The organism is Bifidobacterium sp. WK012_4_13 (assembly GCF_041080835.1).
In the GTDB taxonomy this organism is placed as follows: Bacteria; Actinomycetota; Actinomycetes; order Actinomycetales; family Bifidobacteriaceae; genus Bombiscardovia; species Bombiscardovia fermentum.
The window spans coordinates 1,557,127-1,614,797 of record NZ_CP129683.1; the positions used below are offsets into that span (position 1 = coordinate 1,557,127).

At 54.6% G+C, this 57,671-nt stretch carries 40 protein-coding genes and 3 pseudogenes (2 of these 43 only partly in view); 19 read left to right on the top strand and 24 right to left on the bottom strand.

The features are described 5' to 3' along the window. The 3 genes from QN062_RS06305 to QN062_RS06315 all read left to right on the top strand — a co-directional run. Positions 1–361: the end of a glycoside hydrolase family 3 C-terminal domain-containing protein gene (locus QN062_RS06305; RefSeq protein WP_369340991.1), read on the top strand. Its footprint begins 1,883 nt before the window's first position; only the last 361 of its 2,244 coding nucleotides appear in the window; the start codon falls outside the window, past its left edge; it ends in the stop codon at positions 359–361. A 150-nt stretch (positions 362–511) separates the two neighbouring features. Continuing rightward, positions 512–1,639, top strand: a complete 1,128-nt coding sequence (locus QN062_RS06310) for an SGNH/GDSL hydrolase family protein (RefSeq protein WP_369340992.1) — start codon at positions 512–514, stop codon at positions 1,637–1,639. Between the two features lie 50 nt (positions 1,640–1,689). Continuing rightward, a complete protein-coding gene (locus QN062_RS06315) occupies positions 1,690–3,261 on the top strand; it encodes a family 20 glycosylhydrolase (RefSeq protein WP_369340993.1) in 1,572 nt (523 codons plus the stop codon). Here QN062_RS06315 and QN062_RS06320 read toward each other — a convergent pair. The 4 genes and pseudogenes from QN062_RS06320 to QN062_RS10085 form a co-directional block, all read right to left on the bottom strand. Further along, positions 3,225–3,998 (bottom strand): TetR/AcrR family transcriptional regulator, encoded by a 774-nt coding sequence (locus QN062_RS06320; protein WP_369340994.1) that lies wholly within the window; start codon positions 3,996–3,998, stop codon positions 3,225–3,227. The genes QN062_RS06315 and QN062_RS06320 overlap by 37 nt on opposite strands. A gap of 149 nt (positions 3,999–4,147) precedes the next feature. Then, positions 4,148–4,948, bottom strand: a complete 801-nt coding sequence (locus QN062_RS06325; RefSeq protein ID WP_369340995.1) for a transglutaminase domain-containing protein — start codon at positions 4,946–4,948, stop codon at positions 4,148–4,150. A gap of 153 nt (positions 4,949–5,101) precedes the next feature. Next, positions 5,102–5,863: pseudogene (locus tag QN062_RS10080) on the bottom strand (alpha-E domain-containing protein); the annotation flags it as partial. A gap of 74 nt (positions 5,864–5,937) precedes the next feature. Further along, positions 5,938–7,285, bottom strand: a pseudogene (locus tag QN062_RS10085) (circularly permuted type 2 ATP-grasp protein); the annotation flags it as partial. 437 nt (positions 7,286–7,722) lie between these two features. Between QN062_RS10085 and QN062_RS06335 the strand changes: the two are divergent. Next, a complete protein-coding gene (locus QN062_RS06335; RefSeq protein WP_369340997.1) occupies positions 7,723–9,798 on the top strand; it encodes an MDR family MFS transporter in 2,076 nt (691 codons plus the stop codon). Between the two features lie 165 nt (positions 9,799–9,963). After that, positions 9,964–10,557, top strand: coding sequence for a TetR family transcriptional regulator (locus tag QN062_RS06340; RefSeq protein ID WP_369340998.1), 594 nt, complete (start codon positions 9,964–9,966; stop codon positions 10,555–10,557). Between the two features lie 234 nt (positions 10,558–10,791). On the opposite strand, the gene QN062_RS06345 is transcribed toward QN062_RS06340, so the two are convergent. After that, positions 10,792–11,841 carry an alpha/beta fold hydrolase gene (locus QN062_RS06345; RefSeq protein WP_369340999.1) on the bottom strand — a complete coding sequence of 350 codons (1,050 nt, stop codon included), beginning with the start codon at positions 11,839–11,841 and terminating at the stop codon, positions 10,792–10,794. Between the two features lie 129 nt (positions 11,842–11,970). Here QN062_RS06345 and QN062_RS06350 point away from each other — a divergent pair, with 129 nt between their 5' ends. Next, positions 11,971–12,540: a TMEM175 family protein gene (locus QN062_RS06350; protein WP_369341000.1), complete on the top strand. Its 570-nt coding sequence runs from the start codon at positions 11,971–11,973 to the stop codon at positions 12,538–12,540. Between the two features lie 491 nt (positions 12,541–13,031). Here QN062_RS06350 and QN062_RS06355 read toward each other — a convergent pair whose 3' ends face one another. After that, positions 13,032–13,880 (bottom strand): NAD(P)H-binding protein, encoded by an 849-nt coding sequence (locus QN062_RS06355; RefSeq protein WP_369341001.1) that lies wholly within the window; start codon positions 13,878–13,880, stop codon positions 13,032–13,034. Positions 13,881–14,141: 261 nt separating this feature from the next. Here QN062_RS06355 and QN062_RS06360 point away from each other — a divergent pair, with 261 nt between their 5' ends. Beyond that, the gene (locus QN062_RS06360; protein WP_369341002.1) at positions 14,142–15,095 is read left to right on the top strand and encodes a DMT family transporter; all 954 of its coding nucleotides are present in this window, start codon (positions 14,142–14,144) and stop codon (positions 15,093–15,095) included. Here the strand turns inward: QN062_RS06360 and QN062_RS06365 are convergent. From QN062_RS06365 to dnaA, 7 genes are all read right to left on the bottom strand, one after another. Further along, the gene (locus tag QN062_RS06365; protein ID WP_369341003.1) at positions 15,049–15,741 is read right to left on the bottom strand and encodes a DUF3566 domain-containing protein; all 693 of its coding nucleotides are present in this window, start codon (positions 15,739–15,741) and stop codon (positions 15,049–15,051) included. The genes QN062_RS06360 and QN062_RS06365 overlap by 47 nt on opposite strands. A 67-nt stretch (positions 15,742–15,808) precedes the next feature. After that, a complete protein-coding gene (gene gyrA, locus QN062_RS06370) occupies positions 15,809–18,541 on the bottom strand; it encodes a DNA gyrase subunit A (protein WP_404984310.1) in 2,733 nt (910 codons plus the stop codon). A gap of 93 nt (positions 18,542–18,634) precedes the next feature. Continuing rightward, positions 18,635–20,632, bottom strand: coding sequence for a DNA topoisomerase (ATP-hydrolyzing) subunit B (gene gyrB, locus QN062_RS06375; protein WP_394854711.1), 1,998 nt, complete (start codon positions 20,630–20,632; stop codon positions 18,635–18,637). 384 nt (positions 20,633–21,016) lie between these two features. Next, a complete protein-coding gene (locus QN062_RS06380; protein WP_369341004.1) occupies positions 21,017–21,523 on the bottom strand; it encodes a DUF721 domain-containing protein in 507 nt (168 codons plus the stop codon). Then, a complete protein-coding gene (locus QN062_RS06385) occupies positions 21,520–22,923 on the bottom strand; it encodes a DNA replication/repair protein RecF (protein ID WP_369341005.1) in 1,404 nt (467 codons plus the stop codon). Before QN062_RS06385 ends, QN062_RS06380 begins: the two co-directional genes overlap by 4 nt. 126 nt (positions 22,924–23,049) lie before the next feature. Next, the gene (gene dnaN, locus QN062_RS06390; protein ID WP_369341006.1) at positions 23,050–24,174 is read right to left on the bottom strand and encodes a DNA polymerase III subunit beta; all 1,125 of its coding nucleotides are present in this window, start codon (positions 24,172–24,174) and stop codon (positions 23,050–23,052) included. Between the two features lie 470 nt (positions 24,175–24,644). Further along, positions 24,645–26,267, bottom strand: coding sequence for a chromosomal replication initiator protein DnaA (gene dnaA, locus QN062_RS06395; RefSeq protein WP_394854712.1), 1,623 nt, complete (start codon positions 26,265–26,267; stop codon positions 24,645–24,647). Positions 26,268–26,636: 369 nt separating this feature from the next. Between dnaA and rpmH the strand changes: the two genes are divergently transcribed. The 8 genes and pseudogenes from rpmH to QN062_RS06435 all read left to right on the top strand — a co-directional run bounded on the left by rpmH (position 26,637) and on the right by QN062_RS06435 (position 35,616). Continuing rightward, positions 26,637–26,771: a 50S ribosomal protein L34 gene (gene rpmH, locus QN062_RS06400; protein WP_055427958.1), complete on the top strand. Its 135-nt coding sequence runs from the start codon at positions 26,637–26,639 to the stop codon at positions 26,769–26,771. 45 nt (positions 26,772–26,816) lie between these two features. Next, a complete protein-coding gene (gene rnpA, locus QN062_RS06405) occupies positions 26,817–27,344 on the top strand; it encodes a ribonuclease P protein component (protein WP_369342778.1) in 528 nt (175 codons plus the stop codon). Positions 27,345–27,472: 128 nt separating this feature from the next. Continuing rightward, positions 27,473–27,760 carry a membrane protein insertion efficiency factor YidD gene (yidD, locus tag QN062_RS06410; protein WP_369342562.1) on the top strand — a complete coding sequence of 96 codons (288 nt, stop codon included), beginning with the start codon at positions 27,473–27,475 and terminating at the stop codon, positions 27,758–27,760. Positions 27,761–27,764: 4 nt separating this feature from the next. Further along, the gene (gene yidC / locus QN062_RS06415; RefSeq protein ID WP_369341008.1) at positions 27,765–28,784 is read left to right on the top strand and encodes a membrane protein insertase YidC; all 1,020 of its coding nucleotides are present in this window, start codon (positions 27,765–27,767) and stop codon (positions 28,782–28,784) included. Between the two features lie 183 nt (positions 28,785–28,967). Further along, positions 28,968–29,492 (top strand): annotated as a pseudogene (locus QN062_RS06420) (protein jag); the annotation flags it as partial. Between the two features lie 191 nt (positions 29,493–29,683). Then, positions 29,684–30,535 (top strand): 16S rRNA (guanine(527)-N(7))-methyltransferase RsmG, encoded by an 852-nt coding sequence (locus QN062_RS06425; protein ID WP_369342563.1) that lies wholly within the window; start codon positions 29,684–29,686, stop codon positions 30,533–30,535. A 2,399-nt stretch (positions 30,536–32,934) separates the two neighbouring features. Further along, positions 32,935–33,936 (top strand): ParA family protein, encoded by a 1,002-nt coding sequence (locus QN062_RS06430; RefSeq protein WP_369341010.1) that lies wholly within the window; start codon positions 32,935–32,937, stop codon positions 33,934–33,936. Between the two features lie 495 nt (positions 33,937–34,431). Further along, complete coding sequence (locus QN062_RS06435) at positions 34,432–35,616, top strand: ParB/RepB/Spo0J family partition protein (protein WP_404984820.1); 1,185 nt, start codon at positions 34,432–34,434, stop codon at positions 35,614–35,616. 886 nt (positions 35,617–36,502) lie between these two features. Here QN062_RS06435 and QN062_RS06440 read toward each other — a convergent pair. The 7 genes from QN062_RS06440 to QN062_RS06470 all read right to left on the bottom strand — a co-directional run bounded on the left by QN062_RS06440 (position 36,503) and on the right by QN062_RS06470 (position 48,011). Further along, positions 36,503–36,739, bottom strand: coding sequence for a hypothetical protein (locus QN062_RS06440; RefSeq protein ID WP_369341011.1), 237 nt, complete (start codon positions 36,737–36,739; stop codon positions 36,503–36,505). 367 nt (positions 36,740–37,106) lie between these two features. Beyond that, positions 37,107–38,087, bottom strand: coding sequence for a thioredoxin-disulfide reductase (trxB, locus tag QN062_RS06445; protein WP_369341012.1), 981 nt, complete (start codon positions 38,085–38,087; stop codon positions 37,107–37,109). Positions 38,088–38,227: 140 nt separating this feature from the next. Next, positions 38,228–39,406, bottom strand: coding sequence for a D-alanine--D-alanine ligase (locus QN062_RS06450; protein WP_369341013.1), 1,179 nt, complete (start codon positions 39,404–39,406; stop codon positions 38,228–38,230). A 79-nt stretch (positions 39,407–39,485) separates the two neighbouring features. Next, on the bottom strand, positions 39,486–40,805 hold the full coding sequence (locus tag QN062_RS06455) for a PLP-dependent aminotransferase family protein (RefSeq protein WP_369341014.1): 1,320 nt from the start codon (positions 40,803–40,805) through the stop codon (positions 39,486–39,488). 179 nt (positions 40,806–40,984) lie between these two features. Beyond that, positions 40,985–44,920 carry a lipid II flippase MurJ gene (locus QN062_RS06460; RefSeq protein WP_369341015.1) on the bottom strand — a complete coding sequence of 1,312 codons (3,936 nt, stop codon included), beginning with the start codon at positions 44,918–44,920 and terminating at the stop codon, positions 40,985–40,987. Beyond that, entirely contained in the window at positions 44,917–47,226 is a 2,310-nt protein-coding gene (locus QN062_RS06465) for a DUF6049 family protein (RefSeq protein ID WP_369341016.1), read from the bottom strand. Before QN062_RS06465 ends, QN062_RS06460 begins: the two co-directional genes overlap by 4 nt. 95 nt (positions 47,227–47,321) lie before the next feature. After that, the gene (locus QN062_RS06470) at positions 47,322–48,011 is read right to left on the bottom strand and encodes an NUDIX hydrolase (RefSeq protein ID WP_369341017.1); all 690 of its coding nucleotides are present in this window, start codon (positions 48,009–48,011) and stop codon (positions 47,322–47,324) included. 83 nt (positions 48,012–48,094) lie between these two features. Between QN062_RS06470 and QN062_RS06475 the strand changes: the two genes are divergently transcribed. Then, positions 48,095–49,510 carry a CCA tRNA nucleotidyltransferase gene (locus QN062_RS06475; RefSeq protein WP_369341018.1) on the top strand — a complete coding sequence of 472 codons (1,416 nt, stop codon included), beginning with the start codon at positions 48,095–48,097 and terminating at the stop codon, positions 49,508–49,510. A gap of 22 nt (positions 49,511–49,532) precedes the next feature. Here QN062_RS06475 and QN062_RS06480 read toward each other — a convergent pair whose 3' ends face one another. From QN062_RS06480 to QN062_RS06490, 3 genes are read right to left on the bottom strand one after another with little or no spacing between them, the layout of a single operon-like run. Continuing rightward, positions 49,533–50,156 carry a LytR C-terminal domain-containing protein gene (locus QN062_RS06480; RefSeq protein ID WP_369341019.1) on the bottom strand — a complete coding sequence of 208 codons (624 nt, stop codon included), beginning with the start codon at positions 50,154–50,156 and terminating at the stop codon, positions 49,533–49,535. Between the two features lie 25 nt (positions 50,157–50,181). After that, positions 50,182–51,126, bottom strand: coding sequence for a 16S rRNA (adenine(1518)-N(6)/adenine(1519)-N(6))-dimethyltransferase RsmA (gene rsmA / locus QN062_RS06485; protein WP_369341020.1), 945 nt, complete (start codon positions 51,124–51,126; stop codon positions 50,182–50,184). A 55-nt stretch (positions 51,127–51,181) separates the two neighbouring features. Further along, positions 51,182–52,645, bottom strand: a complete 1,464-nt coding sequence (locus tag QN062_RS06490; RefSeq protein ID WP_369341021.1) for a ubiquitin-like domain-containing protein — start codon at positions 52,643–52,645, stop codon at positions 51,182–51,184. A 247-nt stretch (positions 52,646–52,892) separates the two neighbouring features. Between QN062_RS06490 and QN062_RS06495 the strand changes: the two genes are divergently transcribed. Both QN062_RS06495 and QN062_RS06500 read left to right on the top strand, forming a co-directional pair. Then, entirely contained in the window at positions 52,893–53,822 is a 930-nt protein-coding gene (locus QN062_RS06495; protein WP_369341022.1) for a dolichyl-phosphate beta-glucosyltransferase, read from the top strand. Further along, complete coding sequence (locus tag QN062_RS06500) at positions 53,819–56,170, top strand: glycosyltransferase family 39 protein (protein ID WP_369341023.1); 2,352 nt, start codon at positions 53,819–53,821, stop codon at positions 56,168–56,170. The genes QN062_RS06495 and QN062_RS06500 overlap by 4 nt, the downstream gene beginning before the upstream one ends. A 537-nt stretch (positions 56,171–56,707) precedes the next feature. On the opposite strand, the gene crgA is transcribed toward QN062_RS06500, so the two are convergent. After that, positions 56,708–57,208 (bottom strand): cell division protein CrgA, encoded by a 501-nt coding sequence (gene crgA, locus QN062_RS06505; protein WP_369341024.1) that lies wholly within the window; start codon positions 57,206–57,208, stop codon positions 56,708–56,710. 84 nt (positions 57,209–57,292) lie between these two features. Here crgA and QN062_RS06510 point away from each other — a divergent pair, with 84 nt between their 5' ends. Next, a protein-coding gene (locus QN062_RS06510) for a DUF881 domain-containing protein (RefSeq protein ID WP_369341025.1) crosses the window boundary here: on the top strand, positions 57,293–57,671 show its 5' portion. 377 nt of this gene lie beyond the right edge of the window; 379 of the gene's 756 nt are visible here — the first part of the coding sequence; the start codon lies at positions 57,293–57,295; the stop codon falls past the right edge of the window.

Sequence of the window (57,671 nt, forward strand, 5' to 3'; positions counted from 1 at the left end):
TGCCTCACAACAGCGTTGGAGAACGTATGCAGGTGACTACACCATCGAGATAGGCACTTCAAGCCGTGATATCGTGCATTCCAAGACAATCACACTTCGCGGCGATGGGTATGTCCCGCCGCTGACGGTCATGTCAACCATCGGCGAGTGGATGGCCAGTCCCTATGGCGTCAGGGTGCTCAAGCCCTTGGTGGACAGGATCCGTGCATCAGCTCCCGATTCTTCTCCCGAGATGGCTGCCATGTTCGCACAGATGCCCCTGATAAAGCTGGTTTCATGGGGCATTGGTCTCGACGAGACCAAGATCGAAGCAATGACATCCGCAGCGAACCGTCTCAAGGAGGAAGACGCAAAGGGCTGACCGACCCCGCCCCTTCTCACGAAGCGATTGCCATTCGCGAAGTCTTCGACTGTCGCGCAGACTGCAGGAGGGAGCCCGCGACAGTCATCATGCGACTGCATAATTCAAGAATCTTCACTCATATCGAGTTCAAACGGAGGCAAATCACATATGAAAAGCATCTACGAGGGTCACGGGATCGAAGCATTTCTCAACCATGCCGCTCAGACCGTTCCCGGGCCGTTCAAGGGAATCATGCCTCATCGAATGAATGCACGGCTACGTTCGCAGATCGAAGATCCATTGTTTTCATGGAATGAATTCTGTCCATCGGGAATCAGCCTTGAACTTGCAATAAAAAAGACCACGACAATCACTCTTACCGGCTATGCCCTTGACGATTCACCGCAATGGATCTCTCTGGTCTCAAGAAATGCAGAACAATCGAAACGCATGGATGTGCAGATGCACGGGCTTGGCCGACTCGTTCCCAATCTGAAGGAGGGATCCTTCTCTCTGAAGACCGGAAATCCAATGACCATAACGCTTGAGCCACTCGATGCGATGGATACGCAGTTCACCGTCATGCTCTCCCATACCTGCCTTGCAGAAATCATAGGAATCGAATCCGACGACGCTGTCACGCCGAACGGCATTGAGACGCCCCGCCGTCGATGGACACACTACGGAAGCTCCATCAGTCACGGAGCGCAGTCTCAGCGACCTGCCGATAGATGGCTCATGCAGGTTGCACAGAAGCTAGACCTCGATCTCACCGATCTGTCGCTCTCAGGCAATGCCCAACTCGATCAGGCGGTCGCCCGAACCATTGCGAATCAGCCCGCCGACTTCATCACCTGTGCAATAGGAATAAACCTGGTCAATGCAGATTCTATGAGGGAACGGACATTCATGCCTGCCGTGCATGGCTTCCTCGACACCGTTCGCGACAGGCATCCACAAACACCACTTATCGTGATAACCGCATGCACCTGCCCGATGCAGGAAAACACGCCGGGACCAGTCATGCAGGAATCCGATGGAACGTTCAGAACCGCACGACGAAGCCTCGAAAACGACGAGGGTGCGCTCACGCTTTCAAAGACTCGCGAAATGGTCGAACGAGCCGTTGAACAGCGTCATGATCCATTCATGACCGTGATGAATGGGCTGGAGCTTCTTGGGCCGAGCGATGCCCATTTTCTGAGAGACAATCTGCATCCCGACCAGGCGGGAATCGATGTCATCGCCTCACGCTTCGCGACGCTGCTGCCACAGGCACTCAGAAGAGTCCAATAGTCATCCAAGGCGCTCATGAGCATATGGGAAACTCAATGAAAGGGATTCCAATGAACACGCAATGGTTGAACGTCATCTATGACGCTGAATTTGGTCAGCAGGGAGTGCGCGACTTCACGGAGCTGTGCACCGGGAGAGGTGCTTCGACCGAAGACGTGCTGCCAGTCAAGTCCCTTCGCATTCGGCACGGCGACGATGCCGATGTCATGAACCATGGAATCGATCATCCCGGCGGACGCGTTCTGGCACCCGGCAGAGAGCTCATTGACGAAAGCCATGCCACCACCATCGATCCGATCAGACATCAGGCAGACATTCAGGCGCAGACCGAGACCGGCGTCTTCCGCGCGCTGTGTGCACTGGCCAGGGGAGCAATCACTAGAGAAGCACAGACCAAGGAAGCACAGACCAAGGAATCGCAGACTAAGGAAGCACTGACACATCCACGCAGCTCGCCCCGCTATGCATGGCGTTCGCTATCACTGGACGTATCCCGGTACAAGGCATCCATAGAAGAGATTGAACGAGTGATCGATCTCCTCGCCCTTCATGGGATGTCCGTTCTGCACCTGCATCTTACGGACCACCAATCCTGGAGGATTCCCGTCGATGGCTTCGATCTGCTCTCACAGTCACCGGACTGCTTCACATGGAAGCAGCTCGACGGCTTGAAGCATTATGCGAGGCAACGCCATATCACACTGGTTCCGGAGATTGACCTGCCCGGACACTGCGCCGCGCTCCTGGAGCGCTATCCGGAGCTTGCAGGCAGGCCATCGTTCGCTCACCCGTTCCTCTCGTATGTCAATGTGCGCACGGAGGAATCCCGCAGATTCCTATCGGCATGCTCCCGATCCCTGTCACGTCTTGCCACCGGTGCATATGTCCACATCGGAGGAGATGAGGTCCTGGGCATTCCCGAAACAGATTTCAACGAGGCGATGAGATTGTTGCAGGACGGAGTCCATGAAAGGGGGCTCAAGACCATTGCCTGGCAGGAGGGCTGCCGGGGCAAGGAAACCGCCGACGCATACCAGTTCTGGATGGACGAGCAAGACATTCCAAGTGAGGAGAGTCTGGTGGGTGCATGGCCACAGCAATTTTCCTCGGTTGCGCGGCAGGCCGCTGCGATGTATGCACTGTGTCGCGACGATCCGCGACGATTGCGGGCGAAGGGTTCCATGGTCATCGACTCGCAGCAGTCCTTTGTCTATCTCGACCGAAAATATGCTGAGCAAAGCCAGGTCCCCGAACAGAACGAACGGATGAGGACTCTCGGATTCCCTGGGTATGCGCCGAAGAATTCCACGGAGCCTCTGGGATGGAGTCCAATTTCAGATGGGCATGGCGGCACTGCACCGGGGATTGATCAGTCACAGGCAACGCTGACGGCGGGTGTCGAGGCGGCGCTTTGGACGGAGACCGTTCGGTCGACGGCAGACATGGACATGCTGCTGCTCCCCCGGCTGGCCCTCATCGCCGACTTTGCCTGGACCGGAAATCCACGTCTCACCCAAGACGGTGCACTCTTGCAGCGAATGCGGGACTATGCAAAAGTCTGGACCCTCCTGGGATACGACGATTTCTATCGCTCATCGTCGCTGTTCCCACGTTTGGGATAGCGCTCGATGATTTCCTGGACGTCGATGCCTATTCTTTCCAAGAAATCCCTGGCGTCAGCGAGCATATCCGTGTTCTTCGGATCAAGAAGCCACTGGATCTGTATGCCATCCATGTAGGCGATGAACTCCTGGGCCAGACAGAGGGCCTTGTCTGCTTCGGAGTCTGTGAGCTCGGCGATGCCGTGGGCGAGACGCCTGGTGAACGTGCCATAGCGCTTCTGAAAATAATCATGAGCCGGGTGATTGGCATCCGTCGCCTCGGCTGAAAGCTTGACGAAAGTCGCAACGATTCCCGGGTTCTCGATGTTGTTCCTTATCGAGTCCAGCAACCACGGAATGACCGTCTCCGAAGAGGATTCACCAGTGTGGGCAAAAAATGATCTGGCGGAATCGGTTGTCATGTCGCGACGTCTGATTGCCTGAATGATCAGATCATTCTTATTCGTAAAATAGCGCAGAAGCCCGGCATGCGAAATGCCTGCCTCGCTCGCTATCGCACGAATGGAAACGGCATTCGACCCGCTTTTTGAGAACAATCTCAGCGCGGCATCCAATATCCTTTCCTTCGTTCGCCCGCCTTTCGTGTCCTCTTTCGGCTGATGAATGATTCTTGCGCTGTGGTTCCTCGAACGCGCCCTAACATTGGAAGGGCGACGGATCGAACGCTCACGCGCAGTGGAGGCGGCGTTGCCTCCCCCCGATGAGCCGGCGGACTTCTTCGGTGATTCTTCTTTCATCCGGTCCATCTTTCTCTTTGCCTGTCTCAACCATAGCCGCAACATGGCGATACGCGCTCATCCTATGCACGCAGGTTCATATGGCAGTGCTTCAACGTGAGATGGAATGCCGAAAAGAACCACCTCTTCCTGCCGGGGCTGGAAAGTCTTCAGGCGACCTGTTCATGAACCGAGGCGTTCACCCATTGGCGCTGCACGACATTGGCACCTGAGAACGTACCTATGTCAATCATGCAATCACGGTAATCACGGCCGTGGGCGATGGTTATGTAGTCATCGTTCACCAAACGATTATGCGTTGGGTCAAATCCGACCCAGCGGCCATCGTTGTATATCTCGATCCATGCATGCGTGGCACCTTCGCCCAGAAGCAGGCCGGCTATGTATCGTGCCGTAAGTCCCAGATGACGACAGACGGCGAGCATCACATGCGAATAGTCCTGACACACACCCTTGCCCTGGGCCAATGCCTCCTCGGCGGTGGTCTGGATGTCCGTCGAACCAGGAGTATATGCGAAAGCATCAAAGACCCTCTGCATCACCATACGAGCGCAGTCTAGGGGATCTGAAGAACCTTCATCATTCGCGAGGTCTTCCCTGCATCGCTCGATCATCGCCCCCAGCGTCACCCCAGGAACGGTCAGCTCGGAATCATAGCGATACAGGGGCTTGTATTGCTCCGGCTTGATATGGTCGTTATCGACGAAGGCGATGCCCGTGACGGAATATTCGAAGCAGTCGTGCGGCTGCGGCATGTAACCGGTAATCACCACGGAATCAAATGCGTCATGCTCCGTTTCCAATTCCGTTTCGGGTGTGACGTTGATCTTCACGTCGACAACCTGTTGGCGAGGTCCGGAAACCGGAACGCAACGTAGCTGAAAGCGGTGATCCGTAACGGCATCGCTGAAATTCAGCTTCATCACATAGTCAAACACAAGTTTCTTCACAAGCCCTCTGTCCCTCAATCCTTCCGCGGCTCCGAACCAACAAATCACTATCAGTTAGCATACACATACGTTCGTCACATGAATTCAGCCCATATGTGAACACCCATGTCTGAAGACAAGCCAGAATCAATGGAACCGGCCGCATGCTTGCCATTATCCGGCAACCCGGCTATCCATGTTCATGGAGTTGAGCACCCTTGGCTTCCCACTGTCCACATCAAGCACTCTTCCGTTGAATCCATTGAGGAACTCCACGATCTTTTCGGATAGCTTGGCATAGCCCCGAACCGGCAGCTGATCGAGCAGCCAGCGCGCGCCGGCTGCAAAGCACTGCGGCAGTGGCAGTCCATTCAGCATTGCCGCATATGCGGCCAGTTTCTTCAATGGAGCCTCCAGACTCGCCTCTGGCAGTCCGAAGCGCGTATACAGGTCAATGCGCTCGAGATACTTCCCAATGAAGAGGAAGGACTTGAGCACCGGATCGAGAGCGGAGTTCTCAACGCCTCCCCACAACGAAAGCATATGATCGCCGATGTCGCGCTGACGATAGATGTTATCCGATTTCAAGCCGCTGTGCGCGGCATCGGTTATCGTGTTCACCGCCATTTCGACATACTGCACCAGATTCGATCCCAGTTCCGGGCGCAATACGACCGCATTGTTGAATGCGCTTTGCATGGCGCATCGAACTGAATTCGGATTGTGCTCATCGTAGAGGAACGAATGGATGAATGCATCGAAATCATCGAAGTCCTCTGGAAGATCCAAGGCGTGGGCGAAGGGCTTGAATGCTTCGACCTGAGTATCCATGACCAGGTCATAGAAGGGGAAGAACTGGCCAATGGTCGTGAAGACGCGTTCGGTGTAGCGTCCGAGCCAATACAGATTGTCTGCCTTCGCAGCAGTCACCAAAGCCGCGGCCTGCTTGGAATGGGTTCCGACAAGATTGATCGCATCGCGTTTCGTTCTCTCATTGAAGGCTTCGGAATTCGCAGGTGCAAGAACCCAGGTATCCTTGAATCCACCTCCCTGAGAGGAATTGACGATCATCTCGCCCTCGATCGATGAATAACGCGTCAATCCCGAATACCAGACATGCGTTTTCTGGCCTGTGACCACAAACGCTCGCAAATCAGCCTTCCGGGGTGTCTTTTCACCTGTTCTGCCGTCCACGATATCGATGTCCTTGAATTGGATGACCTCCTGTGCAATGAACCTCCGCGGATCCTTCGCTATCGTTTCGGCCATGTCCGAACGCTCCTTCGCATTCAGACTCGAACCAAAGACGACGCCATAGCCGCCTGCCTCCGCCACATCCTTGATGACCAGCTCGCCCAGCCGGTCTAGCACGATCTTCCTGTCTTTCTCGAACATGGGCATATAGGTCGGGGCGTTGTGCAGAATCGGCTCCTCGTGCAGATAATATCGGATCATCTCTGGCACGAAGTAATACATTGCCTTGTCATCGACCACACCGTTGCCAGGAGCGTTCATGATCGCGACATTTCCAGCACGGTAGGCGGCCAGCAGACCTGGGATTCCGATCACTGAATCTGGATTGAAGCTGAAGGGGTCGAGGTATTCATCGGCCAGCCGCCTATAGACGACGCCCACACGATGGCGGTTTCCTGCATAGTCAACGAAATACAGCCGATTCTGCACCACTTCCAGATCCTCGGGGAATGCAAGCGTTGCACCGGTTTTCTCCGCCAGATATGCGTGTTCGAAGAATGCCGAATTCTGTCTTCCCGGAGTGAGCACGACAGCTATCCCCTCGGTGGAGACGAAGTCCATCGACTTGCGAAGCAGGCGTGGATAGGCTCGGTTGTCCCGTATCCTCACATCACGGAACAATGTCGGATAGATGCGACGCTCGATGTCTCGGACGAACAATGGATAGCTTGCGCCTGATGGGATGCGTAGGTTGTCTTCCAAGACCCACCACTGCCCGTCCTCGCCCTGAACCAGATCCTCTCCGGCAATGTGCGCGAATACCCCTCCAGGAGGCGTCACACCGTTGACCTGTGGATAGTATCCGACCGATGTGTAGACGTATTCCTCCGGAATCACCCCATCCTTGATGATGTTCTTGTCCGAATAGATATCCCGAAGGCATGCGTTGAGAGCATCGACGCGCTGCTTGAGCCCTTGCTCCAGACTGTCATATTCGTCTGACTCGATGATTCTCGGTATGGGATCATAGGGAAACAGCCTATCCTCGTAACGCCCATCGGCATAGATGCCAAAGCGGACGCCATTGCGGCTCAGTTCCCTGTTGATGGATTCACGCCTGCCGACCAACTCGCCTGCGAGTTCACGTGCGTTGGATTCCAACATGTTCCGCTCCATTCTCTTGTCGAACGGTGAGACCTGACCGGTTATTTCACTTAAGCACAATCCGTGGGGAAATGACCCGAACAACACGGCGTCAGACCAATTTTTACCCTCTGAATGAACTTCATGCTAGACATGCAACATTACCGAAACCCACACAACGTGTTACAGATGAGGCCTTATGCGAACGATATGCTGACCAATGACACGGTTCTCAGACGAATTGGATGCCAACCGTCCTGTACCGACCCTGTGTCGATTGTTGCATGCATCACACTTACCGACAGCATAATTATGCATCTATGCAAGTTTATAGTAATGTAACTTTTTGCTTCGGGCGCTTTCCTTGAATGCGCTCGACTCACATGCATGTGGAACTTGCACCATTGAGGTGTTCGCGTGCGTTACAAATTTTCCTTACGGAAGGAACTTGCAATCATATGGCATCTGAAATAGCAGCACCGGGCCGGAGTCAGAGCAGGCATTCATCCGGCAGCCACGGCCTTATGGATCAACGCCAGATCATGCTGGTTATCTATGCCTTGATGACGGCCATGTTCCTGAGCTCTCTGGATCAGACGGTGGTAGGCACGGCAATCAGAACGATCGGCGACGACCTCCATGGGCTCAACGAACAGGCATGGGTCACCACTGCCTATCTGATCACGTCGACGATCACCACCCCGCTCTATGGAAAGCTGTCGGATATCTATGGCCGACGCCCGCTTTTCATCTTCTCCATTGGCCTGTTCATCCTGGGTTCGCTGATGTCGAGCTTCTCGACATCCATGATTATGCTCGCCGCTTTCCGAGCCTTCCAGGGACTTGGAGCCGGTGGACTCATGTCACTGCCGCTCGCCATCATCGGTGACATCGTCGCGCCACGCGATCGAGCCAAATATCAGGGATACTTCCTGGCAGTGTTCGGCGTCTCGACAGTGATCGGCCCGCTGATTGGCGGAATCTTCGCCAACGCAAGCAGCATCCTTGGCATCGCTGGCTGGCGCTGGGTGTTTCTGATCAACGTACCGGTCGGATTGCTCGCCTTCGGCATGGTCTTCGCCTTTCTGCATCTGCCACGATTCGGCAACAAGCGCCATAATCGAGTTGACTGGTGGGGCGCTGCAACCGTCGTCGTCACACTCGTTCCACTGCTGCTGGTCGCCGAAGAGGGACGCGACTGGGGATGGGGATCCACAGGGTCCATCGTCTGCTACATCATTTCATTCGTTGGCCTCATTGCATTCATCATCATCGAACAGCACATGCATGACGATGCAATCCTGCCACTGAGACTCTTCGTCTCCAAGTCATTCTCAATGGCATCGATTCTGGGCGCATTGCTTGGCTTCGGCATGTTCGGCGCAATGCTGACCATTCCGCTCTATCTGCAGATCGCCGAAGGCCTTTCTCCCACACAGTCAGGCTTCGCAACCATACCTATGGTCATTGGCCTGATGATCTCCTCGGTCACCGCTGGAATCATCATCTCTCGCACCGGCAGATACCAATGGTTCCCGCCTGTCGGGACGGCCATCGCCATCGCAGGCTTCGCATTGCTGATCTGGGCAGTTGGCAGGCCGCTTCAGGCGATGATGATCGGCATGTTCGTGCTGGGACTTGGCATCGGCTTCCTTATGCAGGCATTGATTCAGGCGAGTCAGAACGCAGTCTTGAGCAAGGACATGGGGGTCGCAACAAGCTCAGCCACCTTCTTCCGCCAGATTGGCGGAACGATGGGCACAGCCGTGCTGCTCTCAGTGCTGTTCTCCGTCATGCCAGCCAACATTCTCAATGCCATGTCTGACAGGACGGCCCTGGGCAATGGCCTGAATGCCGCCTTGACGCCAAGCGTCGCAAGAGCTTCGGAGAACAAGGCGGTCATGAGGCAGATCTGGAATCCTATAGTTGCGCAGATCAAGAAGCAGTCACAGGAGTCGCTCGACACGGCAACGACCAAGGTCGACGCCGCGGCTGCGGCCGCCGTTCAGACCAAGGTAAGTGCAGCGGTGCGACAGCAGGCAGCTGCCATGGGCGTCACTGACTCCACAGTCGTGCAGTCCATGATCAAGAGCCAGGTCGCAGCGGCAACGCCTGCAGCGCAGAGCCAGGCATTGAAGGAGGTGGCGTCCCAGCGCAATCTCAGCGTCGTCGATGGAAAGCTGAGCATCGACTACGCGCAGGCCTCTCAGCGCAAGGCAGTGGTGAAGGAGGTCGTTCCTAAGCTCTCCGATGCCATGAAGAAGAACAGTGGCAAGAGCTCATCTCTGAACTCATCATCCTCGACAAGCGACACCTCCTTCCTGAACGGCGCAGACAGCAGGTTGACCCAGCCATTCATCAATGGTTTCGATGCCTCCGCTCGCACCGTATATTGGATTGGTGGGGGTGTGCTCACCTTTGCGCTGCTGCTGACGAGCTTCTTCAAGGTCCCGCCGCTGAGGGAACGCTCCGCGCTGGAGGATCTGGCGGCCGATCAGGCTGCGGCCGAAAAGCTCAAGGCAGCCGAGGCATAGAACTGCCGCCGCAGACCTTCCATAGTCATGTCAATCATTGAAAGTTCGACATTCGTGCACCAGTACTTGCAGTAACGGCTTGGCTCAGTGATACGGTGATTGAATACTCAATGATTGACCATGCAACACTGGCGTCGAAGAACCATTGAGGAATAGAAAGCAGCGATGAACGACATGGAAAACCTCGGCTTACGTGAGCGCAAGAAGCGACTGACACGCGAGACCATTCATGATGTTGCCGTGAGATTGGCGCGGGATCGCGGATTTGCGGAAGTCACCGTAGAAGAAATCTGTGCGGGTGCCAATATTTCTGCGCGAACGTTCTTCAACTACTATCCCTCAAAGGCAGATGCCATCTTCGGCGTCTCGTTGCAACCCTTGACAGCTGCACAGCGAGAGCAGTTTCTCCATAGCCCAGGTGAGTTGCTTTCAGACATATGTGCTCTGGTAGCATCCTGCATCATAGTGCCAAAGGACACGAGCATGCTCCGCGAACAGCTTTCGGGCTGTCACACCGAAGCCTTTGCCGAGGTCGGGGCACATTTCAAGGAACTGTTCAAGAGCTTGCATGTCCTGACCGAACAGCGCACTCATGACCCTCATAAGGCTCGTCTTGCAGTTGCCCTGCTCATCGCGGCATTGAAAGTCGTAGCTCATATCGATGGCGATGCGTCAGTTCAGAATGCACAAACGCTGCAGAAGTCTCTGATCGCATCCATCAAGGAACTTGGCTCCTTGGCGAACACCGTCAATGTCTGATGGCACCTCTGCATTGAATCATGTTGAATGATGAGTGCCGAGGCCTCAAACGGCCATTCCAGAATGGCTTAGGTGGCCGCCTGGGTTGCCGACTAGGTTGCCGCCTGGGTTGCCGACTAGGTTGCCCAATTGGCCGAAGAAGGGCTGCTGAGGAGTGATACCGCCACTTCGATTATGAAAGTTCCCGCTCCCGACGCCTTTCCAACACTATCCATAGAACACTCGGCACACGTCCTATAGCCGGATTGGATCGTTGAAGAACGAGATTATCCTGTCGACATAGGGCTCCATGGCGGCATTGGGCATGCCGAAGATCTCATGACGGGCATTGTCCATTCGAATCAATTCAGCTGGGCAGCCACCGTCACGCACTTGCTGCACGAATCGATTCTGCGGAGGATTGAGCACATAGTCGTCGTCGCCTGCCTGAAAGACCAACAGAGGCGTCTCTATCCGATCGCACATATTGGATTGAAGCACGCTGTGAGATAGCCTCAGCGCTTCACGCACCCATGAGTAAGTGGGAGCGCTGGTCTGCCGTCGGACATCGTTCATGCGCAAGGCATGGAACCAATTCACTCTCGACGCGCTGGCGTGTTCATAATCCCGGTCGCTCAACGCCGTCACAAAGGGCAGTTGGCCAGGAGCCATGCGCTTGGAAAATCCAATATCGCATGCCGCATTGATGAATGCCGTTGCGAGCCAGTCAGGCAGGCCGATTCGTGGGGCGATCATTGGAGAAGATAGCACTGCCTTGTCAAAGATGGTCGGATGCTGTTCCAGAACGGCGGCACCTATGCCGCCACCCATCGAATGTCCAAAGAGGCAGAGCGGCAAACCATCGGCATATTCCTGAGCAATCTGAGAGCAGAAATGTGCCATGTCCTCGATATATCTGTTCCAGTCATCGATCCAAACAAGGTTGGGATCGGTCACATCCCGCGCCGATTGACCGTGACCTCGATGCTCGATAATGCAGACGGAATACCCTGCCTTAAGGAAATACCAGGCAATCTCATTGAACTTCTCCGCAAACTCCGTGATGCCATGGGAGATGACCACAGCACCGCGAAATCGTGCAGTCGCACCGCTGATATGCAATTCACCGAATGCGTGAGCATCGAAACATACGAAATGTATCTTTCCAGCATCGTTCTCCTGCGAAGCTCGTGAACCTGCCGAGGCTGTGAGCCAGCCTTCAGATCGGCACGCATCCAACGACGGCAACACTGTCTCTCGCATTGTTTGCTCATAGCCGCGCTCATCAAGAAGATCAACCTTCATAGCTCCAACCTACAACCGATTGGTGAACGCAGAAAGGATTCGACAAGAAAATCAGATGACCACGTTTGTCTTAATCCCACTTCGTGCAACAATGACAGCAACGAAAGGAGCATGTATGGAGAAAATCGCATGGAGACGTTTAGCGATGGCGTGCTTGCCATCATGATCACGATTATGGTTTTGGAGCTGAAAGTTCCTCGAGGGGCATCATTCACCAATCTGGAAACCGATCTGCCTGTTTTTCTTGGATATGTGCTGAGCTTCATCTACATAGGAATCTATTGGACGAATCATCATCATCTGCTCATGATGGTCGATACCGTAAATGGCCAGATTCTTTGGGCCAACCTTCACCTGCTCTTCTGGCTGTCGCTGATTCCCGCCTCGACGGCGTGGGCGGACGAGCACCCGCTGACCACAGCTCCTGCATGTGTATATGGCATAATTCTGCTGATGTGCTCGGTTGCCTATATTGTTTTGCAGAACCTGATCATCCATCTGCAAGGCAGGGAATCACAACTGGCCAAGACCCTCGGCAAGGACTACAAGGGCAAAGTTTCCATGGTGGGGTATGCGGTTGCTGCATGCGTCGCATTCATACAGTCAATCGCGTCGTATGCAATATACGTCCTGGTCGCTCTGCTGTGGATCATTCCTGATATTCGCATCGAGAAGGCAATCTACAGCGCCGAAGAGTAGCGAACTCGGGCGATTTATTTCGAGATACCGAGTTTTGCGGCAATTCCGTAGTATAGACAGCGATTTTTCGCACGATGCAGCCCTTATTTCAGGCATTTCAGCCTTCAATACTTTCGAATTGCCGCAAAACTCGGTATCTCGACAATTGAGGGCTGCATTATCGTGAAATGCAGCCCTCAATCGTTCGTTTATTATCTTTAATATTCAATCATGAACGTTTTCCACTGAAAAGTCCTCTGACAAAGCCGAAGACCGCAGTAATCACAAACAGAACGAGTGAAACCCAGAACAGCCAGAGCACTCCCTTGAGCAGGAGTCCCGCGATACCGCCGATAATCCAGAGAACCAGAAGTACAAGAACCAAACCCAACATTTCAACCACCCCTCTCAAATCGTATGCCAAGCATTCACAGCGCCCAGACGCATGCGAATCTTTGACTGGACAGGCAAATTCTAACACTTCAGTAAGCAAATCGCCGTAATTCAGCCCTTCACAAAAGATGCTGCTTGGAAAGAACCTCCTTCACTGCGTCCTCCAGACCGAGCAGGGAGTGCCCCAGGGCAAGGGTGAAATCGTCGGATTCAACCTCAAGGTCGCCATGCGCAATCAGCCGCTGCACTTCCACCATGCCTTGGACCGTCTGCTCCGAGGCATCGTCTCTAAGCGCCTCAACGAACTGCTCCTCATCCAGGTCAACAGCCTCGATTGCCTTGCCCGTGGCGGCTTCCAGCGCCTGCGCCAGTTCGCCGTAGCGGGTCGGGTCCGCCGATAGCTCCATGACCTCTGGCTCATTCCCGGAAATCAGCACACGTGCAGCAGCCTCGGCATATTCGCGTTTAAGGGCCCAGCCGACCGTTGCCTCATCAGACATATAAATCAGCCGACCTGTTTTCAGCGCATGCCTGAACAACAGGGCCTCATTCTCCAAATACCAGTTATTGCGCAAAAACGTGTGAGGAATTCCAGATTGAAGAATCTTCGCCTCGGTGAACACATGGTCGGTGGAGAGCATATTATGGACCAAGTCGGCCTGGGCAAGGCTTGTATATGCAATGAAGGAGACACCGCGTCTCTTCGCCGCCTCTACGACATGCGCATGCTCACTCCTACGATTGCCAGGGGCGCCCGAGATGAACAGCAGCCGATCTACCCCACCAAAAGCACTCATCAAAGAATCAATGTCCCCGTAATCTCCGATTCTCACCTCAAAGCCCTTGGATTCGACCTTCGCCGCCTTGCGAGGATCGCGAATCAAACCGACAATGTCATCTTCGGGAGCAAGTCTGCGCAGCCAATCCAATGCGTAACCACCGAAACCGCCAGAAGCTCCAGTAACCATGTATCTCATCATGCCGCCTCCCCAAATCGGTGTCGTGAGCCAACGACCTCTATACCTTTTTCACACTCCCCACTTTAGAATCGCTTGCCCGAAGTTCCAAGCCGCATTGCTTACAGATGAGTCTGCAAATGCCCGCATGGGCTGGCTCAGCCAGGCGATCTTCGACGAATCTCATCTTCTCGCCCTGCATGACTAGACTCGGCAGTCGTGAACATTGCGGAACCGGAAAACACGCGACTTTCTCCATGGATGGCACGTATCATGCTGCTTGTCGCCGCGGCGACCTGGGGTGGTGGCTATACCTTCTCGAAGATTGCGTTGGATGCCATTGATGTGCAATGGATGATGGCCATTCGACTTACCTTGGGATCCATGATCCTGGCGGTGGCATTATGGCCACGAATCCGTCGCACCAGACTCTCGCATATGGTCATTCCAGGCATGCTTCTTGGCCTGAGCTATTGGATGGCCTTCATGTTCCAGATGGAGGGTCTCACATCGATCGCTCCTGGACGCAACGCCTTTCTGACAGCCACATATTGCGTCATCGTGCCTTTCCTGGTCTGGTGCATCGCACGCCGCGCTCCGACCATGCGAAACATCATTGCCGCAATCATCTGTCTGGTCGGCATCGGATTCATCTCATTGCCATCCACGGGACTGGGGCTGGATTTCAGCACGGGTGACGCATTGACAATGGTCGGTGCCTTGATCTTTGCGTTGAATCTTGTGCTTGAAGGGATGTTTGCAAAGAAATTCGACCCATTGATTCTCACGCTCTATGAATTCGTGATCGCCGGAATCATGTTTCTTGCAGGAGCCCTCATCTTCGAGCCAATCCCCAGTCTGACGAGCTTCACACCCACGATTTCATGGTCTATGGCCTATCTGATCGTCGGGTCGACGCTTATCGCTCAGACCTTCCAGAATGCTGCCTTCTCCAAGATTCCAGCAACGCAGGGCTCGATCATCCTCTGCACTGAAAGCCTGTTTGGCGTGCTGTTCGCAATCGTGCTCGTCCATGAGCATGTCAGCATAGAGACTGCCCTGGGCTTCGTCTTGATCTTCTGCGCAATCCTTCTTTCGGAATTGCGCATTCAGCATCATCGAAGGCCCAGGGCAGAATCAATGGATCCGAATAACGGCATCGCCGGTGGTCATCTTGGAATCAGTCATCACCGAGAATCACGTGAACGCCACCAACCAGCGCACTGACAAGGTTGTACAGGAACGCGCCGATCGTTGCGAGCACCATGACCAGAATAACCTCGAAGATAGAGAATATGGTCACTGCACTAAGCACGGTTCCCAAGCTGAGAATGCTCGATAGATCGAAGCTTCCCGCATCCAGGCCAGTCTTTGACACCAGTTGGGTGACGCTATCGAACAGACCGATGGAATTGAGCAGGAACCAGATGAATCCGACTGCCACGATCTGAATGATTCCGCCTGCGATGGCCAGCAGGAAAGATACCTTGGTAACCGACCATGGGTCGACTCGGGTGACGGAAAGCTTCATTCTGCGTGCCCTTGGAACCGATGGCTTCTGGCCGGCCGACCTTTCGGCGGAATGGGCGCGTGCCTGTTCATGGGACGAGGAAACGTGGGACTGCTCCATAGGATGTGACGGCTGGGTCTCATGAATCTGATTCTCGCTCACCGCTGGGTTCGAAGACAGGGAACGTGCGGACCGTGCCACACGCGGACCGTGCTCTTCGTGCGAAGGTTCCTCATGCAATGCATCCACCTTCGCATCCTCTTCACTCAAGCCTGCGGAATTCAGGTCTGCGTTTGTCCCGCCCAAAAGCTCATCATGGTTCAAATCAATAGGCTTACGCGGTTCATCGTTATTTTGGCTCATCGTTTCTCCTTGATCGATATGCCTCGCGACTCTGTTGTGACGCTACCAGCTTTCATGGTCTTTTGCTTCATTTCGCTGAATCGTCCACATTCTCAGCAGAATTGCCGTCGGACCCGTCCGTGGAAGATTGAGCCGATCGATGCGCTGGTTCCAAGGCATTGTCCGCAATCGCACCGGCTTCGACCATTTCCGCTGCCGTGCTGTCGTCTTCGGCATCTTCCATGTTGCGTGCGATGGAAAGGATTTCGTCGCTCTTGTCTGGCTTGGCAAGCGTGACGCCTTGAGTCGTTCGTCCCGTGCGCTTGACCTCGGCGACGTTCGAACGGATGACCTTGCCGGACTTCATGATGGCGAGAATCTCATCATCTTCGCTTACCACAACGGCACCGACAAGCGATCCGCGACCCTGTGCAAGCTGAATCGCCTTCACGCCATAGCCATTGCGTCCCTGCAGGCGGTATTCGCTCAGCGCCGTGCGCTTGGCAAAGCCCTCATCGGTGACCACAAGCAGGTCTTCGTTGGAATCTTCAGGAACGACATCCATGCTAAGCAGTTCGTCGCCCTCACGGAATCTCATGCCCTGCACGCCAGCCGTCTGACGTCCCATAGGACGCAGGGTCTCGTCATTTGCCGAGAACTTTACGCTCATGCCCTTGCGGGATACCAGAATGATGTCATCTCCGGCATTGCACAGCGATGCACCGACCAATTCATCGGATATCTGTGCGTCGGCATCCTCTCCCTCGCCCGCGAATTCCATCAGCCGCACGGCGATGAGACCACCCTGACGCGTCGAATCGTATTCGTTGAGTCTGGTCTTCTTGACCTTGCCGCTCTTGGTTGCGAGAACCAGGTATTGCGCAGCGTCATAGTCGCTTATCGAAAGCACCTGCTGTATCTTCTCATCGGGTGAGAACTGCAGGAGATTCGCGACATGCTGCCCCTTGGAATCTCTCGAGCCCTCTGGCAGCTCAAAGGCCTTGATGCGATATACACGCCCCTTGTTGGTGAAGAACAGCAGCCAATTGTGGGTGCTGGTGAGGAAGAAGTGGTCCACGATATCATCCTCGCGAAGCTTGGCACCGCGAATTCCCTTGCCACCACGATGCTGGGCGCGATATTCATCAGCCTTCGTGCGCTTTATGTAACCGGAATGCGTGACGGTGACGACCACATTCTCTTCCGCGATCAGGTCCTCGACATTCATTTCACCGGAATACGGCAGAATCTTGGTTCTGCGCGCATCGCCATACTTATGAACGATCTCATCGAGCTCGTCGCCCACGATTGCACGCTGGCGTTCTGGCTTGGCGAGAATATCGTCATAGTCGGCGATGCGGCGCATGAGTTCCTCGTGCTCGTCAATGATCTTCTGACGTTCAAGAGCAGCCAGACGACGCAGCTGCATGGCCAATATGGCATCCGCCTGCACCTGATCGACATCGAGCAGCGACATCAAGCCGGTTCTGGCGGCATCCACGTCAGGAGAGCGCCTGATCAGGGCGATGACCTCGTCTATCATGTCGAGAGCCTTCAGATATCCCTGCAGGATATGGTCACGCTCCTCGGCTTCACGCTTCAGATACCTGGTGCGACGTTCGATGACCTCGAGTTGATGGTTCACCCAGTGGCGGATGAACGCGTCGATGCTCAGGGTCCGAGGCACACCATCGACCAGGGCAAGCATGTTCGCCCCGAAAGTCTGCTGCAGCTGCGAATGCTTGTAAAGATTGTTCAGCACCACCTTCGGCACCGCATCGCGCTTCAATACCAGCACGAGTCTCTGGCCCGTGCGACCGGAGGTTTCATCGCGCATGTCGGCGATGCCCTGAATCTTGCCATCGCGCACGGCATCCTTGATGGATGATGCGAGACGATCGGGATTGACCTGATATGGCAATTCGGTCACGACGAGGCACATGCGCCCACGAATCTCTTCGGTGTTGACGACCGCACGCATCGTGATCAGTCCACGTCCGGTTCGATATGCCTGTTCGATGCCCTTATGGCCCAGAATCGTCGCGCCCGTCGGAAAATCGGGACCCTTGATGATGCTGAGCAAGGCTTCCAGCAATTCTTCTCGGGTCGCTTCCGGGTGATCAAGGGCCCAATGCACGCCTGTGGCGACCTCGCCCATGTTGTGCGGAGGGATGTTCGTCGCCATGCCCACGGCAATGCCTGACGATCCGTTCACCAGAAGGTTGGGGAAGCGAGCAGGCAACACGGTCGGTTCCTGGGTCTTGCCATCGTAGTTCGGAGCGAAGACGACCGTATCCTTGTCGATGTCCCGTACCATTTCCATGGCCAGAGGAGCCATTCGGCATTCGGTGTATCTCATGGCCGCCGCAGGGTCGTCTCCCGGAGAGCCGAAGTTGCCCTGACCGTCAACGAGCAGATAGCGCATCGACCAAGGCTGGGCCATGCGCACCAGGGTGTCATAGATGGCGCTGTCACCGTGTGGGTGGTACTTGCCCATGACATCGCCGACGACGCGAGAGCATTTGTTATAGCCGCGATCGGGGCGATATCCCCCGTCATACATCGCATATATGACGCGGCGATGCACCGGCTTCATGCCATCGCGCACATCAGGCAAAGCCCTTTCGACAATGACGGACAGTGCATATGCCAGATATGATTCGCGCATCTCCTGCTGCAGGTCCATGCGCTGAACCCTTTCGCCATTGAGCAGGCCATAGTCGGTCGTGTCACTCTCCTGCGGGCTGAGCGGCTCCTGTGAGCGCTCAGATGGATCGTCGGCCAATCCGTCGGCTCCGTTGGTATTGTTATCGTCTGCCACTGTCATTCCTTAGTGTTTCGGACTGTTCACATTTCAAATATTGAGACAAATCTCGGTCAATGAGATTCTTATGCAGCCAGCTGTCTGACCATCTCAGGCATCGATGAATCGGGCGTCATGTGCATTGCGCTGGATGAACAGACGACGTGGTTCGACGTCGTCGCCCATCAGCATCGAGAATGTTTCATCGGCCTGCGCCGCATCTTCTATATGGATTTTCTTCAGCACTCTGTGCTCCGGATCCATCGTGGTCTCCCACAGCTCCTGATAGCTCATCTCGCCCAGACCCTTGTATCTCTGGATGCCCTCGCCCTTCGGCAGCTGCCTGCCTGATTCCTTGCCTTCGGCAAGCACGCGGTCACGCTCGGCATCGGTGTACACAAAGTCATGCGCGCCCTTCGTCCATTTGAGTCGGTACAGCGGCGGCATCGCGACATAAACGTAGCCGGCAGTGATCATCGGCCTCATGTAGCGGAAGAACAGCGTCAGGTTCAGCGTCGCGATATGCGCACCGTCGACATCGGCATCGGCCATGATGATGACCTTGTGATAGCGGACCTTGTCAAGATCGAACTCCTCGCCATAGCCGCCACCGACCGCGGTGATCAGCGATTCGATGGTGTCGGACTTCATCATGCGGTCGATGCTTGCACGCTCGGTGTTCAGGATCTTTCCACGCAGCGGCAGGATTGCCTGAGTCAGCGGGTTTCTCCCCTGAATGGCCGAACCGCCTGCGGAATCGCCCTCGACGATGAAGAGTTCGCACTCGCTGGGATCGTTGGACTGGCAGTCCTTGAGCTTGTCAGGCATGCCCGCCGTCTCGAAGATGGACTTTCTGCGGGTGTTCTCGCGCGCCTTCTTCGCAGCGATGCGCGCGCGTGAAGCTTCCAGGGACTTCTGAATGATCATCTTGGCCTCGCCGGGATGGGCATCGAACCAATCCCCCAGCTTCTCGGTCATGACGCGCTGCACAAAGGTCTTCGCCTCGGAATTTCCCAGCTTGGTCTTGGTCTGACCTTCGAACTGGGGATTCGTGAGCTTGACCGAGATGACTGCGGTAAGGCCTTCGCGGACATCGTCACCCGAAAGGTTATCGTCCTTGTCCTTCAGAATGTTCTTGTCTCTGGCGTAGCGGTTGACCATGGAGGTGAGCGCTGCGCGGAAGCCCTCCTCGTGCGTGCCGCCCTCTGTCGTCGAAATCGTGTTTGCGAAGGTATGCACCGATTCCGAATATGCAGACGTCCATTGCATGGCTATCTCAGCCGAGATGCCGAGTTTGACGTCCTCGGCCTCGATGTCGATCACATCCTCCTCGACAGGATTGGCCTTCTTGGCCTTCACCATGTATGCGACGTAATCCTTGATGCCGTTGTGATAGAGGTAGGAGACCGTGCGATGAAGCTCCTCGGCAACGTTCTCGCCATCGCCGGTGACCTCGTCCCCCGCCTCGTCGACATGGCGCAGATCGGTCAATGACAGACGCAATCCCTTGTTCAGGAATGCCATCTGCTGGAATCTGCTTCGCAGTGTCTCGAAATCATAGGTCGTTGTCTCGAATATGTCGGGATCCGCCCAGAACGTGACGGTCGTGCCTGTCTGCTCGTCTTCGGTCATCGGCTCTGCACGTCGCAACGGTGCCGTCGGCTTCTGGTCAGCATAGTGCTGAATCCAGTGATAGCCCTTCTGGCGAACCTCGATATCGACATGGGTCGAGAGCGCGTTCACGACGGAGATGCCGACGCCGTGCAGACCGCCGGAAACCGCGTAGCCGCCTCCGCCGAACTTGCCGCCGGCATGAAGCTTGGTCATGACGACCTCAACGCCGCTTGCCCCTTCACCTGGGACCTCGTCCGTTGGGATGCCTCGTCCGTTGTCGACGACGCTGACCCCATTGTCTGGAAGGATGGTCACTTCGATGTGGTTCGCGTAACCTGCAAGGGCCTCATCCACGGAATTGTCGACTATCTCATAGACCAGATGGTGCAGACCTCGTGGCCCGGTCGAACCGATGTACATGCCCGGGCGGATCCTCACCGCCTCCAAGCCTTCGAGAACCCGTAGATCACTGGCATCATAATGCTTTGGAGCCAAGGAATCATCAAGCTGGGCATCCTCGAGCCGGTCACCGTCAGTGGCTTCGTTTGAATTCGCCTCGTCAGGCGAAGCGACCTCGCCATCCTCGTCTATTTCGCTGTCTATCTCGCTACCTTCGTTCAATTCACTGCCTTCGTTGATGGGGTTGGTTTCATCTTCGGAAGATGCAGCATCCGGCGAATCCAACTTCGTGTCATCCTCTGCCACGACCATTCCTTTCTTCGTCGATTGCCATGCATCGACTCGTATCGGCTTTGCAGCAATGTCAGCGACTCTGAGTGTCTGCCACACAGCCATTATAGTCTAAAAAGCAAAAAAACAGCCCTTCAAGGCCTCAAACCTTCTATAGGTAGGATACTAGTAAAGCGGGACTATACGCCCTTAGAAGTACGTATCTCGAACTCCACGACCCGGGATGTCGAACTTACCCCTTCTGAAGGAATATGAGTGTGGCCCCGTTACCTCGATGCGCTCGATCGGAAGACCTTCGAGCCTTTCTGCAATCGTGTCTTGCAGTTGTGGGATGAGATAGCTCAGCTGCGTCGCCCACACCGTCGACGATGCCTGAATGGTCAGGATGCCACGATTGTACGAAACCACATGGGAATGCGAAGCGATCGCAGGTCCGACGACATCATTCCAATTACGCTCCAGCTGTGCGATCTTGAGATGGGGGACCCATTGCGACTGTTCCGCTATCTGTTCGAGCACTCCCCCAAGCCTGTTCGGATCCCTTCCTGGCTTCCCGAAGTTCCACCACGCTTCCTTCGACCTTTCCCGCAGTCTCCGGACGCTCATGCCCCGCATGGCGAACGGCCTGAAGGTCTGCTCGGGCAACTTGCTCACATTGAGGTGCAGCAGAAGATCTATGGGGGTGTCATTCCTCACGAGTCATCACCGCCCTGGTGCAGCGCCGAGGACGCATCCTTCACGTCATTCGGCTCCTTCTGACGTTCCTCGTCGTCATCGCTCGAACGCGGCAGACTCGCAGAGGGGCAGTCACCGAAGCCACTCATGTCATGAAGCGCCTCGACATCGATTATGTTCGCACCGGACAATTCAGGAATGTCGCTGGCCGCGGCGACCGTGATCAGAACCTGACGCTGCCGCTCCGCAAAGCGTATTATCTGCGATCTGCGATTCTCATCCAGCTGTGCGAACACATCGTCAAGCACGATGATCGGCACATCTGCGTTCTCATCGATCAAGGCCTGATGAAGGCTCATCTTCAATGCGATGGCCAATGTCCATTGCTCACCATTCGACGCGTACTCCCGCGCTGGAACATCATCGAGGATGAACTCCAGATCATCCCTCTGCGGGCCAATCAGGTTGAAGCCTCTCGCCAGCTCGCCTTGGAATATGCGCTGGAAATGCGCACTGATCGCGTCGAACGGCTGCTCGTAATCTATCACCTCGGCAAACGATGGCCTGTACATCAGCCTGGCCTCGCCACGATTGTCCGAAAGCTGGCGATATATCTCGGAGAAATGCTCGTTGAGCCTTTCGACGATCCTGGTTCGGCTCCGGGTGAGCTCGACTCCCGCCTCGATGAATTGACCGGTCCAGACTTCCAATCCACTCAGCGCCGCAGCATTCGCAGAGGAACCCTGCGTCGGGCTGAATCCAGGGTCAGCCGGGTCAGCACCATACTCATGCGTCGATGCAGCCCACGATGCAGCCATCGAGGGCTGCAGACCTGCATCGAGTCCAGATTGCTGCCCCTTGTGTCCCAGCTGCTTGAGCAAGGCGACACGCTGCTGAGCTATATGCCTGGTCCTTTGCAGAACATTGTCATAGTGCGCATCAAGCTGCGTGCCGGACTGATTCAGAAACATGCGTCTGGCCGCTGGATCCTCCGTCACGAGATGCTGATCCTGAGGGGAAAAGCTGACGCATGAGACGAGTCCGAGCGCATCTCTCATCATGTGGGAAGGGCCTGAATCGACCCTCATTCGATTGGCTCCCCTGGCATGGATGCTCATCTCGAGCATCTTCGGGACAGCATTTTCCTGGGATTGTTCTCGATCCGGCTCCTGCTGCCCGACCTTGGATCTGTCCTGAACCACGTTGGCACGTACCACAGCGGTGGTGCTTCCACGTTCGATGAGCGGAAGAGCGGATGTGGTTCTCTGGCTTGACCCGGTAGCCAGAACCTCGATGGATTCCACGATATTGGTCTTGCCTAGGCCATTCCTGCCCTGCAGTATGTTGATTCCCCGGTCGAAATCAAGAACGCACGCTTCCCATGACCTGAAATGGTCCAACGCCAATCTCGAAATATACATGCCAATCCCCTGAGCCGAATACCGATTCACTCATTGTGCCCAACCTATGCAACGCATTCAACGCTCGATCCGCAGTCACCAGGCTTTCTTCACTGGCCTTGGGCCAAGGCTGCTTCGCCCACGAAATCAGTTGGTGAAGCGCATGGGAACGAGCAGATAGCGGTAATCAAGCGATTCATCGGAATCAGATTCCTGCTGCCCGTTGAATTCCACGGCCTTGACCGCAGTCGTCATCTTCATCCTCACATATGGCTCCGCGATCGCGTTGAGACCCTCGATCAGATAGGCAGGGTTGAATGCAACGGTGATGTCTTCCCCATCCATATCGATATCAAGCGTCTCGGATGCCTGTGCCTCATCACTCGCACCGGCGGACAGCACGAGCTCCTGCTTGGAGAACACCATGCGGATCGGAGCGTTCCGCTCTGCCACCAAGGCGACGCGCTTTATCGCATCGATCAGGGACTGTCTGTCCAGAACGGCTTGAATCGGATAGTCGGAGGCGAAAAGACGGTCGACGGCCGGGAATTCTCCGTCGATGAGCTGCGAGGTCGAGACACGACCCGCATTCTCAAAACCTAGCATTGTTGGGTTTTGAGGATCGAAATCAATGACAACGTTTTCATGCTCATCCAATGAGCGGGCTATGTCGCGGAGCAGGGATCCACGGACCAGGGTGACGGTTTCGGTGTCGGCTTGCTTCGGAGTCCAGGTGAATGATGCTCGCGACAGCCTGAACCTATCGGTTGCGGTCATCACGACCTTGTCGCCGTCAATGCTGATTTTCACGCCAGTGAGCACAGGCCGGTTCTCTTCGCGCGACACAGCGACCGTCGCCTGAGAGATGGCCTGCATGAAAGTCTGTGCATCGACCTGACCGAGATTCTCAGGAACGGAGGGCATATCGGGATATTCGGAATCTGGCATCAGCTGAAGAGTGAACGTCGATTTGCCCGACTTGATGGTCATCTTCGAGTCGTCTGTCGTCAGATATGTGGTTGCGGAGGGAAGTGACTTCGTGATGTCTGCAAGTAATTTGCCAAGGACGAGAGCAGTTCCAGGCTCGTCGATCCCTGCTTCGATATGGTGACGGGCAGAGACTTCGTAATCGAAGGCGCTTAACTGCAATGTTCCGTCAATTGCCTCGAGCTTGATTCCTGCAAGAATGGGTGAAGCCGGGCGGGCAGGAATGACTCGTGTCGTCCAAGCGACTGCATCGGCAAGGGCCGAAGAATTAATTTCAACTTTCATAATGTGCCTTCATAGTAAGATTTCTCGAATTCATTCTAACCAACATGAATCCATTTTTTCCATTGTGACGTTCACGGTTCATTGTGTTGATGGTGATGATCTATGTATCTGTGTCTGTAATCATCTTCATAAGGGCTGTGGATAATGTGGATAAGTGCTCGCTTCGGCAGTTTTCCACAGAGCGACGGTCCGTGAGGAATGTGGACAACCCGGTGGGGAAATGTGGACAACCAAGGTACTTATCCACATCTGTCACGCGGTGTTCAAGTTATCAACATTTTTAGCATGTGTGTCAACAGGAAACGCACAAGTTATGCACCTAAATTCGGCAGTTATTCCCATGCTTTGCCCACATCTGTGTATAAGCATGTGGATAACTTTTTTCAACATTGTTTCCCTTCTGGCGTGTCTGCGTATGAAAAAACTGAACATGACCCTTCCCCGGTCAGATGTCCACAGGACTTGCGGCGCTACTCGATCGGGTGCTGCTTCAGTCTGACGGTGAGTTCCATCACATAGTTGTAGATCTCGCGTTTTTCCTGCATTTCGCCAGAGATTCGCGTATAGGCATGCATGACCGTGGTGTGGTCGCGTCCGCCGAAGACCTCCCCTATGTCGACAAGTGACATGCTGGTCATTTCCCTGCCCAGATACATGGCAATCTGGCGCGCCAGGGCTATGTTCTTGGTGCGGGTCCGTCCGACGAGATCGTCAAAGGTCAGATGGAAGTATTGTGCCACCTGGGTGATGATGTCGGTCGGCTTGATCTCGACATCGGTCGTAAAGAAGTCCTGCAGGGTTTGTTCCGCCAAGGATTTGGTGACATTCTGACCGTTGAGGCTTGCCACGGCCGTTACGCGTGTCAGGGCTCCTTCGAGTTCACGGATGTTTTCGGTGAAGCGTTCAGCGATGAGGTCCAGCACCTCGTTCGGAATTCTGGCGCCGCTGTTCGATGACATCATGCGAAGTATGGCCACGCGGGTCTCGCGATCCGGTGGCTTGACGTCAACGGTAAGACCTGAATCAAAGCGTGATATCAAGCGTTGTTCAAAGCCCTTGAGATTCTTGGGCTGAACGTCGGAAGCGATGACGATGCGCTTGTTGGCGTCATGCAGGGCGTTGAAGGTGTGGAAGAACTGATCCAGGGTGGCTTCCTTGCCGCCAAGGAATTGAATGTCATCGATGAGCAGAACGTCAACCTGCCTGTAACGGTGATTGAATTCGGTAATCTGACCACTGCCGTGTGCAGAATTCTGCAGGGCATCGATGAACTCATTGGTGAATTCCTCTGAATTCACGTAGCGAACCTTCAACGATGGATCTTTTACCAGTGCATAGTTGCCGATTGCATTCAGCAAGTGCGTCTTGCCCAATCCCGAACTGCCATAGATACATAAGGGATTGAAGTCGCGCCCCGAACCCTCTGCCACCGCAAGTGCGACGGTGCGTGCGAATCTGTTGGAATCACCGGGGACGAATGTGTCGAATGTGGCGTTGGTGTTCAGGTGGGTCTCGGGATCTCTTTCAACCTTCTGCTGGCCACCAGGAAAGCTTGGCATCGAGAAGGGCAGCGTGGAACGTCCGTCAAATGTCTGGGGCGGCTCTTCTGAAGTGTCATTCTGACGGACGGCTGGGGTGGCGAGGCCAGAAGGCATCGATGCGGTCTGAACGGTTTCCTCACGATGCCGCATCGGCGCGACGACCGGTTCTGCCAAGCTGAATTCCGGTGACGATGCGGCCGAGATCGCGTTGTTCGGCTCCTCGCCCTGCTGCGAATCCCCAGAATCCTGGGCTGCGCGTGTCGTTTCAGGTTGGAAGGCCTGTTCCGTGCCGGCTTTCGATTGCCCAACGGCGTTCGTTGGCTTGACGATTTTGATCGCAGGGAACATCGCCGTCCCGCTCACCGTCTGCAGGGCATCGAGCAGCGAACCGTTCAACGTGTCTTGAATGGCCTCCTGGGCCGCCTTGTTCGAGACGCAGAGCACGATGGTGCTCCCGAAAACCGCCTCCGGTGAAATATCCTCAAGCCAACCCTTGTCCCGCGCCGTAAGTGTGTTGCTTGTGCGGAGAATTTGCAGCACAGAATCCCACATATGCTTCGCTTGCAGCGATGAAGCCTCTGGACCCTGTGCCATCGTTCCTTCTTCCCCAATCCAATATAGTCAACATAATAAACGGACAGTAGGTTATGTTTACACCGTATTCGCTGAGTTATCCACAGCATTGCGTGTTGAAATGACTCATTTGTGAATAACAACCGTGTAATTTGTGGATAACTTCACCCCGTGCCATCACTGCTATTGCAGCATTTCTTGCCAATATGCGACTCAGGATTATGTCGGAAAAACACAGAAAAATTTCTTGCGCTTTGACTGATTGCACTAACCTGTGTAGTTTGGTATAGCTTGACTCACCATGAGCCGTGCTTTTGCATGGCTGAAAATTCAGGAGCGTTATTAATTATGAAGAGGACATTCCAACCGAATAACCGCCGCCGCCACATGAAGCACGGCTTCCGCCTGCGTATGCGCACACGTTCGGGTCGCGCGCTCATCAATCGTCGCCGTGCAAAAGGGCGCAAGACGCTTTCCGCCTGAACTGATTGCTGCTGGACAGTCTATACTTTCAGAATTCATTTCACAGTGGAACGGCTCAGAAGCCATCGCGATTTTGTGACCGTGCTGAAGCAGAGAAACAAGGTCACCAGTAGAGATATCGTTCTGCATTACCGCTTTTTTGCCGGTGATGCCAATATCTCAGCTACTGCTGTACCCGCGTTGAACAAGACTGCATCCACGCAGCCCGTTTCGGGGCTAGTTTCAGAGGCGAAACCCGGACTCCCTGAAGTGCAGAATCCGAGTGGTGTGGCCAGTGGCGACTCCCTTCTTGGTGAACAACCCATGACAAGGCGAAGACTGGGGTTGGCTGTCGCAAAGAATGTCGGCAATGCCGTCACCCGAAATGGGGTTAAAAGACGCTTTCGTCAACTTGCCGCGTCCAGGGAGCAGGTGCTTCCGGCAGTGTGCGACGTGGTAATGAGGGCAAAGCCACATGCATCGCAGCAAAGCTACGCATCCTTGGAGCAGCAGGTCAGCGAGCTTTTCGCGCAGGTTGCGAAGAGATATGAGCAGCGGCATCCGCACAACATGATGCAAGGGGGAGTCGTATGACTGTCGGTCAGAATGTTTTCCCAATCACAGGCGATCAGGGCACCAAGGTGCATTCTGAGGCCCACGCATGTGATTGCGACGGTCCGGCATCCGCACGATTCAGTCGCACCGGTGCCGCGTCGCGGTGGATGCTAGCTTCCATTCGCTGGTATCAGTCCCGCGTATCACCGCAGATGGCTCCAAGATGCAAGTACTATCCGAGTTGCTCGCGCTATGCGGCTGAGGCGATCGGTCGTTTTGGCGCCTTCCGAGGGTTCATGCTCGCAGCGTTTCGATTGCTCCGTTGCCGTCCTTGGAGCAACGGCGGGATTGATGATGTTCCACAGCGGTTTTCGCTGTTCTATCGTTGTTCATGGTCGAAGGCACATGAGGAGCCTCGTCTGACCGCAACTGCCTCAGATAAGGAGATTGCCTGAGACAATGATTTCACAAAACTTTACTTTCGATTCCGGTCTATTCGGTTTCTTCTATCGGATTCTTCGCCCGATAGAGTGGCTGATGACCTATGTGATGGTCTATTGCCATAAGTTCCTGACATTCATAGGTTTTTCCAGCGGCCCAGGCGTCGCATGGGTGCTGTCGGTGGTGCTGCTGGTTATCCTGGTGCGACTGCTGATCCTTCCGCTGTTCATCAAGCAGATGATGGCCATGCGAAAGCTGCAGGCCATTCAGCCGCAGATGCGGAAGATACAGAACAAATACAAGGGTAAGACCGATCAGGCCAGCAAAGAGGCTTCAAGTCGCGAGATGATGAAGCTGTATCAGGACAATCACGCCAATCCGGCTGGATCCTGCCTGCCCGCGCTGATTCAGAGCCCGATATTCATGACGATGTTCTATGTTCTTTCGGCTGTGCCGTACATTGCCAGGGGCAAGCGCGAGCCGTTGGGTGCCTTCACGCTCAAGATCTCAAAGGAATTCGAGCAGACCCAGATATTCGGAATTCATATTTCCGACAATCTGACCACCGCCCAGGGTGCAGGCAAGATCGTCATCGTCATCTTCATCGCGCTGATGTGCCTCACCATGTTCTATTCGCAGTTCCATAACACAAGAAAGAACATGCCACGTGCATCGATGGAGGGTTCCCAATATCGTATGCAGAAAATGATGGCATACATCTTCCCGGTCATGTACATCTTCTCCGGTGTTGCCTTCCCGTTTGCCGTGCTGATTTACTGGCTGACCAACAACACGTGGAATCTTGGCCAGACCTTGTGGCAGGTTCGCAGGATGCCGACGCCAGGTTCGCCAGCCGCCGAGGAGAAGCAGGCTCGTGATCGCGTGCGTGAGAACAGCCGCAGGGAAAAGGCCGGTGAGCCATCCCTTGAGGATGAGGCTTTGGCGAAGGCCAAGGAGATACAGGAGAGGCAACTGGAGTCCGGTGCCTCTCATCAACGTCAACAGCCTAAGAGGACCAAGTCCAAGAGAAAGCGGTAGATTCGCGAATCTGCAGTGCTCGTCAGCGTTGCGATGGTGGTGAGGCTGAATTCCGGGTGAAGTGAAGATGGCGATTCGCCGACGAGCACTTGTGTCCCAGCGATAGAGCACTGCGTGGCGAGTATGCATGTTTTCATGTATTGGCTTAGACTGATTTACCAAGTGCACGTGTAAGGAGCGAATATGTCGCAAAGTGAAGACAAGACCATGGATCAGCTCAATGAAGAAGCTGATATTGCGGCGGACTATCTCGAGGGATTATTGGATATCGCTGACTATGACGGCGACATCGAAATGGGAATCCGCAACGATAGGCCACTTGTCCAGATTGTCGCCGATGACAACGCGGACATAAAGAACCTCATAGGCAAGAACGGGAATGTCGTTGACGCGCTTCAACAACTGACTCGACTCGCTGTTCAGCAGAAGACAGGAGAGCGGTCCAGGCTTATCGTGGATGTTGATGGGTATCTGAAGCGCAAGCGTCAGCATCTGCGCGATCTTGCGATGGACGCCATCGAGGATGCCCGTGAATCAGGGGATGCGGTGGATCTCGATCCGATGAACTCCTTCGAACGCAAGGTGATTCATGACATCGTGCGTGAGGAAGGCCTGAAATCGCGTTCGCACGGTGAGGAACCGCATCGTTATGTCACGGTATATGAGCGCAAGAATGACGAAGCCGAAGATGGCGAGATTTCCACGGAACAGGATGTCGAGGAGGATGAGCTCGAGCAGAATGAACCCGGACTGTCTCGTTCCAAGAAAGAGTCGGCCATCGATGATGAATCGAACTCTCAACAAGGTGAATCTGCATTTGACGTCGAAGATTCCGAAGACAGTGATTCGGAGTGACGGAACAAGGACATATGACTTCAGAGCCGTTTTCGACAGAACCGATGAGTCAGGGAACGTCAGCGAATTCAGAGATCGATCAGTTGGACGACTCTGCAATACCCGAGGAGATACTCGGGTCTGCTTACCCCCAGATGCAGGAATTTCACCGCCTGCTTCAGGAGGAGGGACTGCTACGCGGACTCATTGGTCCACGGGATGTTTCTATCATCTGGGAAAGGCATATTCTTAATTCCGCGGCTGTCGTTCCATTCATAATCAAGCATCTTGAGTCGCACCATGGCTCGGGAAGGATTGCCGACATCGGTTCTGGGGGAGGGTTTCCTGGCATCGTGATTGCAGCGATGCTTCCAGATGCGCCGATCACATTGATAGAGCCCATGGAACGTCGTGTCGAATGGTTAGAGATGGTCAAGCATGACCTCCATCTGCGTAATGTTACCGTTCTTCGTGCCCGTGCCGAGGAAGCATTTCCAAATTCGAGAAATGACGGAGCTGCATCGCATCATTCTCGGAAAGCCATTCATCGGACCGAGAACACAGTTGCCGACGCTGAAAGGCGTTCTTCGGGGTTTCTGGATGGGCATTTGGATGCACATCCAGGTAACGACGGAAAGCAGAGCGTGCTGTCGAATACAGTGTCTACAACGATTCAGTCCTGCTCGATCGTGACTTGCAGGGCGGTAGCGCCTTTGCACAGACTCGTTGGCTGGACCTTACCGTTTTTGGAGCATTCTGGGCAACTTATCGCCCTCAAAGGCAAATCGGCACAGGTGGAAATCGACAAAGCAGCAAAGAACATCAAGAGGCTCAAAGGAAAAAATCCAAGAGTCGTGGAAGCCGAAGTTGGCGGTGGATTGCAAGCAACCCATGTCGCTCTTATCGATAAGATATAGCTCCTCGCACTCTTGTCCTATCTGAGTTCCGGATGGGCATTGCGCTACGTTCCTGTCGCAGAACAACGAAGCAATTTTTTAGGCCCGTGTTGGGTATTGAGGGGAGTACTGGGTATTGAGGGGAGCGCCGAGTATTGAGGTGAGCACTGGGCATTGAGATGAGCGCCGAGTATTGAGACGAGCGCCGAGTATTGAGACAAGCGTCGAGTATTGAGGTGTGATGCCAGGCTCATTTGATGTCGAAGCGATGAATTTGTGCATCTGTTTGTCAATATCCTTTATTGGCCAGGCTGCCGTTGTATCGGACTGCCGTCAACTGTGGTGTCTATTTCGCTAGTTGTCTGCGGATGTATTATTGCGGGTGTCTTGCCGTGTATGTCTTGCTGTGAACATCTTGTTGTGAACATATTAGGATGTCTTGGATGTCTTGGAGGCATGAATTTGACGCCGAGACTGCACTTTCTTACCGTTCCATGGGTCTTTAGTTTTCATGCATCGTTCATCGAGTGATGCTTGATTGTTTCACGTGAAACAATCATTATTGGTTATTGGTTATTGGTTATTGGTTATCGATTAGCGATTAGCGCGACCCGTATGGTTAGTTGTACGAGTTGATGGGAATCGAGAAACCGAGTTGCACTGGTTCTCTTTCATGAGCATGAATGACTTCTGGTCTGAAGGACTGCTGACCTGTAAGCAGTTGACTTGAATGGATGGGGAAGTGAAATTGAAGGGGAGACAAGGCGACGAGGCAGGGCAGGGTCGTTCCCATCTGCTTCCCCGATTTGATTTGCCTGGGCTCCCATCATAGACTCAAACGTCTCAGTGATTGCATTGAACCCCACCCGGTAGCGCCCAACCATGCCCTTGTGCATGATCGTTGAGTGGTTGTGTGCTCGTCTGGGCAGGTACTAAGCGGTTGTGATAAGCCCGTTGTGCTAAGCACCTGCACGGTCGGAGGCGCATATGATTGATCGTCAGTTGTGTCGTAGCCGTCCAATGGATTCATGCGATCATCAATCTTGCTTGCCTTTGTGCTTGGGCATGGTCTGAATGGTTGCGGAATAATGGAATAGATCATTTGTTTCGGATAGTGTCTATTGGCTGACTCAACTTTCTGTGTTTGCACATCAATCCACTGCTAAGCATTGTCGGCAGTCTGACGCAGGCTTCACTAATAATTGATTGGTTTGCTTCTGATTTGACTTCGATAAATGTGGGCATATCCGAGAATGAAAACTATTCGAAATCGAATACCGGTTGTTTGCGATGAATGGCTGACGTCTTTCATGCTTTGGAGATTGGGTACTGGCTGAATTCTTGCACAATCTCCCGGAGACAAAGCTTAGGTGATCCATCAACAGATCGATATATATCAGTGCCTAATGCAATCACATTAAGTAATGAGGTTTCGGCCTTTGAAATCCTCGGTACACCGATTAGGCAGGCTGTTTCACGTGAAACATCTCCTGAGTCAAGCACACATTGGATTTGACCGCCTGATGTTTGAATCTGTGTACGCACAAGGTTGGAATCTCATCGATCCGCGATATTTACAGGACGCGCAACTATCATGATATAAGCCCAATATCGCAGTCGATGTTTCCACTGACGACGTTCTTCTGGTTCCGTATAGCGCACGAGCATCCTTGGCGATGAGACCGCTGTAGGTCAGGGTTATGTGCGATGGCATCACAGATAAATCATGTCGCCAGCACTGGCTTCAACTGCGTTCATTGATATCAAAGAGTGAGCCGTGAACTATCGATGAATCTTCCATAAGTTTCGTAAGTATCGAGAATAATATGTTTCACGTGAAACATTATTCTAATGTTGCATCCGCATGAACAGCAGATGCATGAATGAAATACCGAATGAGTCGAGTCGATAAGTTGGTAGATTGTTTTGAAATCCTTCCATAATGTTCATGGACAACAAGGATAGGTATTTAGACGCGATACAAGAGTTTCGGCCCTGGGGATTCTGATCTGACTTTCTGTTTATTGAGGTGTTTCAACCGTGATGTTTCACGTGAAACATCGAGCATAGTTAGTGGGAAGGTTGGAGTGTTATCCACATTAATCAGGGAGTTGTGCACATATAATGCATTGGTATGTGGAAAAGTAAATGGCTTTAAACTTTCGTTGGAATTTCAATGAAAAGCCTGTGGATATAAGTTACGTCAATGTCGTTTATCCACAATACTTATCCACAGTAATCCACATTTGTCCACAATAACACTCCTCTTTGAATTATAGGAATTATGTCCAGCATAATGATGAAACTGGAAGATGTTGTCAGCTTCAAATAACACGTGTAACTGGTTCATCAACGGGGACCAATGAATCAGTTATGAAACTGAATGCGACCACCTAACGATCAAGGAAAGTGAGCAAAGAGTGACGGTATCGAGCAATCACTTATCCTCTTACTCTGACGATGACCATATCGAAAATGCCGATGAAGTATTACAGCGCATCTTTGGCATTGATGGGAACGGCAGTTCCATGGGTTCCGATATGGTAAATCTTTCTGAAAGGGCGAGGAAGCTTGACTCTTTGGAATTCAAGAAGCCAGCTGAAACTCGTTTGATAGCAGTTGCTAACCAGAAAGGTGGGGTGGGCAAAACCACCACTGCTGTCAATGTTGCCAGTGCACTGGCTGAACATGGTCTTTCTGTTTTGTTGATTGACATGGATCCCCAAGGCAATGCCTCTACTGCAATGGGTGTTGACCATTCGGAAGGAGTAAGGTCTGTCTATGACGTGCTCGAGGGAAGGTTATCGCTTAACGAGGTGAAGTCATCCTCTGAGCATTTTTCGAATTTGGATGTCGTTCCTGCGTCAATCGACCTTTCCGGGGCAGAAATGGAGCTTGCAACACTCCACGAAAGAAATAATTTGTTGAATTCAGCGATTCAAGCTCTCCTTGCTGATGCTCCAACGCAATATGATTATGTGATAGTTGACTGTGCGCCAAGCCTGGGGTTGCTGGTATTGAATGCACTCTGCGCGGTCAAGGAAGTCTTGATACCGATTCAGGCGGAATATTATGCACTTGAGGGACTTGGTCAGCTGCTTCATACAATTGGATTGGTACAGAGAAGTTTCAATCCGAAGCTGATCGTCTCAACAATGCTGATAACGATGTATGACAAACGTACTTTGCTAAGCAAAGAAGTGTTTGATGAGATTCAGCGACACTACGAAGGGATTGTGCTCAATACCACAATCCCGCGCTCAGTTAAGATTTCAGAGGCACCGAGTTTTGGACAGAGTATCATCACATATGACCCGCGAGGTGCAGGGTCCGTCGCGTACGGGGAAGCAGCATACGAACTGAACTCTCGGTCTGAAAAAGTAATACAGAAGCTGCATCGTCAAGAAGGAAATGAGGAGTAAGGAATGGCATCAAGATCTCGTTTGGGTAAAGGCCTTGGAGCATTATTCCCAGATATTCCTCAGGTCAACGAAGAGTCAAAGAGCAGCGCTGCCTCTGTAAAAGAGGACGTACCAAACGCTTCCGATACGAAACATCGTGGAACAAAACGAAGTACATCATTAGAACGAACCTCAAAGTCGTCTTCATCACGGGGAACAAAGACATCTGGGTCCAGTTCGAAGCGAAAGACAGCTTCAGAGTCCAGATCTACGGCTTCTGAAAATGTTTCACGTGAAACGTTGGAGAGTGTCTCAACTTCTGAAACATCAGGTAATGTCTCTGACGAGGCTGTGGACACTGAAAGGCTCTTAAGCCCGAAGTTTTACAGCACAGCCAAGAATGTAGAGAAGTCTGGAAAATCCACGAGGCAAAAAAAGCAAGCGAGAAGCAAAAGGTCAAGTGTTCCTCATCTTGACGAGCTCTCTCATCCAAGTGATTTATTCTTTGGCGAAAGCGTGCCTGCAATCGAGCAAAGTTGGCCAGCCGGCATCGCAAGGGACCATTCAAGCGAGAAGGGTATAGAGCCCGCATCCTCCGAGGAGGAATCTCGAAACGCTGGGAAAGATTCGAAGGCCACAAGGAATGACAACATTGCCGCACAGAATGTCGATGTTTCACGTGAAACATCGACATCGAACGACGACAAGGGCAATGGTCGTGTTGCGGAAAGCACTCAGAAGCCGGACGGATCTGCATCCTTGGAGACGATCTCGGCGGAAAACCCTGATCGCGGGATTGAAAAGAGCAGCAAGGAGGAGGGGCTACAGCCCGTCAAAGGCGCATATCTCACTTCTTTGAAAGTTGATGACATCTCTCCTAATGCACACCAGCCAAGAAGCATCTTCGATGAGGATGAGCTTGTTGAGCTTTCTCACTCCATACAAGAAGTTGGTGTCTTGCAGCCGATTGTGGTGCGACAGCGGAGCGTGGAAGAAGTCGAGAACGATAGGCAGAAGCCGTATGAGCTGATCATGGGGGAACGGAGGTGGAGGGCTTCTAGCCTTGCCAATATCGAAGAAATACCTGCGATTGTCAAAACCACTCCCGATGATCAGATGCTACGTGATGCATTATTGGAAAATTTGCATCGAGTTGCACTCAACCCGCTGGAAGAGGCTGCAGCATATCAGCAGATGATTCAAGAGTTCGGTCTGACTCAAGAGCAGCTGTCACAATCTATTTCAAAATCGCGTCCACAAATTGCCAATATGCTACGCTTGTTGCAATTGCCTGGAGTCGTGCAGAAGAAGGTCGCTTCAGGGGTGATTTCTGCAGGTCATGCGCGGGCTTTGCTTGCATTGTCAACGCAGGAGGAAATGGAATCACTTGCCAATCGGATCATCGCAGAAGGCCTTTCGGTTCGATCGACTGAAGAAATTGTATCGATGACCATTCACCGCCCAGAGACGCAGAAGACTGCCCGCCAGAATAGATCCAATATTTGGACTGATTCCGAGGTTCGGAACAGTCTGGAGGACCGATTTGAGACGAAAGTCAGCATCAAGGGTTCGCAGAAAAAGGGCAGAATAGAGATTGTCTTTTCTTCGCCCGAGGATATGCAACGCATAGTGGATATGCTTTTACCCGCCGCTCAGAATAATTCAGATAAGCAGGATGGTTGGGTCTATTCAGTTCGGTGAATTCTTGCGGCGTCAGCAACTTGATGGGATTACACCCGCACCGTTGTTGATGCCCAGTTTGGCGATAGTCGCCGAAATGACATCTAAGTCGCTCTTTCTAGAGTGAGTGATGGCTCTCGGATGCTGGAACAATGCTCAACGTTGCGATGCAATTTGATGGCTTTGACTGCCTTGTGAAAAGACCATTCTTTCGAATCGGATTCTCACGAGATCGGCCTGACGCCACAGGCTCACTGAAACCATTGGAATCAATGCAAAACAGCCGAATCCTTATGATTCGTGAGAGACGGAAGCGCTGCCACAATTGGCCTCGCCATATGACCAGCTTAGCGTCGCGATATTCCGCGGCAATGGGGAGTCTCATCGCTGTTTACCGAATGACACCGTGGGATATGTACATAGTTATCAGAGCACGGGTCAGCATATGCGATTTCGTGCATGAGTTACGATGTCCTGTTGGTTGCAATGCCGCTCAAACATCGATTCTGACAGCCGATATGATTTCAACTATGAAAAGTACGATGCGCCGTTCGTGTGCCTGCACTATTGTCGGAAACTACTTTTCTGCCGGCTTGGCAGTGGCCATTAAACCATTCATTAAGTACATACTGTCTAATATTGCATGATTGGTATCGGCGTGATCGCCACTTCGGCTGGAAGTGATTGCTATGGGATGTCATCGTGGATATCGTGCGCGTAAAACGGAGCCGAAGTGGGGAGGGGGGGGGGACTTGGCTGATTCGCGGTGCAAGCAGCTGGCGCGGAGGAAGTGCCGGCATTGATACGCCTGCGGTGGAAGTGGGTGGTGCTGGTGGTTCCTCGTTCATCTCGGGCTATCCTGGTGCGGTCGCACTGTCCGACACTTCGGCCGCGAACAGTGGCACTCCTAGGATGTACCGCCCGGCGACAGATTCTCCCGGCGACAGACTCTCCCGTCGACCGTGCCACGCAGGTCATCGATGGACGGGAATACCGGTTCACCAGCTATGCGATGAAGGCCGGAAACGAGTCCATGCCCGACTGGAGCAAGAGCGACGGCTCCCAGATGACCGGCAACGCGGGCGACGGCCACGCCCGAATCACCCTGCTCTAGACCGTTCCAGACCGCTCTAAACCGTTTCAAGTCTGCTCCAGACCGCTCTGGACGAGTTCTCACGCGGCGCTTGCAAGTTTTTGGCACTTGCCAAAGTACAAACCCCGATTTTCGGCCTGATCCGGTCGCAGGTATGCGGCTTCTGGGGCTTTGATACTTCGGCAAGTGCCAAAAACTCGCAAACCCGACTGCAATAGGCGGATATTTGCCAGAGTCCCCCTCAATCCAAGCATAAACAGCTCACATGGGCGGCTCTTCGCGCCTCGCGCCCTTGAAGCATGGGTATGAGCCTGTCTTGGCTGCGTATCGCGAACATGGGATTAGGAATGCGGTGCGAAGCTTGGAGAAACTGAGGCGGCACGAACGATTATTCTTCCTCATTGCCATGCTTCACGGCTCACACGGTTACGGAGTCGTGCTGTGAGATGCTGCTCAGGTAGCTTTGCGCGTCCAAAGCCGCTCGGCAACCCATTCCGGCTGCAGATACCGCCTGACGATAGACCTTGTCAACAACGTCACCTGCCGCGAATACGCCTGGGATGGAAGTGCGCGTGCAATCATGTTCGACAGTGATGTATCCGTCTTCGTCGGTTTCCAAGGAGCCATTCAGGAAGGCCGTTTCCGGAGTGCTGCCGATGGCCACGAACACGCCACTGGCCTGCAGGCTGCTGGTTTCGCCGCTCACGACATTCGTAAGATCAACGGATTGTGCACCTTTATCGTCGCCATGCACGGCAGTAACGATGGAATCATAGATGACATTGATATTGTCGTTGCTGAGCACGCGGTCGGCCATGATCGTTGAGGCGCGGAATTCATTCCTACGATGAATGAGCGTTACGGATGAGCCATATCCTGCGAGAAAATCGGCCTCTTCCATTGCTGAATCGCCGCCGCCGATGACGACGATTGGCTTGCCTTTGAAGAAGAAGCCATCGCATGTCGCGCAGTACGATACGCCGCGTCCAGAATATTCGACCTCCCCTGGAACACCCAGCTTCTTGTATTGGGCGCCGGTGGTGACTACGACAGCACGAGTCGAATAGGTAGTGCCTGAGTCGGTCGTGACATGCTTCAAACCATCGTCGGCTTGGAAATCGACCGATACGACATCGTCATATTCAATCTGGGCACCGAATTTTTCAGCCTGATCATGCATCTTGTCCATCAGGTCGGGACCCAGAATGCCATCGGGGAACCCTGGGTAGTTCTCGACTTCGGTAGTGTTCACCAGTTGGCCGCCGGGCGTCAAAGCTCCGGCAAGAACCACTGGCTGGTAGCCAGCTCGAGCCAGATACAGTGCAGCAGTGTAACCTGCGGGGCCCGATCCAATGATGACGACATCCCTTTGGTCGGTTTTTTCAGCTTCTTGAGTCATGACCATAACAATAACCACTTTTGTAGCCAAAGACGGCGATGTGCTCAGCGTGAAAGGATATGCCCCTGCAAAACTCGCAGGGCAGGTAGCCGGGCAAGTCCAGTCCGTTTCACTCTTGAGAATTACCGCTACAAGCCCAGCTATGCCCCTCTGTGGCGGTTTTGGGCTAGAACGGACTCAACCATGCTCGAATACAGATCCGCCAAGTGGTAGCCCGCCGCAAGTGCCGATTCAGGGAGCAGCGATGTATCCGTCATTCCCGGGGTGACATTCGATTCCAGGAATTGAGGGATGCCGTGCTCATCAACGATGAAGTCAGTCCGGGAAATGTCCCGCAGTCCCAGCGCCTTATGCGCGGTAAGTGCCTCGGAACGCAAATCATCGAGTATCGAACGTTCGACACGTGCAGGAATGAAGAATTCCGTGGGCCCTGGCGTATATCGGGCGTCATAGTCATAGGTGCCGTTTGGGGTATCGATCTCGAGAGGAGGCAAGGCCACGAGCTCACCATCGATCTCAAGCACGGAGACGGATACTTCGGCTCCTACGACGGCCTTCTCGACGAGTGCCACACTCCCATAGGCAAAACAGCTCACCATGGCCTGCGGAAGCTGTTCGGCATCGGTGACGAGCGTGCAGCCCATCGCGGAGCCTCCCATGGTCGGCTTGATGAAGAGCGGCAGCCCGACTGAGTTGACGAGAAGATCAATCACCTTGGTCGCACCCAGTTCACGGAACATGGATTCTGGCAGAGTCACGGAGTGAGGGGTGTGCAAGCCCGCCTTGCGTACGACATTCTTAGCGATTGGCTTGCTCCAAGCGGTTCTCGAAGCCTTGGCGCGCGAACCGAGGTAGGGAACGTCCTCCATTTCAAGGATGTCTCGGATTGAGCCATCCTCGCCGTTTGCGCCGTGCAGCAAAGGCCAGACCAAGTCTGGATGCGTCGCTGGGTCGCTAAGATAATCCAGCAGCTCGCTGTCCATGTCGTGCAGGGCAACTGTCCATCCGGCGTCCTCAAGGAATCCTGCAACACGGTGTCCCGAGCTTAGCGACACGTCGCGTTCGTGGCTTAGACCACCGCAGACAACGAGAATCGAGGTGTCCTTGCGCTCTTTGGCTGACCACACATGGTGTGTGAGGGTCTCCGTTGAAGGATTCGCTGGAGAATTAGCCGAAGGATTCGCTGAACGGCCTGAGCTCATGATGTCGCCCTCTTTGGCGGAGATCTGAACGCCTTCCGTGCGCTTGACCACCGGCGTGGCAACGGATTGCGCTGCCACGCGTTGTACGGTTGCCGGTTTTCCTACTTTCTTGACCATGACCTTTGCCTTTCTAGGCTGTTCCTTCTCGTATTGGTAATCGATGGTTCACGGTGCTCAGCGCCGGATGCCCAGAGTCTCAGTGAGATGACGGACCTGGATATTCAACATCGCGTGGATCCGGATCCGGCTTGCCTGTGGTGCCGAATAGTTCGGCAGTCTCCCTGTCCGCGTCGATGACCGTCGAAAGTCTGCGAATGCCTTCGGTGATGCGACTTGGCGTCGGGTAACAGAACGAAAGACGCATATGGTCCGTGCCCTCCCCATTGTCGTAGAATGCAGTGCCGGCGACGTAGGCGACCTTCGCGGTGATCGCCCGTGGAAGCATTGCACGGGAATCCAGACCTTCGGGGATTTTCAGCCAGATATAGAAGCCGCCTTTGGGCTTGTGCCACGAACAATACGGCAGGTACTTCTTCAACGCGGCATCCATGGTGTCGCAGCGTTCCTTGTACATGCCGCGATAATCGTTGATCTGCGCCTTCCAGTCGAAGTTGTCAAGATAGGTGGTGATGGTCATCTGGCTCATGTTCGATGGGCATAGGATTGCGGACTCATTGGCAAGCACCAGCTTGTGACGGATTCCAGGAGGAGCGACCATCCAGGCGACTCGCATTCCCGGAGCGATGATCTTCGAGAAGCTGCTGAGATACACCACATTCTCGGGGTCCATCGAGCGAAGCGCAGGGTAGGTCTTGCCTTCGAAGCTCAATAGTCCGTATGGGTTGTCCTCGACGATCAGCACATGGTATCTGCGAGCGATCTCAAGCACCTGAGGACGGCGCTCGAGGCTCATGGTCGCACCCGCGGGATTGTGGAAATTCGGCACCGTGTAGAGGAACTTCACAGGGTGCCCAAGCGCTCGCTGCTCGATTATCGCCTGTTCGAAGGCCTCTGGTATGAGACCGTTCTCATCCAGCAGCACGTTGACGACATGGACCTGAAAGGATTGGAAGACGCCAAGGGCTCCAACATAGTTCGGCGCCTCGGCCAGAATGGAATCGCCGGGATTGCACATGATCCTGGTTATGAGGTCGAGTCCGGACTGTGAGCCATTGACGATAACCACGTCGTCTGGCTGAGCATCGGTGATTTTCTCCAACTCCATGATCTGCAGCACGTCTTCCCGCAGATGCGGGTCGCCCTGTGCAGAACCGTATTGCCAGGCCACATCGCCCTTGTCCTTGAGCATCTTGGCCAGCAAAGGCGCCAGTTCATCGAATGGCATGCGGTCGAGATAGGGCATGCCACCAGCGAGGGAAACGACCTCAGGTCGGCTCGCCACTGCGAACAAGGCTCGGATCTCGGATGCCCTCATCGCTTCTGCCCGGTCGGCGTAACTACCGAACCAGGGGTCGTTCTTAATGACCTTCGATGGGATATCTCGATTCTCCGACATGATTGCTGGCCTTCCCACATTGACTTGGCATATTGCTTCCAAGGCATCGAATCGTGCGAATCATGTCTTGGCGATCCCAAGAAGCATGATGTCACACGTTGATTTCACACTGTATTACAAACCACACGATTTGGGGAACGCCAAGGTGAAGCTATTACGACTTCAGTACACTTGCGACTTCAGTACACTTTGACCGAGTTGAAATACAGGCCGCTTGAAGGCGTGGTCGTGAGAGGAACCCAGACGACCAGGTCCTGCGTGGTGACAGGAGTGCTCAGCTTGACCTCGGTCGTGCCGCTGGAATCGAATGAGAACTGCGCGATCGCAGTGCCCTGAGTGGGCGAGGTGGCCGTCGAATTCGCATAGATCTGGCCTTGCCCACCGGATTGACGTATTGAAATCACGATGCGGGATACCTTCTCGGCCTGGGTGAGATGGATGTACCAACCACGTCCTTCGTAGCCACTGGGCTGATTGATGTAGGTTTCGGTTCCCGTCGCATATGCGGTGGTGTTCTGAACCACCGGATCGGGCACCTTTTCGGCATTCTTGTCGACGTGGGTCACCGTCTCGGTCGTCGCTGAGCTTGAGGCGCTGCTCGACTTAGTGGCGCTGCTCGACGACTTCGTCGCCTTTGCGGAACTCGATGCCTTCGAGCTTGAGGATGTGGCTGACGCTGAGCTTGACGAGGCGCTGCCGGATCCGCTTGAAGAGGCGGTCGGACTGGAAACTCCTGGCAGGGTCACGTTCGACATGTCAGGCCATTTTGTGGTGTCTGACGACGAGTCGCCAATGTTCGCGACATTGCCGAAGAGCGCGTTTACGGCAAAGAAGAGGGCTACAAGAATGGCGATGATGCCGACGACGATGGCCATGGACCGTGTGGTGAAGATGCCGAGCATCTTGGAACTGGAATCGTCTTCGTCATCGGGAGTCTGCGCCTCTGAGCGCGACTGGGCAGCCGAATCCTCCTTGGGTGCATAATCGCGGGGCTTGGGCGTGAAGCTTGGCGGCAGAGGCTGCATGGTCGCAGTCATCTGCTCGTCAAGCACGCGCTCCGCCTGACGCTGACGATCCGCGCTGACGTAGCCCTGTTCGATGTCTCCAAGTTCCAAATCACCTGTGACCATAGGAATGTCACCGGTGTTGGTCAGTGAATTCTCGCGAATCTGCGATACGTCGTATGGATTGGTTGCGTTCGAAGCACGAGGGTGAGTGCGCGATCCATCATCGAAGGCAGAGAAGAAGTCCCCGTCGCTTGGCGTCGGCTGAACAAGCTGAACCTCGCTGCTCTCGGGGAACAGCAACTGATTTGTCGCCCATTTCGGTTCCTGGGACTGTTCGGCCGATTCATCTTTCGGAGCGAACGAGTCGGGAATCTCAAGAACCTGCATGTCTGGACTTGGAACGATGCCGACCTGTTCGATGGATTGACGGCCAGTCGCCTTCGGCCAGACGATGTCGTCATCCGACAGCTCGGCAGTCGGACTCCATGTCCCCAGAAGCGCAGACAGCTCTGCAAGCGTGATCAGCGGTATCGGCTCGCGGCCATCGCTTCCCGTGATATGCAATCCACGTCTGCAGATGATGCCGAATTCATCAGGCATCCCTGAGGGAAGCAGTTGCTCGGTGAATCTCATGCCGCGGATTTCTGGCGTTCTCGTCAGCATCGCATACAGTGTGCCAGACAATTGGCGGGTTGCAAGCTCTTCGAAGGATTCGCGCGTGGCAACCCGTGCGAGCGGGTGCTCGAGCATCGCGTTGATGGGGGCTGCGGCAAGGGTGATGCCGGATTCTGATAGGCGAATGGTGTCTGCGGAGACTGCGGCGTCTATCAGATGGGCCTGCTTGAGGCTGATCAGCGCCTCACAGGCCTCGCCGATGATCGAGCGCATGGCCTCGAAGCTGAGCGTCGCCATTTCCGGACCGGCGAGGTAGTCAGAGACTGATATGCCACTGTCCATGGCGGTCACAAGCAACCCGACACCCTGTTGAGTGCTGAAGTGATATACGGGTGTGAAATGCCGGTTGTGACGAAGTGCCAGGCCCGATGCAAAGGTGTTGATTTGAGAGACCAGGGTTTCATCGGTCACGATGAATAATTGGCAATCACGGGCAAGAACCCTATCGGTCGCCTTCCAAACCTGAAGGCCCGGTTCGTCGCGTAAGGAAGCCACCAATGTGTATCGGTGAATGAACGTGTCACCAACTTTTGGTTTCATGCTCCCTGTTCTTTCTGAGTGCCCCACCGATCTATGAGTAACCGGTACTCTCGCCATTCTAACGTTCTGGCTGACCGAAGGTTGGGAATTTTCCGCAGGAATTGTGGATGTTTCCCATGTATTTTGTTTGCGGGCATTCGTGACGGGAATCGAGGAGGGCATGACATCCGGGGCGGGAATGCTTCCTGTGGCACCTGCAGCGCCTTCCTCGCCCGAGGATTCAGGAGTGGAAGCGTGTCTGGAAGAGAGGATTCCTGCAATTCGTCGTTTGCCGCTGACCACCATATTCGTGAATTCCTCGGTCTTGAGCCCTATCAGCACACCGCAATAGACAAGAGTCAGAATCACGACCATGATGACGCAGATGACTATGGATTGGACCCAGCTCATATGCCCATCGAATTGAGAGACATCGGAACCGGCGAGATGGAGCACTGGTCTGTAGGCTATCTTGCAGACCACCAGTGCGACGGCTCCGGCAGCGATTGACGTGGCGTATGTCAGCGTGATGCGTCTGCCGTCCATCCGGCCGCCAAATCGTTTTCTGAGCATTATCGCAAGGAAGGGGAATGCGATGACCACGCCGAGCGAGAGTGAGATGCCGACCCATCGCGTCCACTGCGTCGGTGAGGTGACTGCTGTAGCCATCAATACGATGATAGCTTGAAGTCCGTTGAACAGCAGAGCGAAGATAAACGGATTCTTGCCATCTTCGAAGGCATAGAAGGTGCGCTGGATCAGCAGAAAGGCACTTACCGCCACGAGGCCCCATGAGAGTCCGACAAGAGGCTGGGCGATCAGAATCGCCTCTCGAACGTCAACGGATGGCAGCAGTGCACGGGTGATGGGAACCGGCATTGCGACGAGGGCCACCGTGAAATACACCATCAGCAGGCCGACGTTTCGAAGTGCCTGGCTTAAGTCCGATCTTGCATCGCCGATGCGATGCTCGGCGATGGCCTTCGACAGCTTGGGAAACATCGCCGTGGTCACCGACACCGCAATCAGTGAATAAGGAAGGATATACAGGGCATATGCGTTCTGATAGGACCCGTTGCCTGCGATGCCGAAAGGATCGTGGCCAGCCAGTGGAGCGCCGTTCGTGATACGCGCGTTGATCACGTTCGCAAGCTGATTGACGGCGACGACGCCAAGGCTCCATGCGGCGATGGGACCCATTGAACGCAATCCGATGCCGCGAATGCCCCAGGTGAACTTGAACTTGAATCCGCTCCGCATCAATGGCCAGAACAGCACCAAGGCCTGAAACCCGACGCCTATGGTCCATGTGCCTGCAGTGAGTGCAGTCTTCATTGGCGTCCAGAAGTCCAGAGGCTGGTGCTGGGCGTTGCCGAATATGACGATGAAGAATATGAAGCCGGCGCAGCTGATGATGTTTGCCCCGACCGAGCTCCATGCGTACGCCGTGAACCTGCCCTTTGCAGCCAGAAGCTGCCCAAGGACGGTGTAAAGCCCATAGAAGAATATCTGAGGCATGCACCATAGCGTGAATGAATCGACAAGGGCTCTTTCCGGGCCGCTCCAACGCGAATCAAGATAGATCGAAGTCAGCACCGACGTGCCCAGCATCAGGATGAGCGTCAATCCCAGCAATAGGACGATGGCCGTCGTAATGAGCTTGTTGAGCCGTTCCTCTGCATGCTCCGACTTAAGCGTGCGTACGATTTGCGGCACGAGAACGGCGTTGAAGATGCCTCCGGAAATCAACGTGAACATGACTTGCGGAATCATTGCGCCGGTCTGATACGCGTTGATGGCGGTTCCCGTGGTGCCCAGCGCGGCAGCAAGCAGAATTGTCCGTATCTGCCCCGTTATTCGGGAAGCTGCTGTGCCAGACGCCATAATCAGCGAGTTACGCCCGACAGAGTTCATTCGTCTGGATCCTTCTTACGATTAAATTGGCGCCAAAGGCCAAGCAGTCCAAAGATACCCGCGACCACGAGAATTGCAAGCCCACTCATATCGCTTAATCGAAGGGTGCTCGTGATGCGGGTGGTGTGGGTAGTCCCGAAGGCCTGCCCCTTGCGGTCGAGAAGCACCAATGACGCATTTGCCTTCCCTGCCGCCGCAACACGTATCGGCAAGGTGACCTGGACCTCAGAGTGCGCGGGAATCTCTATCTGGGCCTCTCTGGAGGTCACGATTTCGGCGGAATCGGTTTTCGAACTCACGATCACATGCACGGCATACGGATGGTCGTTGCTCACGGTAACCGGGAGACTGGCCGTTTCGGTGACGACGGTGACGGACTCGGATGGAGTGATGCGGACACCGGAGAGCAGGGCTCCTGCGAGCTGTGCCGCGGTGCTGGGGAGGGAACTGTTCCTGCCGGTGCCATCAAGCGAATGGATCGCGATGGTGCTCTGTGCCAGGCTTAGCTGGCTGATCCAACCGGAAGCGTCATCGCTCTGCTGTCCCGTTTGCGCCGCATCGCCCCGTGCAAGTGCCTGCGCATCCGAGGTTCCTGATGTCGTTGGAGATGATTCCGACTGTTCCTTTGAGGAAAGAATCGATGTCGAAAAGCGTGAAATGTCATCCTTGCTTGCTGCGAGGGCACTGAGCGATGAATTCAGGGCCATCAGTTCAGAACTGCTCAGACCGCTGGCTGTCGGTATTGATTGGGTCGCCGTCTGACCGCTCTTATATGACTCGGCCTTCTTCAGTGTCGCCAGATCGGTGAGCTTGAGCCAAGAGGCCTGGCTGAGATTCGACATCACCTGATCGGCGTATGCGAGATCTTCCGACGATTTCATCGCAATCAGCAGCACGCGCTCCGCATAGGGCTGCTCCATCTGATACAGCGCACTCTGCGCCATGAGCCTTGCGATCCGGCCTGCCGAAGTGGTTTCCGCATCGGCGGATTTCGTGGTGGCCGCGTTCTGAGCGAGAAGGCTGAGCTGCTTTTGAGCCACGAGCACGCTCATGTCCCCGCTGGCAGTCTTGACCGTGTATTTGCCCGTATGGGCGGAGGCGGAATCGTCGTCCGACGCGAAGTCCGTGAGTGAGATTGCAGCGGAATATCCCTGCTTCCTCGCAGTGTCAAGAGCACGCTGGGTCCAATTCCCCTTGCCCTGCCAGGCATATGAATCCAATTTGGAGTTCGAATCGCCGGTTGCCGTCTGCAGCGCCTTCTGGGCCAAGGAGTTGTCCCACATGGAATCACTGATGCCTGCATTGGCATATGCAGATGAACCTTTTGCTGCGAATGCCGTGATGTCAAAGTCTGCCGGCTGCATTATTCCGGTGACCTGCGGAGGAATCGGAAAAGTCTGAAGGTATAGCGGGTCGGCGATGGATTGCAGGATCGGATATTTCTTCAGCAGTTCAAGCTGTCTGCGTTGAGTGGTCTCTGCCTTCTCGTTCAAGGTCACGATGCTTGAATAGTGTTCGGTATCCGAATCGGAGGAGTCGCTGCCGGCCTGAGAGGACGACGATGACGATGATGATGACGACGACGATGCAGTCGCATCGGTGCCGCTGCTCGTAGAGGACTGGGTTGGCTTTGTCTGCTTTGAGTCGCTTGACGACGACGAGCTTGATCCCGAAGACTGCTTCCCTGTGCCAACTTGCAGTTCCTTCACCGCACTGGCACTGCCGCTCCAGCTCGATGCCGTGAGAGGAAGGACGACGGTCATTGAAAGCGCCGGTGTGCCTGCGGTTTTCAGGCCATCGGTCGAACGTGTGACGAAGGAGTTGACACTGGCGCCATCCTTTTCGATTCCATTCGAATAGCTGAAGAGAAGGGGCTTGGGACCCCAGCTGAAAATCGACTTCAGTTGGGTGCTATCGGCTGGAACGACGATGCTGACACTTGCGTTTTTCCCTGCTTTGATCTCTGGAACCTGAACCGTTCCCAAAACGCTTTGGGTCGGAATATGTGCGTCACCATTCGCCCAATCCTGCATGTCTACCCGTGAGGTGAAGGAATACATGGCATTCATGCTGACGGTCAGCGTGCCGGCCTTCAAAGAGTCATCGCCCGAATTAAAGATGCGAATCGAAGTCGAATAGCCCGATGTGCTGGTGAGCACGGCAGTCGCCGACTGAACGCATATTGCAACATCGGCATCCGAGCAGGATCCACTCGTGCCTGCAGAGGATTGGGAAGTGGATGCGGATGGCGAGGCTGTCGTGGCCGCATGCGCTGCCGGTGCCGTGAAGGTCGTTGCGAAGGCCATGAGAACCGCTGTGATACACGTGAACAGCGCGTATGCGATACGGGGCATGCGTGCCGAAGATTTGACGTGATAACGCCCAGTGTGCTGCCAGTCCATCATCCTTGTTTCTTAAGTTTCCTTGCATACAACCATACAATCTTGCGCTCATTAGGATAGCTCAGAACGCTTTCCAAATCATTGAAGCTGACCCATGCGGCCTGTTCGGCCTCATGATCTGGGTCGCCTTCGACCGTGAGGAAACCGCCAGTCTGCGTCAACACGAAATGATGGACTAGCTTATGAATGCGTTGGTTGGTTCCAGTGAACCAGTAGTCTATCGTCGCGATGGATTCCTGGACTTCACCGAGGATGCCCGTCTCCTCGTGCACCTCTCGCACCGCGGTCTGCTCGGGGGTCTCGCCTTTTTCTATATGCCCCTTCGGCAGGCACCATTCGAGATGCCCGGATCGGGAGTGGCGGGCGATTATTGCGACTTCCTGCTTCTCGTTGAATATCAAGCCGCCAGCGGAATATTCACGAACGACTGGCAGATCCTGATTGTCAAGAGATGCGAAGCTGGTCAGGTTTCCAATGAGTCTTCGACGGGCCATGATGGCGGGAGTGGGCACGCCATGCTCGTCCATTCCGTCATCCTCCGGCGTGTTGCCGGATGGGTAGCCTGCCTGCTCCTGCATGCTCTGAGAGGTGTAGAGAAGTGTGTCGGCCTCGATGATATTTTGGGCAGAGTTCTCCGCAACATCGGCCTCATGCGCGAGCATGCGTGCGAAGTCAGCGGGCGTAATCATAGTTCCACTTTACGTAAGTTATTGTGCAGGTGGGGTAACGGTATGCTGGTATGCATAGGTAAGGGTTACTTGGAAGGTTACTCGTGGATTTTGAAGTTTGGCCGGAAGCGATTGAATTAGGGCAGATATTTGAGCAGCATGGCTATGAATTGTCACTTGTTGGCGGACCGGTAAGAGACCTACTCCTGCACAGGCGCTCGCATGACTTGGATTTCTGTTCCTCTGCCAGGCCCGAGGAATTCGAGCCGATTCTTCGCAGCTGGGGTGAGGGTTTCTGGGATATGGGCCGCAAGTTTGGCACCTTGGGGGCTGTTAGGCACCGAGATGATGGAACGGAAGTGCGCGTCGAAGTAACCACGTATCGCAGCGATCGCTACGATCCCGATTCACGCAAGCCAGAGGTCGCCTATGGCCATGACCTGCTCGGAGACCTTTCGCGCCGCGATTTCACGATTAACGCCATGGCGCTGCGGGTTCCATCGCTCGAGTTCGTCGACCCCTTCTCAGGCGCTTCCGATTTGGTGAAGCAGGTGCTCAGGACGCCCATCGATCCCGAACGCTCGTTCGACGATGATCCTCTGCGAATGATGCGCGCCGTCCGCTTTGTGGCACAGCTTGGATTCTCGATTACTCCTGACACGGCAGTCGCCATCTCTGACATGGCGCAGCGGCTGAGCATCGTCTCTGCTGAGCGCGTGCGCGATGAACTGGTGAAGATGCTGCTTTCAGAACGCCCCAGGGAGGGTATAGAGGCATTCGTCGAGTCAGGCTTGGCCGATGTCGTGTTCCCGGAAATCCCAGCCCTGCAGTTGGAGATGGACGAGCATCATCGCCACAAGGACGTATTCGAACATACGATGATGGTGCTAGACCGCGCCATCGCCTTGGAAACCGACGATGAGGGACCGGTGCCGGCTCCTGACCTGACGCTTCGTCTGGCAGCGCTCATGCACGATATCGGCAAGCCTGCGACGAGAAGGTTCGAACCAGGTGGGAAGGTCAGTTTCCATCATCATGATGTGGTAGGCGCGAAATTGACGAGAAAGCGCCTGAAGGCATTGCGCTTTGACCGCCATCTTGTCCAAGATGTGAGCGAGCTGGTCGGATTGCACCTGCGTTTTCACGGGTACGTGGACGAGCCATGGACCGATGCAGCGGTGCGGCGCTATGTGAAGGACTCAGGCCATCTGTATGGACGCCTGAACCGTCTGACGAGGGCGGATGCTACGACTCAGAATCATCGCAAGGCACGCATGTTTGCGCAGGCGATGGATGAGATGGAAGAACGAGTCGTAGAGCTGAAGAAGAGGGAGGACTTTGACGCGCTTCGCCCTGATCTCGATGGCAGCCAGATCATGCAGATTCTCAATCTCAAGCCTGGCCCGGAGATAGGCCAGGCCTACAAGCACATGCTTGCCTTCCGCCTGGATAACGGACCTACTGACGAGCAGACCGCCACCGTTGAACTCAGACGATGGTGGAATGAGCGCAATGGCTGAATCCGCCAAAACTGGGCGATGACTAGTTGACGGCGGTGTGACTGCTGGCCTTTGGCAGGTTCTTCATGGTTGAAGGGTCGGTGACGCATCCTTCGATGGAGGTGATCTTCTGCCCCGATGCAGTCTTCGTGGTGGTCTTCTTGAGGTTGTTGAACGTTGAGCCGACAATCACATCGACAAGCTTGTCAGAGCGATCGTCCATGCGCAGAATGGCATCGTTGAATTCAGTCGCGACGGTATATGCGTTCGCGATACCATTCTTGCCGAAACGAATCTCGGTTCGAGTGAATTCCGTGGAGCTGGGGAAATCGCCAGCTGTCTGTGTGCTGAAGCCGTCGTTGCTCAGGGCTTCCATGATTGCAGTGCCCAACCCGGACTTATCCGTTCCATTGAGCACGCGAACCGTGACGTTGGGGTGATTCACATAGGTGGAATTAGCAGGCGCACAAGGCACCGCAACGCCATAATTCGGCTTGCTTGCCACGGACTGCTTCACTGACTTCCCGAGATCGCCAAGGGTAAAGAGCAGCGAAAATACCATGGCTACAGCAAGAATAACAACCGTTATGGTGAAAACCAGCTTTTGGCGCCTACGTACAAACTGCTTACGCGCCTGGCGTTCATCGAATGGCTTGGGAACCGTCATATTCCAACCCTTCCGCAAAATTGACTTAACTCAGCTTAGCGTCATAGCCTGACCCAGACGCCTCGAGATTGTGCTGTTCTTGAAAAGGTCGGCCTGATTCGGCCAACGACAGCGATTCGAATTCATCGATCGATAATGTTTCGCCACGTCGTTTGGGGTCTATGCCACAAATCTGATAGGCCGAATCGTGCACCAATCCCCTCAGCGCCGCGTGCAGGGTCTTCCGTCGTTGACGGAATGCCGCATCGATGATGGCAAAGACGGCCCGGGTGTCGTCCGGCTGATGGTTGCCTTGAGTCCGCTGGAACCTTACCAGGGCCGAATCAACGTTCGGCGCCGGCCAGAACACGTTTCGTCCGACCGATCCGGCGCGCTGCGCGTTGCCGTACCAGGCGAGCTTCACGCTGGGGACGCCATATATCTTGGTTCCCGGCTGCGCGACCAATCTGTCGGCAACTTCCTTCTGCACCATCACAAGCAAGGAATTCAGCGCGGGGAATCTTGCAAGCAGCGTCAGAATGACCGGTGTCGCAACGTTGTAGGGAAGATTGGCAACAAGCGAGAACGGTCTACCATCCTCGAAATCGGGAATGTCACGAGCCTGGACCTGCAATGCGTCCATGTTGAGCACACTCAACCTCTCAGCGGCCTCGGGCATGAACTCTCGTACCGTTGACGCAAGCTTACGGGCAAGGGCTGCGTCAATTTCGATGGCATGAACGTCCGCACCGGATTCCAGAAGTCCCAGCGTAAGCGATCCGAGCCCGGGACCGACTTCGAGAACACTTTCGCCGGCATGTATTCCGGCCTCGTGGACTATGCGTCTGACCGTTCCGGGGTCAATGACGAAGTTCTGGCCCAGCTTTTTGGTCGGAGTGATTCCCGCTTCCATGGCAAGCCTGCGAATGTCGCCTGCTCCTAACAGCCCTGAGCCAGGTTGTTCGGATGCGATGTGGGATTGAACTGGCATGCTGTTGGACGCCTACTCTCGAATGTGTTCGGAATTGAGGAAATGCTGGAATCAATCAGTACCAGTTATATTTGACGGAATGCGCCTTGGCGGCTGTGGGACTTCCATAGCTTTCGGCGATGTATTGCAATCCCCAGTCGATTTGGACTGCGCCGTCATACTGCCAGTTGGTTCCCATCTTGGATCCGGGGAGCGCCTGGGGAATGCCGTATGCATCGGAGCTGGCATTGTCGGCATCCCATCTCCAACCGGACTCCTTGTTCCACAGCCAGACCAGGGCGGTCCATTCGGCACCAGTCCATCCGCGCTGCGCCGCTGCGCCTGCGGCATAGGCCTGGGCTTGGGCGACGGTTGGCTCCCATAGTCTGCCCGAACTCGAACTGCTGCCTGTCGAAGTCGTCGCGGTTGCCGTTGGCTTTGCCGTTGGCTTTGCCGTTGCTGTGGACTTTGAGGCTGTGGCCTTAGGGGTGGCGGCGGCCGTGGATTTCGCAGCACTGCGAGTGGTGGATTTGGTGGCGCTTGGAGATGCGCTGCTTGAGCTGGGCTTGCTCGTCGATGATTTCGATGAACTTGATGCGCTGCTTGAAGGCGAGGCGCTGCTGCTTGAAGAGGAGCTGTCAGAGGATGAGCCCGAGGCTGAACTGCTGCCGGAGCTCTCCGTTTCGGTTTTTTCGGGACCGACTGCGATTATCGTGTCAATCGCCACGCTCAGGGTCTCCGTCTTCACAAGCTTCGATGATTCCACAGAACCGTCCACGACCGTATTGTCATATGTCTCGCGATTTTCGCCATCCTGCCCCTGTTGCTCGACCTTCGTCTCGCCGGATGCCAGCGAGCTGTCAACGATGGTCCGCGTCGCATGCGCGACGGTGACGGTCTTTGTCGTCTGCGTATATTTGACACGCTGCACTCGCAGAATTGTGGTGCCGTTGTCGGACTCGACGCTTACACGGTCATTCTTGCCAAGAACGATGCCTTTGGAGTCAAGTATCGAAGCCGCTGGAAGCTCCCCATTCGGAGCGATGGAGCTTTTCCCATCGGCTATGACGGTCACTGGACCCTTCTTGTTGATGACCAGTCCTCCGGTGAGCTGATTGTATACATTCGCGATGTTGACGGTTACCCTGAGCGCATTCTTCTGGTTCTCATGGAAGAACGCCAGCAGTTGCTGCACGCTCGTGGCCGTTGTCCAGAAAGGAATCTGCTTGCCACCGATGTTGATGGTCGTCTGGTATGCGCTCTGCACACGAACGACATCGTGATTGGTCAGTGTCTTGCCCGATGTGCTGTCAACCAAGTCATGGGTCTTCACATCGACGTTCTGTTCCTGGAGAAGGCGGCTGATGCTCATTGCATAGGTCTGAACGATTCTTGTCGAGCCATTGACCTCGATCGCTACCGTCTTTCGTGCCGCGACGCCAAAGGAGGCCAATGACGCCGCCACGACGGCTGTCAAGCAAACTGCGACGCGCAAGCGCCTGCGTATGAGGAACTGCCTAGGTGTCCATCGTCTCGCCATATAAGAGCTCCTCTTCCCTTTCCCTTGGCATTCATGTCTCTGTTGCGATTGTAATGGTAGAAGCTGGAGAAGGTTAGTCCAAGCATGGAAGTCGTTTGAAACGTATACATTTGTGAAAAATCTGCCAGATGCAAGGAACCGCATGCAGCAAGCGTTCAGAAAAAATTCAGAGAGCTATCCCTCACATTGCACGTGGCTATGAAGAACCACGAAGAAAACGACAAGACTGCCGCGTTTTCATAGAGGCATGAGCACAGAATATGAGATTGTCAACAGCGTTTCGACGCAGGTCGGGCAAACATCGTCACATTCGCAAATCATCGAGCGTCGTGGCTACCCACGTCGCGTCGATGCGGACATCGTGATCCCGGTCTATAACGAGGAACATACACTGCAAGCCTGCATTGAGAAGCTTGGCGCGTATCTTTCAGGTCAGACAGGCCCATCGAATGCCTTCACCTGGAATATCATCATCGCGGACAACGCCAGTACGGACAGGACCTGGGATGTGGCCAGCAGGCTCTGCGAACGCTACGGTGGCATGGTCAGAGCAGTGCGCATCGGCCGCAAGGGACGAGGAGCCGCGTTGAAGAACGCGTGGTCCGAGTCACTCGCTCGCGTCGTCGCCTACATGGATGTCGATCTGTCGACGGACATCAGTTTCACGGGGACTCTCGTCGGTTCGCTGCTCGCAGGAGGTGCCGATGTGGCGATAGGTTCACGCCTGCTCTCGCAATCAGACGTGCAGCGGTCAACGAAACGTGAATTCATTTCTCGCACATACAACCTCATGCTGAAAACATATCTGGGCGTCAAATTCCACGACGCCCAGTGCGGCTTCAAGGCGCTCACGGCTCAAGCGGCGTCTGTGCTGCTGCCGCAGATCAAGGATGACGAATGGTTCTTCGACACCGAGATGCTGGTGCTTGCAGAACGACGCAGCATGCATATCTACGAAATCCCGGTGACCTGGGTGGAAGACAGCGACAGCCGGGTCAACATTCCTGACACAGTCAGCAAGGACATATCTGGCATGCGGCGAATGCGGCAGGATATGCGCCGCGAAATAGGCTGCCGCATTTCCAATCCATACGCATCCCTCGGTTGGGGATCCCAAAGCCAGCAGGAATTACGCGGGTCATTGATTGAACTCGCCAATGTGAAAGTGAGCGCATGATGACCGAACGACTCAGCACCCCCCTTGCCTCGACGGCGGTCGCCCCGCACAGTGCAGGAGCAGGACGTCATGGAAGAGCGGCCTTGTCAAGGAATCGGCATGCATCTCGACTTGGAATCACCATGTACCGCCTGCCGAAGAGGAGGCTTTCGGATTGGATTCTGCTGGCGCTTCTGGTCTCGGCTGCAGCAGCGGCGTATTTCATAAATCTCACGGCTTCCGGGTATGCGAATGAATTCTATTCGGCCGCGGCGCAGGCCGGATCGGTCAACTGGGAATCCTTCCTGTGGGGATCATTGGATTCCGGGAATGCGATAACCGTCGACAAACCACCGGCATCCATCTGGATCATGGCGCTTTCCGTACGTGCGTTCGGCCTGAGTTCCTTCTCCATACTGCTTCCTCAGGCGATCATGGGCGTGCTGACCACACTTCTGCTCTATGCCACAGTCCGCAGATATTGGGGCAACGCAGCAGGTCTGATTGCGGGTCTTGTATTTGTCCTGACGCCCGTCGCGGCTCTGATGTTTCGGTTCAACAACCCAGACGCCCTGCTCATCCTGCTGATGATGGCGGCAGCGCATGCCGTGCTGCGCTCGCTTGAATACGCCGCAACGAAGGCGGGCAACCGCCGTCGCACATGGTGGATGATCGCTGCTGGAGCATTGATTGGATTCGGTTTCCTCACGAAGCAGATGCAGGTGTTCCTGGTGCTCCCGGGATTCGCATTCGCATTCCTCATCGCCTCTCCGACAGGCTTTGTGCGCCGCATAGTCGATGGCTTCGCTGCAATTGCTGGCATTGTCGTCGCTGCTGGATGGTGGGTTTTGCTGACCGTCATTGTTCCCTCAGGTTCACGCCCATACATCGGTGGATCGCAGAATAACTCATTCCTGGAACTCACCTTCGGATACAACGGCTTTGGCAGATTGACAGGCAGCGAGGAGGGCTCCGTCGTTCCTGGGGGTTCATCCACGGGCACGACTGGCAGTGGCATGTGGGGGCAGACAGGATGGACTCGCCTCTTCGATGGCGAATATGGCACTCAGATCGCCTGGCTGGCGCCGCTCGCAATTGCTGGAATCGTCATCGGCTTCATCGTGCTTGGACGTGCGTCCCGCGTGGATCTTCGACGTGCAAGCGTGATCGTCTTTGGCGGATGGCTCGTCGTGACATGGCTGACGTTCAGCTTCATGGCAGGAATATTCCATCAGTATTACACAGTCGCTCTGTCACCTGCGATTGCCGTGCTTGCAGCAGTTGCGGTCATGGGCCTGTGGGTGGCGCGCAAGTCGCTATGGGCGAAGATCGTCTCACCTGCGCTGGTGCTCGGCTCGGCATACTGGGCCTTCACGCTTGCCGGAAGAAGCACATGGCTTTCTTGGCTGAAGTGGTTCATCCTGGGCTGTGGAATTCTTGCAGCAGTGGTACTGATCGTTGCGGCACTGTCATCTTCCAAGCGGATCGCGATCGTGGGCTTCGCGCTTTCGGCGGTGTCACTGCTTTCCGGCCCATTCGCATGGACGGCATACACCATCGGCACGGGTCATACGGGGTCGATCGTTCTTGCAGGACCGAATGTGACCTCTTCCACTGGCATGGGTGGCATGGGCGGTGGGCAGGGAAGCGCCCCGAACGGCGGCCAAGGTGGCGGACCGGGTGGCTCGTCGGGAGAATCAGGAAATGCGGAAGCCGAAGGCAACGGCCAGCAATCTGGATCGAATGCCGAAGTCCCATCGGGCGCAGCGGGGCAGAATTCGGGTGAGTCTCCCGAAATGTCAAGCGGTTCAATGGAGCAGGGAGCCATGGGCAACGGTGAAATGGGCAACGGTGAAATGGGCCAACCGCCAAGCGGGTCCGCTCCTAACGGCGCTGAGGGCTCTGAAGGTGCCATGAGCGAAGGATCCACGCAAGAAGGTGGAACGGCTTCGATGGAAGGCATGGAAGGAGGATCTTCCGCTGAAGGCATGGGAGCTGGCATGGGAATGAGCGGGAGCACCGCGAGCTCGAAGATCGTGTCGATGCTGAAAAAAACCTCAGGCTCCTACCGCTGGGCTGCCGCCACGACAGGTTCGCAGAATGCTGCAAGCTATCAGCTCGCTTCGCAAAAGGCCGTGATGGCGATTGGCGGCTTCAATGGCTCGGATCCCGCGCCGACGCTCAAGCAGTTCAAGCAGTACGTCAAGAAGGGCCTGATCCACTATTACATCGCATCTTCCTCAATGGGTGGGACGCAGATGGGAGGCTCGGGCTCCGCGTCCAAGATTGCCTCCTGGGTTGCCGCGCACTACAAGGCAACCACTGTGGATGGTGTGACTGTCTATGATCTTTCGTCACAGGCCTCTTAGCCTGTTCGATGATGCGAAGACGGTGTTGTGGAAGACGGTGTTGTGAAAAACGGTGGCGTCGTGAGTCGGACATGAGTGGGCAATTGGTGACCTAGCTCAGTGTGCGATGTCCGAACTCACTGCGACCCCGCCTCTTCGCATTGGCCGTGTGCCTTGCATTCCCATGGCAGGGCATGGGATAAAGAATAAGGGCGGGATTGAAGGGGATGATCCCGCCCTATAACGGGCGAGCAGGTTGGGGGATAGCTCGACCCATCAGTGACCAGAAGTCATTGTTGGGGGGAAGACTTCTGGATACTTACCCAGTAAAAAAATTTGAGTTCCAACACATCTATATAGTAATGGACATGCTGTAAAAAACAAATCGGAGTGTCGTTTCTTCATGTTGGGCGAATGACATAAAAACCCACGTCGTGAAAGACGTGGGATTCTCGTGTCTGCCGTGGAGTTCCAGATCATATGCGTCATCGCCTGCAATGCGCGATCTGCGTCGTTCTGACTGAGCGTTGCTCGATTGCTTGCTTGCTGCGCTTCGGTTCAGCGCCAAGCCATGGTCATGAAGAAGCCGATCATGATGAGACCGAAACCGATGGCAAGATTCCAGGCACCGATCGAAGGAATGGGATATCCGCTGTTCAGGTAATAGACGACGCACCAGATCACGCCGATGATCATGAACGCGCACATGACTGGAACGAACCAGCCGGCGTTGGCCTTCGTGCCCTTGATCGATTCCTCGACGCGCTTCGTGTTCTCTTCCTGACGCTGGATCATGCGCTTCATCTGGGGAGTCAGAGCGTTCTTGTCAACGGTCTGGTTGAGCACGGCCTGGACCTTGTCCATGGAAACGCCGTAGTTCTCGTCTTCCTCGTCATATTCCTCGGAATCGTCACCATCATCAGTGTCCAGAGCTGTGTCATGTTCGCTTTCAGTGTGTTCCGAGACCTGTGAGTCCGTGGTCTGCTGTTCTGCAGCTGACTTCTGTTGCCCGGAATCCTGCGCATCAGCGTCGGTTTCGTGCAGCTCTTGATCTGCCATGAGTGTAGTCTCCTTCGATAGGCTATAAGTCATAATAATGGTTAGATTCTAAAGTAACCACATCGACAGCCAGAAAGGTCGGATATGGCACAGCATACTGGCAAGCATCAGATCCACCATTCGCTGGCCGGAATGGTTGCCGTTGCAATCGTTTTCGCCTTTACCGGCTATCTGTTGATTACCAATATCAGAGTCAATCGTTCCGTGACCGTCACGTCGGATACCGCAGGTCTGGTCGAGGAGCGTGTCGAAAAGGTCAACGCTCTGAGCGCACAGGTGAATCGTCTCAGCTCGCGCATCAATTCGTTGAAATCAAGCACAAGCGAGTCCACCAAGTCGCAAAGCGATGATCCTGGTGCAAGCACGGTTCTTCCCGCCGTGAAAGGGCCCGGAGTGACCGTCACACTTGATGATTCCCCATTATGGGAGCAGAAACTCGATGAATCGGGTTCATCAGCGACCA

Excerpts from the sequence above, each read along its gene's own strand:
- QN062_RS06310 (WP_369340992.1), top strand. The coding sequence starts at position 512 with ATGAAAAGCATCTACGAGGGTCACGGGATCGAAGCATTTCTCAACCAT.
- QN062_RS06315 (WP_369340993.1), top strand. The coding sequence starts at position 1,690 with ATGAACACGCAATGGTTGAACGTCATCTATGACGCTGAATTTGGTCAG.
- QN062_RS06320 (WP_369340994.1), bottom strand. The coding sequence starts at position 3,998 with ATGAAAGAAGAATCACCGAAGAAGTCCGCCGGCTCATCGGGGGGAGGC.
- QN062_RS06335 (WP_369340997.1), top strand. The coding sequence starts at position 7,723 with ATGGCATCTGAAATAGCAGCACCGGGCCGGAGTCAGAGCAGGCATTCA.
- QN062_RS06340 (WP_369340998.1), top strand. The coding sequence starts at position 9,964 with ATGAACGACATGGAAAACCTCGGCTTACGTGAGCGCAAGAAGCGACTG.
- QN062_RS06345 (WP_369340999.1), bottom strand. The coding sequence starts at position 11,841 with ATGAAGGTTGATCTTCTTGATGAGCGCGGCTATGAGCAAACAATGCGA.
- QN062_RS06350 (WP_369341000.1), top strand. The coding sequence starts at position 11,971 with ATGGAGACGTTTAGCGATGGCGTGCTTGCCATCATGATCACGATTATG.
- QN062_RS06355 (WP_369341001.1), bottom strand. The coding sequence starts at position 13,880 with ATGGTTACTGGAGCTTCTGGCGGTTTCGGTGGTTACGCATTGGATTGG.
- QN062_RS06360 (WP_369341002.1), top strand. The coding sequence starts at position 14,142 with ATGCTGCTTGTCGCCGCGGCGACCTGGGGTGGTGGCTATACCTTCTCG.
- QN062_RS06365 (WP_369341003.1), bottom strand. The coding sequence starts at position 15,741 with ATGAGCCAAAATAACGATGAACCGCGTAAGCCTATTGATTTGAACCAT.
- QN062_RS06385 (WP_369341005.1), bottom strand. The coding sequence starts at position 22,923 with ATGTATATTTCGAGATTGGCGTTGGACCATTTCAGGTCATGGGAAGCG.
- dnaN (WP_369341006.1), bottom strand. The coding sequence starts at position 24,174 with ATGAAAGTTGAAATTAATTCTTCGGCCCTTGCCGATGCAGTCGCTTGG.
- dnaA (WP_394854712.1), bottom strand. The coding sequence starts at position 26,267 with ATGTGGGATTCTGTGCTGCAAATTCTCCGCACAAGCAACACACTTACG.
- rpmH (WP_055427958.1), top strand. The coding sequence starts at position 26,637 with ATGAAGAGGACATTCCAACCGAATAACCGCCGCCGCCACATGAAGCAC.
- yidD (WP_369342562.1), top strand. The coding sequence starts at position 27,473 with ATGCTAGCTTCCATTCGCTGGTATCAGTCCCGCGTATCACCGCAGATG.
- yidC (WP_369341008.1), top strand. The coding sequence starts at position 27,765 with ATGATTTCACAAAACTTTACTTTCGATTCCGGTCTATTCGGTTTCTTC.
- QN062_RS06425 (WP_369342563.1), top strand. The coding sequence starts at position 29,684 with ATGAGTCAGGGAACGTCAGCGAATTCAGAGATCGATCAGTTGGACGAC.
- trxB (WP_369341012.1), bottom strand. The coding sequence starts at position 38,087 with ATGACTCAAGAAGCTGAAAAAACCGACCAAAGGGATGTCGTCATCATT.
- QN062_RS06450 (WP_369341013.1), bottom strand. The coding sequence starts at position 39,406 with ATGGTCAAGAAAGTAGGAAAACCGGCAACCGTACAACGCGTGGCAGCG.
- QN062_RS06455 (WP_369341014.1), bottom strand. The coding sequence starts at position 40,805 with ATGTCGGAGAATCGAGATATCCCATCGAAGGTCATTAAGAACGACCCC.
- QN062_RS06460 (WP_369341015.1), bottom strand. The coding sequence starts at position 44,920 with ATGAACTCTGTCGGGCGTAACTCGCTGATTATGGCGTCTGGCACAGCA.
- QN062_RS06465 (WP_369341016.1), bottom strand. The coding sequence starts at position 47,226 with ATGGCCTTCGCAACGACCTTCACGGCACCGGCAGCGCATGCGGCCACG.
- QN062_RS06470 (WP_369341017.1), bottom strand. The coding sequence starts at position 48,011 with ATGATTACGCCCGCTGACTTCGCACGCATGCTCGCGCATGAGGCCGAT.
- QN062_RS06480 (WP_369341019.1), bottom strand. The coding sequence starts at position 50,156 with ATGACGGTTCCCAAGCCATTCGATGAACGCCAGGCGCGTAAGCAGTTT.
- rsmA (WP_369341020.1), bottom strand. The coding sequence starts at position 51,126 with ATGCCAGTTCAATCCCACATCGCATCCGAACAACCTGGCTCAGGGCTG.
- QN062_RS06490 (WP_369341021.1), bottom strand. The coding sequence starts at position 52,645 with ATGGCGAGACGATGGACACCTAGGCAGTTCCTCATACGCAGGCGCTTG.
- QN062_RS06495 (WP_369341022.1), top strand. The coding sequence starts at position 52,893 with ATGAGCACAGAATATGAGATTGTCAACAGCGTTTCGACGCAGGTCGGG.
- QN062_RS06500 (WP_369341023.1), top strand. The coding sequence starts at position 53,819 with ATGATGACCGAACGACTCAGCACCCCCCTTGCCTCGACGGCGGTCGCC.
- crgA (WP_369341024.1), bottom strand. The coding sequence starts at position 57,208 with ATGGCAGATCAAGAGCTGCACGAAACCGACGCTGATGCGCAGGATTCC.